Origin of the sequence: Novipirellula rosea, from assembly GCF_039541335.1 — a bacterium.
GTDB classification, from domain to species: Bacteria; Planctomycetota; Planctomycetia; order Pirellulales; family Pirellulaceae; genus Novipirellula; species Novipirellula rosea.
Genome location: NZ_BAABGA010000054.1, coordinates 230,686 through 288,356 on the forward strand (window position 1 = coordinate 230,686; position 57,671 = coordinate 288,356).

42 protein-coding genes (2 of these 42 only partly in view) are annotated in these 57,671 nt (G+C 55.0%); 19 read left to right on the top strand and 23 right to left on the bottom strand.

From position 1 onward, the window contains the following. The 3 genes from ABD971_RS21920 to ABD971_RS21930 form a co-directional block, all read right to left on the bottom strand. Nucleotides 1-418 carry the 5' portion of a hypothetical protein gene (locus tag ABD971_RS21920; protein ID WP_339938106.1) on the bottom strand. Its footprint begins 125 nt before the window's first position, so the window shows 418 of its 543 coding nt (coding positions 1-418); it begins with the start codon at nucleotides 416-418; the stop codon falls past the left edge of the window. 767 nt (nucleotides 419-1,185) lie between these two features. After that, the gene (locus ABD971_RS21925) at nucleotides 1,186-2,490 is read right to left on the bottom strand and encodes a BON domain-containing protein (RefSeq protein ID WP_345325569.1); all 1,305 of its coding nucleotides are present in this window, start codon (nucleotides 2,488-2,490) and stop codon (nucleotides 1,186-1,188) included. 391 nt (nucleotides 2,491-2,881) lie between these two features. After that, a complete protein-coding gene (locus ABD971_RS21930) occupies nucleotides 2,882-3,232 on the bottom strand; it encodes a hypothetical protein (RefSeq protein ID WP_345325571.1) in 351 nt (116 codons plus the stop codon). Between the two features lie 204 nt (nucleotides 3,233-3,436). Here ABD971_RS21930 and ABD971_RS21935 point away from each other — a divergent pair, with 204 nt between their 5' ends. Further along, on the top strand, nucleotides 3,437-4,039 hold the full coding sequence (locus ABD971_RS21935; RefSeq protein WP_339937770.1) for a metallophosphoesterase family protein: 603 nt from the start codon (nucleotides 3,437-3,439) through the stop codon (nucleotides 4,037-4,039). Between the two features lie 111 nt (nucleotides 4,040-4,150). Here ABD971_RS21935 and ABD971_RS21940 read toward each other — a convergent pair whose 3' ends face one another. After that, nucleotides 4,151-4,561 (bottom strand): hypothetical protein, encoded by a 411-nt coding sequence (locus tag ABD971_RS21940; RefSeq protein WP_339937768.1) that lies wholly within the window; start codon nucleotides 4,559-4,561, stop codon nucleotides 4,151-4,153. A 332-nt stretch (nucleotides 4,562-4,893) separates the two neighbouring features. Between ABD971_RS21940 and ABD971_RS21945 the strand changes: the two genes are divergently transcribed. Next, nucleotides 4,894-6,111 carry a carboxypeptidase regulatory-like domain-containing protein gene (locus tag ABD971_RS21945; protein WP_345325574.1) on the top strand — a complete coding sequence of 406 codons (1,218 nt, stop codon included), beginning with the start codon at nucleotides 4,894-4,896 and terminating at the stop codon, nucleotides 6,109-6,111. On the opposite strand, the gene ABD971_RS21950 is transcribed toward ABD971_RS21945, so the two are convergent. After that, nucleotides 6,104-6,226, bottom strand: a complete 123-nt coding sequence (locus ABD971_RS21950) for a hypothetical protein (RefSeq protein ID WP_345325576.1) — start codon at nucleotides 6,224-6,226, stop codon at nucleotides 6,104-6,106. The two genes, ABD971_RS21945 and ABD971_RS21950, sit on opposite strands and share 8 nt — an antisense overlap. Nucleotides 6,227-6,412: 186 nt before the next feature. On the opposite strand from ABD971_RS21950, the gene ABD971_RS21955 reads away from it, so the two are divergent. The 7 genes from ABD971_RS21955 to ABD971_RS21985 all read left to right on the top strand — a co-directional run bounded on the left by ABD971_RS21955 (nucleotide 6,413) and on the right by ABD971_RS21985 (nucleotide 14,804). Continuing rightward, nucleotides 6,413-7,546, top strand: coding sequence for a hypothetical protein (locus tag ABD971_RS21955; protein ID WP_345325578.1), 1,134 nt, complete (start codon nucleotides 6,413-6,415; stop codon nucleotides 7,544-7,546). Between the two features lie 121 nt (nucleotides 7,547-7,667). Beyond that, nucleotides 7,668-9,086 carry an aldehyde dehydrogenase family protein gene (locus ABD971_RS21960; RefSeq protein WP_345325580.1) on the top strand — a complete coding sequence of 473 codons (1,419 nt, stop codon included), beginning with the start codon at nucleotides 7,668-7,670 and terminating at the stop codon, nucleotides 9,084-9,086. 84 nt (nucleotides 9,087-9,170) lie between these two features. After that, entirely contained in the window at nucleotides 9,171-10,793 is a 1,623-nt protein-coding gene (locus ABD971_RS21965; protein WP_345325582.1) for a prenyltransferase/squalene oxidase repeat-containing protein, read from the top strand. A 156-nt stretch (nucleotides 10,794-10,949) separates the two neighbouring features. Then, nucleotides 10,950-11,318 carry an STAS domain-containing protein gene (locus ABD971_RS21970; RefSeq protein WP_339937756.1) on the top strand — a complete coding sequence of 123 codons (369 nt, stop codon included), beginning with the start codon at nucleotides 10,950-10,952 and terminating at the stop codon, nucleotides 11,316-11,318. A 71-nt stretch (nucleotides 11,319-11,389) separates the two neighbouring features. Then, nucleotides 11,390-12,325 (top strand): response regulator, encoded by a 936-nt coding sequence (locus ABD971_RS21975; RefSeq protein ID WP_339937755.1) that lies wholly within the window; start codon nucleotides 11,390-11,392, stop codon nucleotides 12,323-12,325. Further along, nucleotides 12,322-13,479 (top strand): PP2C family protein-serine/threonine phosphatase, encoded by a 1,158-nt coding sequence (locus ABD971_RS21980; protein WP_345325585.1) that lies wholly within the window; start codon nucleotides 12,322-12,324, stop codon nucleotides 13,477-13,479. Before ABD971_RS21975 ends, ABD971_RS21980 begins: the two co-directional genes overlap by 4 nt. 230 nt (nucleotides 13,480-13,709) lie before the next feature. Next, nucleotides 13,710-14,804 (top strand): acyltransferase family protein, encoded by a 1,095-nt coding sequence (locus ABD971_RS21985; protein ID WP_345325587.1) that lies wholly within the window; start codon nucleotides 13,710-13,712, stop codon nucleotides 14,802-14,804. A 58-nt stretch (nucleotides 14,805-14,862) separates the two neighbouring features. On the opposite strand, the gene ABD971_RS21990 is transcribed toward ABD971_RS21985, so the two are convergent. Beyond that, nucleotides 14,863-16,488, bottom strand: a complete 1,626-nt coding sequence (locus tag ABD971_RS21990; RefSeq protein ID WP_345325589.1) for an SHD1 domain-containing protein — start codon at nucleotides 16,486-16,488, stop codon at nucleotides 14,863-14,865. Then, on the bottom strand, nucleotides 16,454-17,164 hold the full coding sequence (locus ABD971_RS21995; RefSeq protein WP_339937747.1) for a HEAT repeat domain-containing protein: 711 nt from the start codon (nucleotides 17,162-17,164) through the stop codon (nucleotides 16,454-16,456). Before ABD971_RS21995 ends, ABD971_RS21990 begins: the two co-directional genes overlap by 35 nt. Nucleotides 17,165-17,458: 294 nt before the next feature. On the opposite strand from ABD971_RS21995, the gene ABD971_RS22000 reads away from it, so the two are divergent. The 3 genes from ABD971_RS22000 (at nucleotide 17,459) to ABD971_RS22010 (ending at nucleotide 21,054) form a co-directional block, all read left to right on the top strand. Continuing rightward, a complete protein-coding gene (locus tag ABD971_RS22000; RefSeq protein WP_345325592.1) occupies nucleotides 17,459-18,709 on the top strand; it encodes a Zn-dependent hydrolase in 1,251 nt (416 codons plus the stop codon). A 49-nt stretch (nucleotides 18,710-18,758) separates the two neighbouring features. Continuing rightward, nucleotides 18,759-19,502 carry a cysteine hydrolase family protein gene (locus ABD971_RS22005; protein ID WP_339937743.1) on the top strand — a complete coding sequence of 248 codons (744 nt, stop codon included), beginning with the start codon at nucleotides 18,759-18,761 and terminating at the stop codon, nucleotides 19,500-19,502. 127 nt (nucleotides 19,503-19,629) lie between these two features. After that, entirely contained in the window at nucleotides 19,630-21,054 is a 1,425-nt protein-coding gene (locus tag ABD971_RS22010) for an oxidoreductase (protein WP_345325595.1), read from the top strand. Nucleotides 21,055-21,308: 254 nt separating this feature from the next. Here the strand turns inward: ABD971_RS22010 and ABD971_RS22015 are convergent, their stop codons facing one another. Next, nucleotides 21,309-22,355 carry a Gfo/Idh/MocA family protein gene (locus tag ABD971_RS22015; protein ID WP_345325597.1) on the bottom strand — a complete coding sequence of 349 codons (1,047 nt, stop codon included), beginning with the start codon at nucleotides 22,353-22,355 and terminating at the stop codon, nucleotides 21,309-21,311. A 111-nt stretch (nucleotides 22,356-22,466) separates the two neighbouring features. Between ABD971_RS22015 and mfd the strand changes: the two genes are divergently transcribed. Beyond that, entirely contained in the window at nucleotides 22,467-25,787 is a 3,321-nt protein-coding gene (gene mfd / locus ABD971_RS22020) for a transcription-repair coupling factor (protein WP_345325599.1), read from the top strand. A 387-nt stretch (nucleotides 25,788-26,174) separates the two neighbouring features. Here the strand turns inward: mfd and ABD971_RS22025 are convergent, their stop codons facing one another. Next, nucleotides 26,175-27,140 carry a fatty acid desaturase family protein gene (locus ABD971_RS22025; RefSeq protein WP_345325601.1) on the bottom strand — a complete coding sequence of 322 codons (966 nt, stop codon included), beginning with the start codon at nucleotides 27,138-27,140 and terminating at the stop codon, nucleotides 26,175-26,177. A 363-nt stretch (nucleotides 27,141-27,503) separates the two neighbouring features. Here ABD971_RS22025 and ABD971_RS22030 point away from each other — a divergent pair, with 363 nt between their 5' ends. Next, on the top strand, nucleotides 27,504-28,586 hold the full coding sequence (locus tag ABD971_RS22030) for a DinB family protein (protein WP_345325603.1): 1,083 nt from the start codon (nucleotides 27,504-27,506) through the stop codon (nucleotides 28,584-28,586). Here the strand turns inward: ABD971_RS22030 and ABD971_RS22035 are convergent. Both ABD971_RS22035 and ABD971_RS22040 read right to left on the bottom strand, forming a co-directional pair. Further along, nucleotides 28,576-30,006 (bottom strand): DUF1501 domain-containing protein, encoded by a 1,431-nt coding sequence (locus ABD971_RS22035; RefSeq protein ID WP_345325605.1) that lies wholly within the window; start codon nucleotides 30,004-30,006, stop codon nucleotides 28,576-28,578. The two genes, ABD971_RS22030 and ABD971_RS22035, sit on opposite strands and share 11 nt — an antisense overlap. Before the next feature lie 4 nt (nucleotides 30,007-30,010). Next, entirely contained in the window at nucleotides 30,011-33,193 is a 3,183-nt protein-coding gene (locus ABD971_RS22040) for a DUF1553 domain-containing protein (RefSeq protein WP_345325607.1), read from the bottom strand. Nucleotides 33,194-33,318: 125 nt separating this feature from the next. Between ABD971_RS22040 and ABD971_RS22045 the strand changes: the two genes are divergently transcribed. Further along, entirely contained in the window at nucleotides 33,319-34,050 is a 732-nt protein-coding gene (locus ABD971_RS22045; protein ID WP_345325609.1) for an AraC family transcriptional regulator, read from the top strand. A gap of 88 nt (nucleotides 34,051-34,138) precedes the next feature. Here the strand turns inward: ABD971_RS22045 and purB are convergent, their stop codons facing one another. Beyond that, entirely contained in the window at nucleotides 34,139-35,566 is a 1,428-nt protein-coding gene (purB, locus tag ABD971_RS22050) for an adenylosuccinate lyase (RefSeq protein ID WP_345325611.1), read from the bottom strand. Between the two features lie 219 nt (nucleotides 35,567-35,785). On the opposite strand from purB, the gene ABD971_RS22055 reads away from it, so the two are divergent. Then, nucleotides 35,786-36,853: a DMT family transporter gene (locus tag ABD971_RS22055; RefSeq protein ID WP_345325613.1), complete on the top strand. Its 1,068-nt coding sequence runs from the start codon at nucleotides 35,786-35,788 to the stop codon at nucleotides 36,851-36,853. Between the two features lie 112 nt (nucleotides 36,854-36,965). After that, nucleotides 36,966-38,321, top strand: coding sequence for a Gfo/Idh/MocA family protein (locus ABD971_RS22060; protein ID WP_345325615.1), 1,356 nt, complete (start codon nucleotides 36,966-36,968; stop codon nucleotides 38,319-38,321). A gap of 277 nt (nucleotides 38,322-38,598) precedes the next feature. Here the strand turns inward: ABD971_RS22060 and ABD971_RS22065 are convergent, their stop codons facing one another. Further along, nucleotides 38,599-40,092 carry an SLC13 family permease gene (locus ABD971_RS22065; protein WP_345325617.1) on the bottom strand — a complete coding sequence of 498 codons (1,494 nt, stop codon included), beginning with the start codon at nucleotides 40,090-40,092 and terminating at the stop codon, nucleotides 38,599-38,601. A gap of 457 nt (nucleotides 40,093-40,549) precedes the next feature. Between ABD971_RS22065 and ABD971_RS22070 the strand changes: the two genes are divergently transcribed. Both ABD971_RS22070 and ABD971_RS22075 read left to right on the top strand, forming a co-directional pair. Beyond that, nucleotides 40,550-41,245, top strand: a complete 696-nt coding sequence (locus tag ABD971_RS22070) for a GntR family transcriptional regulator (protein WP_339937719.1) — start codon at nucleotides 40,550-40,552, stop codon at nucleotides 41,243-41,245. Between the two features lie 180 nt (nucleotides 41,246-41,425). Next, the gene (locus ABD971_RS22075; protein ID WP_345325620.1) at nucleotides 41,426-41,791 is read left to right on the top strand and encodes a four helix bundle protein; all 366 of its coding nucleotides are present in this window, start codon (nucleotides 41,426-41,428) and stop codon (nucleotides 41,789-41,791) included. Between the two features lie 782 nt (nucleotides 41,792-42,573). Here the strand turns inward: ABD971_RS22075 and ABD971_RS22080 are convergent. The 10 genes from ABD971_RS22080 to ABD971_RS22125 form a co-directional block, all read right to left on the bottom strand. Beyond that, nucleotides 42,574-44,193: a ribulokinase gene (locus tag ABD971_RS22080; RefSeq protein ID WP_345325622.1), complete on the bottom strand. Its 1,620-nt coding sequence runs from the start codon at nucleotides 44,191-44,193 to the stop codon at nucleotides 42,574-42,576. 11 nt (nucleotides 44,194-44,204) lie between these two features. Beyond that, a complete protein-coding gene (locus ABD971_RS22085; RefSeq protein WP_345325652.1) occupies nucleotides 44,205-47,171 on the bottom strand; it encodes an exo-alpha-sialidase in 2,967 nt (988 codons plus the stop codon). 29 nt (nucleotides 47,172-47,200) lie between these two features. Continuing rightward, a complete protein-coding gene (locus tag ABD971_RS22090) occupies nucleotides 47,201-48,670 on the bottom strand; it encodes a sulfatase (protein ID WP_345325624.1) in 1,470 nt (489 codons plus the stop codon). A 114-nt stretch (nucleotides 48,671-48,784) separates the two neighbouring features. Next, complete coding sequence (locus ABD971_RS22095) at nucleotides 48,785-49,990, bottom strand: DUF1559 family PulG-like putative transporter (protein ID WP_345325626.1); 1,206 nt, start codon at nucleotides 49,988-49,990, stop codon at nucleotides 48,785-48,787. 428 nt (nucleotides 49,991-50,418) lie between these two features. Next, the gene (locus ABD971_RS22100) at nucleotides 50,419-51,825 is read right to left on the bottom strand and encodes a sialidase family protein (protein WP_345325628.1); all 1,407 of its coding nucleotides are present in this window, start codon (nucleotides 51,823-51,825) and stop codon (nucleotides 50,419-50,421) included. A 145-nt stretch (nucleotides 51,826-51,970) separates the two neighbouring features. Continuing rightward, nucleotides 51,971-53,587, bottom strand: coding sequence for a sodium:solute symporter family protein (locus tag ABD971_RS22105; RefSeq protein ID WP_345325630.1), 1,617 nt, complete (start codon nucleotides 53,585-53,587; stop codon nucleotides 51,971-51,973). After that, on the bottom strand, nucleotides 53,584-54,507 hold the full coding sequence (locus ABD971_RS22110; protein WP_345325631.1) for a dihydrodipicolinate synthase family protein: 924 nt from the start codon (nucleotides 54,505-54,507) through the stop codon (nucleotides 53,584-53,586). The genes ABD971_RS22105 and ABD971_RS22110 overlap by 4 nt, the downstream gene beginning before the upstream one ends. A 398-nt stretch (nucleotides 54,508-54,905) precedes the next feature. Continuing rightward, the gene (locus ABD971_RS22115) at nucleotides 54,906-56,480 is read right to left on the bottom strand and encodes a protein adenylyltransferase SelO (protein ID WP_345325633.1); all 1,575 of its coding nucleotides are present in this window, start codon (nucleotides 56,478-56,480) and stop codon (nucleotides 54,906-54,908) included. Between the two features lie 37 nt (nucleotides 56,481-56,517). After that, the gene (gene msrA / locus ABD971_RS22120) at nucleotides 56,518-57,075 is read right to left on the bottom strand and encodes a peptide-methionine (S)-S-oxide reductase MsrA (protein WP_345325635.1); all 558 of its coding nucleotides are present in this window, start codon (nucleotides 57,073-57,075) and stop codon (nucleotides 56,518-56,520) included. Nucleotides 57,076-57,641: 566 nt separating this feature from the next. Next, nucleotides 57,642-57,671, bottom strand: partial view of a hypothetical protein gene (locus ABD971_RS22125; protein ID WP_345325637.1) — the 3' portion only. 1,101 nt of this gene lie beyond the right edge of the window; only the last 30 of its 1,131 coding nucleotides appear in the window; its start codon lies off the right edge, out of view; its stop codon occupies nucleotides 57,642-57,644.

Consider the following 57,671-nt stretch of genomic DNA (forward strand, 5'->3'; position numbering starts at 1 on the left):
TTTTTTCGTCGAAGTAGATCGAGCACTTGTAGTGGGCGTGGTGCAATTGTGCCGGGCCAATCAACGGATAGAAGCGTGGTGGGTCAACGTAGTCGGCGATCTTTTCTTTGATGATTCGCACGTTGTTGCGTTGCGTTTCCCAGATCAAGGGGATGCCACCTTGGATCGGACGAGCCGATTCGAGTGCGTGCATCACTTCATCGTCGCTTGGTGGGTCAAGTGCAACTGCGTTGCCACCGGACGTTGTTGGGCCCAAGATCGGAACGCGGTCGTAACGCTCTTTCTTCCAGAACTTTTCTTCTTGTTTGTGTTGGAAGTAAGGGCTCACAGGGATGGGGTATGCGAGGAAGCCCAGATTATAGTTGGAACCTCCGATTCCGTAGCATCCAGTCGAGCCGATCACCATGACTGCAATCATGCAAAAGGCGATTCGCGGGGCGTACGATTTTTGGGCAACACATGCCTTGCTTTCCCCATCGTGGTTGGTGGGCCGTACACATGTTGTTTTAGGAGTCTTCATCCGAGCAACCTTCCGTGGTTTCCTTTACGATTGATCGCAACCAGCGATCTGCGTAGTTCTAGTATCGTGTGAACTTGGGAGGATCTTGCGGGTAATTCCGAAAGTTCCGAAAAACGGATGAAAAGAATCGAAGCGATTCCTCGTCATGACGCCTCTTTAGGCCGCAAAAAGCAGCGATTCGCACGCATTCGCGGCGTGCTGCCGTCGGCTTGGTCGCGTGCAAAAAACGTTGGGAATTTGTTGGGCGGCTTGCGGCTAATGCCATCGACTTTGACGCTAAGCAGGTGGCTTTCGTAGCGGAGCGAGCCGCCCGGTCAAAGTCGAACGTTTTACTCGCCGCAACCGATCGGCCTCACGCCGTACAGCTAACTCGATCCCAGCCTGAATCTCATTAACCGAGTCGCCTGCACTGCAACGAGCCCCGCACAGCAACGAGCCCCATAAAACAACGAGCCCCGTAAAACAACGATCTCCTGCAAAGCAACCAGTAACGTGTGCGGCTGGCGCTAACACGCTCGGTTGCGTTTCCACGGCTCGTCGTACATGCCACTCGCTCAATGAAAAAAGCTCGTGAACAGCGAACTGTTACACGAGCTTTTATGCTTAGAGCGATTAGCTGGCGGATCGTTGATCCGTGGCCATCTTAGCTAGCGGCCATTGCCATCTTAGCGGTCTGTGAAGTCCAAGAACCACCAACCGTCGTCCCACTCGAGGCTAACCTTACGCCATCCCAGTGGTACCTGTGGGTACGGGTAGAACGGGCCAATGTAAGGCCATGCCGATGGGCTGTACTGCTGTGGGTAAGTCAAAGCAGCATAGTTGGGGTAAGATGCGTAGCCTGGCCAAGCGTAGTTTGGCAGGTTGGGGGCATCATACCGAGGTGCTCCGCCGCCGGTGTAAGGGGCCATTGGCACAGGTTGTCCCATCACAGGAGCTCCATGCATGGCACCGTAGCCAACAGGTGCAGCTTGAACCGGTTGCTGTTGCGGGCTCATGCGGTAAGGAGCAGCCATGGCGGGGGCTGGTCCTTGGTTGGCCGCCATGCGAGCTTGCATCTGCGGTGCCGGTGCGGCTTGCAACGTAGGCGGTTTAGGCAGACGCGGCAGTGCGGTTTCAGCGACTTCGATCGCGTCATGCACACCCGCAACCCCTGGAGCCGATTCAGCGATACGAACAATCGCATCACGTTGACTTTCCGAAGCGGCACGTCCCTTCAAGTGAACGACCCCGCCACGGCTGGTGACATCGACGCCAAAGCCACGAAGTTTGCCCGATTTTTGGGCTTGTCCGAGAGCTCCGACGACTGCCGAAACGACTTGTTCGTCTTCGTTTGCAATCGGCGATGCGTTCAATTCCACAGCGGCAGTCGGGCGAACTTCGCCCGGCATGACCTCAAGAGCCTCGAAGCGAGGCAAGGCAGCTTGAACGATCGTTGAGTCGGCAGGCGATGCCGAATCTTGCTTCACTTCTTGTTTTTGAATCGCTGCGGCTTTCGCTGCCAAAGCTTGGCTGAACGAAAAGTTCGATTCGCGGGGTTGGTTGCGATTGGATTTCGCAACTGCTTTTGGAGTCGTGACCGTTTGGGCGGGCTCGACTGCTTCAATCGCAGGTGCGGGCGTTACAATCGCAACGCTTTTGACTGGTTTGACGACCATCGCGGTCGTCGGCTCTGCCTCAGGGGCGTGACCGTTGACAGTCACTTCGTCGACAATGTTGTTGATCCCTTCGATGCCTGAAGCGGTCTTCAGGACGAGATCTTTTTGAGCCGACTGGCTGACGTTGCCGCGAAACAGCACGACGCCATTGTCAACTTTCATGTCGAGCGTGAAGTCCTTCAACGCTCCCGAGTCGCGGTTGACTTTCAACCGTTGAATAATTTGCTGAGCGATTTCTCGGTCGCCGCCAAAGACCTGCATAGGTCCTAAAGCAGCGATCGCGGCAATCGCCAATCCGAAATACGTCCGTCGCATGGAAATGCCTCCCTACAGTGCTAAATCGCTCCGATGCGAATAACCAGCCGGAGGCCCAGTCGCCCGGTGCGACAAGGATTTAGGATGTCACCGTCGCTGGTAACTGATCCTCCGACCGATCTGATCAGACCGGTGTTGTTGGTTCTTTCGGCCATTTGCAGGCCAACTAGGTAGGTTTTTTCCAATTTTGTCGCCGATTACGGTTATTCGGTGCCACCAGTCCCGTGAAACTTGTGTTTTACGCAGTTTGACGGCGTGAAACCGACGTTCCACGGTTCGGGGGCCTCTGCAGAGCCAGCGATGGATGTGAACTGCTGCGGTAGATGACGCTGCGGTAGATGACATTGGGCGAGATGAAATCCGCTTTCTATCGCTTCGGTGGCCCGCGATTCTATCGCTTAGGTGGCCCGCGAAATCCACGCACCATCATCGTGATCGAGATCAGCGTGGCTGCCGCTGGCACGACCGCGAAGATTAGCCGTGGTTGAGCCGCCAACACCATTAGCGAGATCACTCCGATCACTGCGACCGCAGGCGGGAACCAACGTGCCGGACGACGCAGCGAAGGCCATGCCAGCCAGAGGGCCGCGAGCACTAGACCGATGCGTCCCATCGCTGCTGCCGCAAACTTGGCCGAACTCTCTCCACCCCACCACCAAGCCATCGCACTGCCCAGCAATAACGCGATCGCAAGGGCCAGCAACAGCGGGCGACGGAAATTCGGAGGAAGCGTTGCGGGCATGCCAAAATCAGCAAACAGAAAGGGAGATAGTCAGCCGTCACTTTAGTTGCTGTGCTCGTTGACGGTAACCTTGCTTTGACGAACCGATTGAGACACGAACCGATTGAGACACGGGGGGCGGAGTCGCTACAATGCCGCCAAAATGCCGCCAACGCGTTTTTGTGTTCGAAAGTTCGAAACGCCGATGCAATTCAAGAGAAAACAATGAAATACCTTTGCTTTAGCGATCTTCACTGTGACAAGTCGGCTGCGGAAAAACTGGTTGCGATGTCCGACGATGTGGACGTGGTGATCGGAGCCGGCGACTTTGCGAACCAGCATCGAGGAATCTCTGACACGTTGAACATCTTGGCAGCGATCCGCAAACCGTCGGTTCTTGTCCCCGGAAACGGTGAAACGGCTCAAGAGTTACAGCAAGCGGCAAAGCCGTGGGAAACCGCAACCGTCTTGCACGGTGATGGATGCGAGGTGGCGGGAGTCCCGTTTTGGGGTGTCGGAGGCGGAATCCCTGTGACGCCGTTCGGCGATTGGAGCTACGATTTTGACGAAGATCAAGCCGCAGAAATGCTGAAGGGGTGTCCCGAAGCAGGCGTTTTGGTTGTTCACTCGCCACCCATCGATAGCGTTGACCACGACACCGCCGGTCGCGTCCGCGGCAGCCAAGCGATTCGGGATATCGTCGAAGCCCGAAAGCCCAAGCTCGTTGTTTGCGGCCATATCCACAGCGATTGGGGAAAACAGGTGCAAATCGGACCTGCCTTGGTGCTGAATGCTGGCCCCGCTGGCGTGGTGATCGAAATCCCCTAGTCTGACGCTTTCCCTTGGCTATCGCCTTTGTTGGTCGATGTTGTCGGTCCACGGACGATCGCTCGTATGATCTTCTCCCTCAAGTAATCTCGTTCTCTGGCAATCTCGTCCTCAGGCAATCTCGTCATACGCAAGTTGCTGATCAAACCAGACACGAAAACGTCGGATTCTCAATCCGCGTGTGAACTGGATTTCAATGCGTCCTTGGATCGGCTGGCTCGGCACCGAATCGTTCTCCGGGGATGCATCGTCGCCTACTTGCTGGTTAGCAAAGGCCTCCGCGGGGATGGTGAACGAGACATCGGGGCTGATGTTTAGCCAGCTCACTTTCCACCAGACCACGACTCCATTGATTTCGATTTTCTGTCGAAACCACCAGCCGCTATACACAAGTCTCCCTGTAAACGGACGTTGATATCGGATCACTCGGTAGAGAAATCGACGGGTGATCAGGGTGGCATGGTCTCCGAACACGCCCTTTTCGGATGGTAGCTCGATCGGAGGCTCGAAGGGGTTCGTCACTAAATGGCTCGGTCGGCGTGATGGGACATTTGCAGCGAAACACATAAATAGGCAGGCCGCGTTTTCTGTGTTGGCGGCCCGATGGGGTGGTGTTCAGGTGTGCTGTGTGGTGTTTTTTTGTGCAGGTTCGTGAAGAAACGGTGAATTGGCGGTTCGCAACGCTGAAATTTCGATACGAGTGATAGCAAAGATGACGATTATAGGCTTGTTTACGGCATGGGGATGACTTACTATTGCAGCTATACAAGTTGCCCAAGCTTCCTCGATTGAAATACTTCTCTCGAGTCGGCTACGTCTCAATCACTACAAAAATACACATCAAGGCAGACCAAATGAGACTTTACGTAACGGCACTCGCACTGCTACTCGCATCGGTGGTTGCCGCGCCGCGCGTGCAGGCCGAAACCGAGGTCAACCATCTGACGATTAGCCAATGGGTAAGCCTCGCATCGTCAGATTCGTTGACAGGACGTGTCGTTGTACCGTCGGTCAACGGCGAAGCGAAAGCGATCGCGGATGCCAAGGTCACCTTGCTCTCGAGCGATGGAAAAGTATGGCGAGCAACCTCGGATCAGTCGGGTAAGTTCTCAGTCGCCAATATCAAGCCTGGCATTTACTCGGTGACTGCGAAGGCCAAAGACGTATTTGCATGTTGTGCGATGCATGTCTTGGATGCTCAGACTGCCACCGGTGCCAACTTCCCAAGCGAAGTAGAAATTGCGGCTGCGAACATCGACTACACCTTGGTCAAGAGTGCGGTGGTTCGCTACTTGCCCGCTCGGATCTCGGAAACTGCGGTTGTCCTGCCGACTGAAAAATTGAACGAAGTTTCGAAGCGAGTTTGTGGCGACCAATATCTTCGCGTCATGCAGAGTGAAGGTGGGATGAAAGGTGTTCTTCGTCTTGCGGGCGGAGAATTGCAAGCCGCAGATCTTACCAATGTGTTCATCGTGAACAACGGCGAGACCGTGGCACGTGCGGTTACCGACCGTGAAGGCAATTTCCAAATCGATGAACTGCCCGCAGGCGAATATTCGCTGCTCGCGGTCGGTTCGGCAGGCGTTGGTTTGGCCGGATTCGAATTGGTTGGCGAAGAACCCAAAAAGGAATCGGCTGCTGACGACAAAGAGAAGCTGATCAAAATCTTTGGTCGTCACAAGCACTGCTGCTCGTCCTTCGAAATGCAAGTCGCGCCGATGCCACAGATCATCCACTGCTGCGATGAAGTCATCGTTGATGGCGGACCGATTGTGGACGGTTGCGGTTGTGGCGTCCCCGGTGAAATCATTGGTGATGGCGGAATTGCTGTCGATGGCTTCGGCACACCTTTGGATAGCGGCTACGTACCCGGTGGCGGATACGGTGGCGGATACGGTGGTGGTTATGGCGGCGGCTACGGTGGTGGTGGCGGCGGCGGCGGATTTGGTGGTGGTGGCGGACTCGGCGGTATCGCCGGTCTCGCAGCTATCGGTGGTTTGATCGCGGTCTCGATTGACGATGATGACAACCCTGTGATCACCCCTCCTGAGCCAATCAGTCCGATCAAGTAACTGGCTCGCTGATCAATTCCGCTGGCATCAAGTCGGCGGGGTAACCTGAATCAATAACAACCACGGTTTCGGCCGTGGTTTTTTTATTGCCATCTCGGGCATCATGGGCTGGCATCAACCTCCCCCTCTCCTTCCTGCCGCGGCACCGCTGCTTTACATCGCCCCCGGTTTACATCGCCACCGGATTACGGACTCGTCGATTGTTGATATGATGTGAAGCCCCACCCTCATGTTGCCAAAGGCAAACCGTGGCGGTATGGATCCTACCTCAATCCTCTTGACTTCTTTAGCGAGATTTTTCATGTCTGCTGTGGATAAACCAATCAGCGAGCAAGTTGCGAAACAAGCAGCAGCGGCTCGTGACCAGCTGAACGAGCACACGCTGAAAACCGTTCATTGGCACTTTAGCGACGACACCGGCAGTCCCTTCTGGCTCGAGAAGAAACGAGAGTTGAAATTCGATCCGCTGAAAGACGTGAAGTCGTTTGACGATCTGAAAAAGTTTCCGCTCTTTGAAGATGAGTGGCTTCGCGGCGGACCGATCCGCCGCTGGGTTCCCAAGGGCCACGCGGGGAAACCGGTCTACGTTTTTGAAACCGGAGGTACGACGGGGGTTCCCAAGAGCCGAATGGTGATCGAGGACCACTGGAAAGATTACGAGTTGTTCAGCAACACGCTGCCTGAAAAGTACTTTCCCAAGGGAGCGAATTGGTTGATGCTGGGCCCTAGCGGGCCTCGTCGTCTGCGTTTGGCGGTCGAGCATCTAGCGCAGCACCGCGATGGGATTTGTTTCTGTATCGACCTGGATCCTCGCTGGGTCGTCAAGTTGATCAAAAAGGGGTGGATGGAACATCTCGAAGAATACAAGAAGCATTGTATTGATCAGGCGATAACGATTTTGACCGCCGGTCACGACGTGAAGTGCATGTTTGGAACACCCAAGTTGATCGAGTCGCTCGGCGAAGCACTCGAAGAGCGAGGCACCAGTTTGCAAGAAGTCGGCATCACGGGGATTTTTTCTGGGGGCACCGAATTCACGCCACAGTGGACTCGTTTCTGTGTCGAAGAGTTACTTGGTGGTCCACCGGAGGAAAGCGGCGTCTACATGACACCCACCTATGGCAACACGTTGATGGGGTTGGCATGTAGCAAACCGATCACGGCGGCCGACGGATACAAAATTTCATATTACGCCCCCCAGCCTCGCGCGGCCACCGAAGTGGTTAGCTTTGATGACTACAACCAAGTGGTGGGGATTGGCGAGACCGGCCGTGTGAAGCTTTATACGTTGACCGATGAATTCTTTGTGCCGGGGTTCATGGAACGTGACGAGGGAGAGCGTGAAGCTCCGTTCGACTTGTATCCATGGGATGGTGTCAGCGGGGTGCGTCCATTCCACGAACTCGCCAGTGCCACCACCGTAGGCGTTTACTAAATCGCAGTCGGCGGATGACGCTACTGTAGCGGCATTTACCCAAGGTCTGCAGGCCTTGGGGTGATGCTTCGCTTAAACACAACGACCCGAGAACCATCGAAACCCAAAGAAGCTCAAGTTCATGATCACGCTTAGTCCACTACGTTGGGGGAAACCCTACGAGTCACTCGATTTCAAAGACGTTGTCCACTTCGATACCGGGGCGCCGATTGCTCGCGTCGGTACGGTCGGGGGTGGGATCGTCGGTCGCGATATGCGAAAGTCTCATCTGGCTCGCGAAGCCCTGCTGCAGTTCTCAACCGACGATTTGATCGAGCGTTGCAAGAAGGCAGCAGAGTTGTTTGAGAAAAGTGACCTGAGTGTCGGCGATTCAACGCAAAGTGTCGATGATTTCGTGCATCAGCAATCGGCCAGTACGGGATTGCCCGAGCACATGTGCCGATCGAACATGGCGAAGAACAGTTTTGTGCTTGCCCACATGGGCGAGATTCTCGATTGTCTGACTCGCGGACTCGATCTTTCCATCCTCTCGCGTGGCTACGGCGAAGAGGGTCGCGGAGTGATTGTCAGCTATCAGGTGCAAACTCCGGTACTCGGTGCCGTGTTGCCCAATAACTCGCCGGGCGTTCATACGTTGTGGTTGCCTGCGGTGCCTCTGCAAATCGGTTTGGCGCTCAAACCAGGTTCGCAAGAACCGTGGACGCCGTACCGAATGATCTCGGCATTTATCGCAGCAGGTATTCCTGCGGAAGCGTTTTCGCTGTACCCCGGCGATCATGATGTCGGCGGCGCCATCATGACCAAGACATCACGCAGTATGATTTTTGGCAGTGCGCAAACGCTGGCTCAACACGCTGGTAACCCTCGAGTGCAAGCTCATGGTCCTGGGTTCTCCAAGATCCTGCTAGGCGACGATGTCGTGGATGACTGGGAAGATTACTTGGACCTGATGGTCGAAAGCGTGCTGAGCAATTCGGGACGCAGCTGTATCAATTGCTCGGGCATTTGGGCGAGCCGGCACACTCGCGAAATTGGCGAAGCGATTGCCAAGCGAATCGGCCCCGTCGATGTGTTGCCACCGGCGGACGATTCCGCACAACTCGCTGCGTTCACCGTGCCGGCGATGGCAACCGGCACCTACGCGATGGTACAGCAAGACTTGGCCGAATCGGGCGTCACCGACTTGACCGCCGAATATGGCGAAAAGTTGATCGAACGAGATCATTGTGCGTACCTCCGCCCGATGGTCGTTCTAGCCGATTCACCCGACCGTCAAGTCGCAGCCAAAGAGTACATGTTCCCCTTCGTCTCGGTGGTCCAGTGCCCACAAGCAGAGATGCTTAATCGGATCGGCCCCACCTTGATCGGCACGGTCATAACGCGTGATGGCGACTTGATCAAAGCCGCGGGCAATAGCACCGATATCGATCGATTGAATATCGGAGCGATTCCCACAAATCGATTGAATTGGCTGCAACCGCACGAAGGGAATCTCATCGATTTTCTCTTTCGCTCGCGAGCCTACCAAATTGCCGAGTAGTTTCGAGCCGGCTCCTGTTGCCGACATAATTACTACGTTTTTGCGTCAGGCTGAGCTATAGTCGAGAGATAAGGATCTCTCATTTTGGCAAGCGAAACTGACATCACCGGCACAACCCCTTCGATCGCCAGTGCACCTCCCGTGCACTGGCCGATGGAGGCTGCGTGCGCGGCGCCGCCGATTGAAACCGAGCCGCCGCAGCAGCCGGATGATTCGTTACAGTCGGTAACATCCGCAGCGGATTCGAAAAAACGTCTAACTCATGATCCGCGAGTCATTCCGGGGCTGATCAGCACGATCTTGCATACGCTGCTGTTGATCCTCTTTGCGCTGTTGACGTTGCCTGTGGCCGTTCGTGAAACGTTCTCGATTCGTGCCCGGCAAGGCGAAGCGGCGCCGGTGGTGCGGCTTGAAGCATTGCCGAAGCAGGACGACAGCAAAACAACCGAAGCGTCGCTCGCCGAGCGTCCTACCTCGGTCGCGATCGCGTTTGCGGAACCGAGTGAGATCGCGTCGCCGCTGAGTCGCGTGACGAATTCGACGCCGCTGCCTCAAGAAACCGTGGTGCAGTTAAGTGTCCCGCATGCTCGTGACGCTGCCGCGTGGTTGAGCCGCGTACCCAGCGGAGGCGGTTTGTCGGGACGCACCCCCGAGGGCCGCAAGCAGTTAGGCCAGCGTTTCGGGGCGACTGCGGAAAGTGAACAAGCGGTCGAAAACGCACTTCAGTGGCTCGCCAATCATCAGCGTCCCAACGGATCTTGGTCGTTCAATCTTGAACTGGATCCCTGTAACGGACGCTGCCGTCATAGCAAGAAAACATCCGATACCGCGACTCCATCGACGGGAGCGACCGGTCTAGCGCTACTCGCTTTTTTAGGAGCCGGCTACACTCACCACAGCGGCAAGTATGAAGATGTGGTCCGTGACGGATTGTATTATTTGCGGTCTGCTGCTGCAGAGGCTGACGCAGGAGTCGATTGGCAGCAAGGCAGCATGTACGGACATGGCATCGCCCTGATGGCGGTCGCCGAGGCGCTCTACATGTCACGGAACCCCGCGAACGAGCAAGGGGATACCGATCTCCGCGAATTGGTTTCGCAGGCAATGACATTCACAACGTATGCCCAGCATCGCAATGGTTCCTGGGGATACTTGCCAGGCACGCCTGGTGACACCACGCTCACCGGATGGCAAGTCTTGTCACTGGTGGCAACGCGGCGAAACAAGATTCCGCTGCACTACCACACGCTTCCCAGTGCTCGCGACTATGTTTTGTCAACGTCGCCCGATGGCCACTACGCCTTTGCCTACAAACCGGGGATGAAACCCGATGCGACGAACACCGCGATAGGTTTGACGTTATTGATGTATTTGGGGAAAACGCCCAGCGAAACGGCGATGCAGCAGGCGTTGACAGCGATGGCCAAGCGAGGGCCAAAATTGACCAACGTTTATCATGACTACTACGGCACGTTGGCGCTGCACCATTCACGTCATCCCGGTTGGGACCGCTGGAACACCCGCGTTCGTGACCATTTGGTACGAACCCAAGCCACCGCAGGACACGAAGCCGGCAGTTGGCACTTCACCGATGAGTTCGGTGATATCGGTGGCCGGCTCTACACGACGGCGATGGCGACGATGATTCTAGAAGTCTACTACCGCTACCTGCCGCTGTACGACGCGATCGAAGCGTTTCCGCTGTGAACAACATTTGGTCTGGTTTTTTTCGGTGAGGGTGTGCTTCGATTCCCCTTGCTCCCGAGCCATCGTTTATACTGGTGTGAAGGAGTTGGGCTGGTTCATTAGGGCCGAGTCCACGCACTCCCATCTCAACTCAATCGGATTGGGACGGACAAAGCGATGGCGATTTATAAAAACATTCGAACGAGTGCCTCTGAAGGGGTTCCTGTTGTTTTTCTAACGTCAAGCAAATTCATTGATCGCGAACTCATACAACAAACTCAACAAGAGTTAATTGCGTTTATCCAATCCACCAAGCCGGCGAGATTGGTGATAAATTTTAAGGACGTCGAAGCAATCTCATCTGAATTTATTACCACCATGCTGCGGTGCAGCGACTATGTACAAAGCGAAAATGGCGAGTTGCGACTTTGTAATATGACGCCGATGGTGCGAATGGCGTTTCAGGTAACCAACTTGGATGGAACACTGCTGCACATCATGGACTCGACGCCCAAAGCAATCTTGTCGTTTAAGAAAAAAAAGTAATCGAAATGGCTCGCAGCGGTCATGCAGAACCTCTGCAAACTCGATGATTACCCTTCCCCGAAGGACCGTTCATGGCTGACCAGCACCGTATTCTTGTTGTCGACGATAGCGCGACTCAGCTGATTCAAATTCGTATGCTCTTGGAAACTTCTGGCTATGAGGTCAGCGTTGCCAATGACGGAGTGCAAGCGTTAGCGAAGGTCAAAGAACGCTTGCCCGATCTCGTGGTTACCGACTTGCAAATGCCTAACATGGACGGGTTGGAACTCGTCCGCGAGATCACGATGCAGCAATTGCCGGTGCCTGTGATTTTGACCACCGCCGCAGGTAGCGAGTTGATTGCGGCACAGGCGCTTCACGCCGGAGCGGCGAGCTACGTTCCGAAAAGTGCGCTGGCAACCATCTTGCTGCCGACCGTGCGGCGGACACTGGAATTGCAGAAAGCGGCTCAAACCAACCAACTGCTCGCGAGTTGCCTTGACCGCACCGAGATGTCCTGGGCTCTAACCAATGATCAGTCGCTGGTTCCCGATTTGATCGGTCGTGTTGAGTCGATTCTGAACGAGTTGGCGGACTACGATCCGGGACAACACATGCAGATTGCGATGGCGTTGGACGAAGCGATCGTCAACGCCATGATCCATGGGAATCTCGAGATCGACTCGGAGTTGCGGCGGATGGAGGACGGTCAACCCTATCTCGATATGATTGACGCACGCATGAACGAATCACCCTATGGCGATCGCCGCGTCTATTTTCGTTTGGTGGCCGATCGCGAAGGGGTGATGTTTACGATTCGTGATGAGGGACCCGGGTTCTGTTTGGATGATGTTCCCGATCCGACCGACCCCAGCAATCTCGACAAAGAAGGAGGGCGTGGGCTGCTGTTAATTAACACCTTCATGGACGAAGTGAAACATAACGAAAAAGGGAACGAGATCACGATGATCAAACGTTGTGTTTCGGATCTGCAGGAATCGCCCGTGGCTGAGGAGTCATCGGTGTGAAGGATACCCCGTCGCGATTTATCTTGATGGTGGAAGACAGTCTCGACGATATCGAAGCGGTCCGCCGCTGGTTAGCAAAGAGCGAATCGTCTTACGAATTGCAAGTTACGGAAACACTCGCCGCAGCGATCGAGGCAGTCGCAGGGCGTTTTCCAGACCTGATTTTGCTCGATTTGAATCTGCCCGATTCGCATGGGCTTGAGAGTTTGAATCAAATTCAAGCCGTGGCAAACGATGTGCCTATCGTCGTCTTTAGTGGTCACGCAGATCGCTCGATGGCAATTCTTGCCGTTCGCAGCGGTGCCGAAGACTATGTGCTGAAGGACGAAGTCGCCAGTCCCGAGCATCTGACACGGCCGATCGATTTAGCGATCGAACGTTGTCGACGACGATTGGCGGAAAAGTCCCTGCTCGGTTTTCACAACCAATTGGCACTCGCGCATCGCATCCAGCAAATGTTGCTGCCCGAACCGTCCGAATGCTTCTCCGGTGTCCAGTGGTGTGGTCGTTGTGAACCGGCGGAACAGGCCGGAGGTGACTTTTATGATTTGATGGAGTTGCCCGATGGACGTCTGGCTTTTGTGATCGCGGACGTTAGCGGTCATGGCTTGGTCCCAGCGATGGTGATGATGGAAACTCGCGCGATCTTACGCGCGATGGCGATAATGTGCGACGATCCGGGGACGATCCTTAGTAACGCAAACAAGATACTCTGTCGCGACGTGCAATTGCGTTATTTCGTTACAATGTTCCTCGGTTTTCTTTGCCCCCAACGAAAAACGATTCGCTATGCGAGTGCGGGACATCCCGCCTACGTGATCAGCCCCAATGAACCGGTTTGTATTCTGTCTTCGAAAGAGCCGCCGCTGGGGATCGTTGACACGCTGAACTACGTCACTCATCAAGTCCCCAGCGGGTTTCCGGAGTCGACATTGCTAATGTTCACCGATGGGATCCTTGATTCGGTTTCGCCCGATGCCAGCTATCAATCTTTTGACCATGTCGTCGACAAAGCGGTGAGCTGCAACCAAGGGACGCTACGCGACGTGATCGATTCGCTGTTTGAAAATATCCACAATATCGGTGTCGATCGAGATGATTGCACCGCATTGCTGCTGAGAGCGGCAGTCGACGACAGATCAGCGGATGCTTGATCCACGCCATTGCAGGTGACTAACGGGAAAGCCTCGGATTTCTCGAGAAGCGTCCGCACGCGAGGTGTCGGAAAAATCGCTACGACCGTCAAACATTGGCACCCCCGAGCGATCATTTCCTGCTCCGCGAATTGGCAACTCGACCTCGTTCGCCGTTGCAACCCAAGATTGAATCGACTGGTTGTTTGACGTCATTCCCAGTCCTTCATCCTGGAAATTGTTACGCACGAATGCCTGAGTCGACCAAACCCATTCTGAAGCCGCATCAACGTATCGTCGAACTCGATGCGCTTCGTGCGTTGGCGGCGATCAATTTGCTGCTGTTTCATCTCTCGTACGTCTACGCGGTCAAATACGGTTTCGTCTCACCGCTGGGGTGGAGTTGGCCGTTTGGCAAATATGGCGTCGAGATGTTTTTTATCCTGAGCGGATTCGTCAACAGCATGTCATTGATGCGGCGGGGAAAGCCGGTCGATTTCGTTGCCGCGCGGATGATCCGCATCGTCCCTTTCTTTTTGATCGTGATCGTCGCGAATCTGTGGATCACGCGTCAGATGCCGTTGGCGGGCGAACCACTCGGTGCCGAACAGTTTCTAGCGAACTTGACGCTGCTTCCGCGTGTGCTCGGCTACGAATGTGTCGATCCGGTGATGTGGACGCTGCAAGTCGAGATGATGTTCTACATCACATTAGTGGTGTTGTTTAAGATCGGCGCGTTGCGTCGCTATTTCATTGGTTGGGGAACGCTGTGTGCCTTGTCACTTGTTGCTTGTCCGCTGTTGGATGCCTACGCAGTCGAGTACGACGGGACACGCTGGTTTTCGCTGCTTTCGAGCCTGCGTCTTTTGATGCTGCTTGATTTCGTACCGCTGTTCGCCATCGGTTTCTTGCTCTATATGATCAAAACCGGAACAGGCAAAAAGTGGCAGAACATGCTAGGAATTTTGCTTGCGTGTGGTGTGTTCCACAGCATTGATCACGGTAAACATAACCCTGTCGCCACTGTGTTGATCGTCGGTTTGGTGACGCTATGTGCCTACGGAAAGATGCCGCTGCTGCGGATTCGACCGTTGATTTATGTCAGCACGATTTCATACGCACTGTATCTTTGTCACAATAACCTCGGCTGTATTTTGATGTATCGATTGAATCATTCGGGGATTCCGTCGAACATCAGTTTCTTGATGGCGGTAGCGTTTTCCTTTTCGCTTGCGATCATTGTCACCCATCGCATCGAGCAGCCAATCACCAATGGGCTTCGCCGACTCTGGACGCGATACCGCACTAAGAGTGAACCGGAGACGGTTCCTGCGACCATCAGCTAGTCGCGAAATAAGAAACGAAATTGCGAACGCTGCATTTTCGTGATGTGACCAACGACTTTTAGCGAGACGCTTGCTCGAACTGCGTAAACTGAAGATCGCGATCGGCCCAACCATATTCGCCCAATACGCTCTTTCCAGGAATGTCCCACACCGAGTCGACGTGGGATGCCAGTCGGTCGTCGACCCACGGCAACGCATTTCGCACTGTTTCGTGAGGCACTTCCACAAACGCAATCTGGCCGTGCGGCCGACGCGTTACCAAACCCACACCTGGGTGTTTGGATGAAAATCCGAACGAGTTAATCGTCGATCCCGAAAGCTCGTAACGCCAAACAGCAACGCCTCGATAGACGCTCAGCAATACCCCGGTCGACGACAAAACCAAATCGGTGTCGATCCAGATCGGAGCTCCCTTGCCAAGGCTTCGTCGTGACTTTGCTTCGCCTCGCAATGAGGCCGATGACAACTCCCAGACGCGGAGCCGCGACGTGGTGGCGATCGCCAAGGAATCGCCTCGCGGTGAGAAACTGACGTAGGCTCGATGACCAGGTTCGATCGGAATCGTTCCCAATGCGGTGCCATTTTGGGTATCGTAAAGTGCAACCGATCCTGGACGCGGTACAGCGATATAGCGTCGACCGGCCGAGATCGCAGGTTCGCATGCCGAGGGGTTGCTGCATACGCGGTGGACACATTCACCCGAGAACAGGTTCCAGACAGCGATTTCTGAATCGATCGCGGCGACCACGTGCTCGTCGTCGACCCATCGCGCCCAATGCACTTGCTTGGCCTGTGTAGCGACGTTTGTTTGGGGCGACGAGATCATTGGCAGCGATCGGAAATACTTGACACTTAGCGAGTCTTCTTCCCAACCCCTGGCAATGGCCAACTGACCTCCATGCCCCATCACGCGATGTCCGTACAGCACCAAGGTGCGGCCGCTCGGTTGGTGATGGTCCAGAATCGTCACAGGCACCTTGGATTGCAGGATCGTCGTTGCCTTGCCCGTCGCAGGCTCGTAGCAAACGATCCGGTTCGATGTTGATGATTGGGTCGAGTTCAATCCAGAGGTAATCGATGTCGCTAGAAACGTTTGCTCGGGGGTGGCGATGATTAGCGGCCGCGACACAGAGTCATAGGACTCGATGTCCCCAATGGTTTGTTTTCCGAATGCGAGATCGTAGGAAAAGGGCTGAGGATCGGGCAAACAAATCGATGGCAGTGTGGACTTCACCGCCGGCAGCGAGCCGCTAACCGCTTGCAGTGCGGCTCCGTCGTCCAACAAGCTCGTCGCAGGCGGTAGATCCAACAGCGGTTGAGGCGAAAGTTTCGGGAGGACTGGGGGCGTCCAACGCAAATGGTTTTCAGAGAAACTCGAACGGTCGCTCCAGCTTGAAACGTAGTCCTGGTCGGCCTGGCTCAATTGCGAGACAGCGATTTTAACCTTCGATCCGTCGGGACGTCTCAAAAACGCCACTTCATCGGCGATCTTCATCAGACTCGCTTCGATCGCATGCAGGCCGGATTGATCGACCCAGATACGAACCGGTTCTCGTGCGTCACTGTGCGTGCTCGTGGCAACCACGAACGAGCTGAGAATGATTGGGATCCAAACAAAAAGTCGCAGCGTCATGGGACGCTGCGGCGAACTAGCGGAGCATCGTTCCGGAGTTGTTTGGCTCATTGGGATCGTTCTTCTCGAGTTCGGCGATCCAGACATCGGGATCGTTTCCAAGATCTTTACCGGTCGCTCCCCGCAGCGATTCGATAGTCAGGTCCCGTGTTGCGGGATTGCGATCGGACAAGGCAAGTCGCAACGAATTCACCGAGATCGCATTTTTGTGTTTCGCAAGCGATTGGATCGCGGCGTTGCGAACGTCCTGGTTGGACTCTTTGCCAACCATCGACGCCAACAATCGCGACGAGGGTTCATTGTCGATCCGGCTCAGTGCACGACATGCTTCCATCCGCACTTTAACGCTATCGTCGTCCAAGCCCTTTTCGATCAAAGCCAAGTTGCGATCCGATTTGATTTTGCCGCTTGCTAGCACGGCCAAACGGCGCATCTCGGCACTATCGTCATTTTCAAGGATTTGTTGAAGATGGCTGGCCCAATACTCTTGCCGGTCGCTGGGGTAAAACTCGATCGAATCGGCGAGTTTGGCAAGTTGTTGGCGACGCTCGTGGTCGGTAACGCCATAAACTTCGTCTTCACGCCATTCTTTCATGACGAAATAGGGATTGACCGCTTTGAGCGCGTACAAAGGCCCGTCTTGGCAACCGCCCAGGCAGCAAAGCATCGACGCTATCAAAAACGATATGCCACTGGAAAACGTGATGCGTTTTCTGCAGATCGTCATGCAAATTCTCGAAGAGTGAAAGGCAAACGGATTCCGGATCCGATGGGATTAAAGCTGCATCTTGACCGTTTAACACAGCAACCCCGTCTAGACCAACCCCAGTTCTTTCGTGTTAAGGTAGATGCAGTAGCGGTGAATCCGACGGGAAAACGCGGTGAAGATCGCGGCGAAAACGGAAAGACCGCGACCAAGCCCGGCGGCGAATCTGCCGCGAATGTGCTTCTTGGCCCGATTTGTTAGCCTGCTTTGCACGTTCTGATCCTTACGAACCAACGCGAATACGACTCCTTATCTATGCTCGACTGCTCAACCCTCAAAGTTAACCTCAAGCGGATCAAATCGGATATTTTGACATTGGCCGAAATTGGCCAAAACCACGAAGATCGTGGGATTTACCGGATGGCCTTTACCGATGCCGATATGGAGGGCAAACGATGGTTGTCCGACCGAATCGAAGACGCAGGGCTCGCTCTGAGCACCGATGGCGCCGTCAATATCTCGGGAACGCTCAATGGATCGACCGATCAGCCCCGCATTTTGGTGGGGTCGCACATCGATACCGTTCCCTGTGCCGGGGCGCTTGATGGAACCCTTGGCGTCGTCGTCGGCTTGGAATGTCTGCGCCGGATGCACGAAGAGAAGGTCGTGCCCCAGCGTACCCTCGAATTGATTGCATTTAGTGACGAAGAGGGGCGTTTCGGAGGCATGTTTGGTTCACAATCGGTCGCCGGAAAGATCAATCCCGAGCGATTGGCGACGATGAGTGATCTTGATGGCGTGCTGTTGGGCGATGAAATGCGACGCCATGGCTACGATCCGCTCGCGGCGCTGGACGCGGCTCGCGACCCCGAAACGATCGCCAACTATCTAGAACTGCATATTGAACAGGGCCCCGTTTTGGATCGTTCGCACAAACCGATTGGCATTGTCGACGAGATCACGGGGCTGTTCACTTGGTCGGTCTGGCTGCGTGGGGAAGCGAACCATGCGGGAACCACGCCGATGGACATGCGAAACGACGCCTTCATGGGGCTTGCTGATTTTGCTCACGAAGTCCCTCGCATCTTAGAAGAAAACGGCAGCGACCGCAGCCGTGCCACCATTGGGAAAGCCCAAATTTTGCCCGGAGCCGCCAACACGGTTCCAGGATTGGTCGAGTTTTCCCTCGATGTTCGAGACACATCCGAAGTGGTTTTGGAAGAGCTTTCCAGCGCATTTCGCAAAGCGCTTTCGGCGATTGCCCGCCGACGAAATCTGATGTTTGAATTTGAACAAAAAAGCTACCTGTCGCCCGTCGCTTGCAGCGCCGAAGTCGTCCAGCAATTGCAAAAACAGTCCGAGCAACTCGGGCTCGACTATCACACCATGCCCAGCGGTGCGGCGCACGACGCCCAAATCATGGGCAGCATCGTGCCCATCGGAATGGTTTTTGTCCCCAGCAAAAATGGACAAAGCCATTCGCCTGCGGAATGGACCGCATGGTCCGACATCGAAGCTGGTGCCAACGTGATGCTGCAAACGCTTGCGAAGTTATCGCAACGTTGATTCCTTTCGCAAAAAAAAACTTACCGAATTCCTCTACTTACAATCATTCATGAACGATTTTAATCCCACCGCATCCGACGCTCACGAACACATCGACCCTCTGAAAGAGGTGTACCACGAATCGTTTATCGATAATCCGGCGCATCGTGAATTTATGGTGGATCATAACACGGCGCTGCTGTGTATCGATCTTCAATACCTCGACGCCGCACCCGGGCACGGGGTTTTTCGCGATGCTGCCAACAGCGGTGTTTCGCCCGAAGCTCAAGAGTACTACTTCAGCCGACTCGATTCGATGGTCTTGCCGAATGTCCGCAAGTTGCAAGATTCATTTCGCAGTCATGATTTGGAGGTGATCCACACGCGAATTCAATCGTTGACTCAAGACGGACGTGACCGCGGCAAAGGACACAAGCGACTGAATTTGTTGGCGGCACCGGGATCGCGTGACGCCGATTTCCTCGAAGTCGTCGCGCCGTTGCCGGAGCGAGATGAAATCGTGATCAACAAGACCGCCAGCGGCGTTTTTTCGTCGACGAACGTGCATTACGTATTGAAAAACTTGGGGGTCGAGTCGCTGTTTATTGTCGGGGTTTACACAAACGAATGTGTCGAAACAACCGTTCGCGATGCTTGTGATTTAGGCTACCTTGTCACCGTGGTCGAAGATTGTTGCGCAACGGTGACTCCTGAGCTGCACGAAGCATCGCTGGCAACTCTTCGTGATCGCTATGCACGCGTGATGACGCTAGCCGAAGCGACGTCGACCATCCGCCGTTTGATTCCGTCGTAGGCACCCGGCTGCTTCGGTGTTCTCGGTCTTCGAGACGGCGCAAACACGTGATCGCGACAATGCTGGTGGAATCGAGTATCTTGGGGGTCTAGCTGTCGACCTGTTTGTTTTCCGAGAAGAATCCCCCATGGCTTACCCACGAATCGCAAGTCTAAAAACGCACGATCAATTCATCTCCCGGCTTGCGGAACTGGGACTTAAGTTGCCGAGTGATGAAAACGTCCAGCAAGGAGAAGAATCACCGCTCGCACAACCGATTCAACTCAAGCACGATGTGATCGGGAATCGATTTTGTATTCTTCCGATGGAAGGTTGGGACGGCACGACCGATGGCAAACCAAGCGAGCTAACACGTCGCCGCTGGAAGAATTTTGGCATCAGCGGTGCCAAATTAATCTGGGGTGGCGAGGCGGTTGCGGTGCGACATGACGGGCGGGCGAATCCGAACCAGTTGATCATGACCGAGTCGAATTTGGCGTCGATCGAATCGCTGCGGCACGATTTGGTTGCCGCTCACGAAGAGCGATTCGGCAACAGCGATGACTTGCTTGTCGGTCTGCAGTTGACCCATTCTGGGCGTTTCGCCCGTCCGAATGAAAAAGCTCGCGCCGAACCTTTGATCGCACAGCGCAACCCTGGACTCGATCCGCGATTCGGGATCACCGACGATTCAAAACTGCTTAGCGATGATGATCTCAAAAGGTTGATCGAAGATTTCATCGCAGCTGCCGTGCGATCCCAACGGGCCGGTTATCGCTTTGTCGATGTCAAACATTGTCATGGCTACCTCGGGCACGAATTGTTAGGGGGACATGATCGAGCGGGCGAATTTGGAGGCTCGTTTGAAAATCGCACCCGGTTTTTGCGAGACATTGTTGCCGGAATTCGCTCGGAAGCTCCGCAGTTAGAAATCGGCGTTCGTGTCAGCATTTTTGACTTCGTGCCCTACAAACCTGGCAATGATCGCGTGGGGATTCCTGAGCCCAATGCCAATCCGAAATTGATGTTCGGTGGCGATGGTTCCGGCGCCGGGATGGATTTGAACGATCCGTCGCGACTGATGTCGTTGTTTGAATCGCTGGGGATTGAATTGGTTTGTTCGACCGCGGGCAGCCCGTACTACAATCCGCACATTCAACGGCCAGCGTACTTCCCGCCGAGTGATGGCTATCAACCGCCCGAAGATCCCTTGGTCGGAGTCGTTCGCCAGATTCAAGCGACCGCAAAAATCAAACAAATGCATCCCAATTTGACAATCGTGGGATCGGGATACACCTATTTGCAAGACTGGTTGCCGAATGTTGGGCAAGCCGTGGTGCGAACCGGAATGGCCGATTCGATCGGACTGGGACGCATGGTGTTGTCGTATCCCGATTTACCCGCCGATGTGATCGATGGCAACGTGATGACGCGAAAGAAGGTGTGCCGTACCTTCAGCGATTGCACGACCGCACCTCGAAATGGCATCGTCAGCGGATGTTATCCGCTGGATCCTTTCTACAAAGCGATGCCCGAACGCAAGCAATTAGCGGCTCTAAAAAGCGACGGCTAATCGCTCCGTGATCTTGGCGTTGATGCCTCGCATTGTCGCACGGCTTTCCAAGCCGTTAGCGTGCGTCACGCTGGATCGCCCGAGCGAGCGTCCCCTCGTTCCATCCGCAAGCGAAGGTTCACTGCAACGCTTCCAGCTTGGAAAGCTGGGCGACAATGGTGGAACGCCGGGCGACAATGGTTCTGGGAGGCCGTTTGAAGAGGATCTTTTGCAAGATCCACTACGATCATGCCCTCATTTCTTCGTTGGATTCTTTACGATCCCAGCTTCACTCGTTTGCCGGTTTTGGCGCTTTCGTAGATCGCCCGGATCACTTCGATACTGCGACGACCTTCGCGACCATCGATCGAGCAAGGGCGATCTTCGTTGATCGACGAGACAAACTCTTCGAACAACATGGTGTGGCCGTGGTGGCCAATCGACGATGGATCCGCGGCGCCGCCACCCGTCTCGGTCTTGCCCGCCATCGTTTTGCGAATCTCGGCATCCTTTTCCGTTTCGTTGGCAAATTGCCAATCGCGAATGTCTTCTTCTTCCAGGACGGCGGTGCCTTCGCTGCCGCTGATTTCAATCCGCTTGAGCGCTCCTGGGTAGGCGGTCGTCGTCGCTTCGATCACGCCGAGTGCCCCATTGGCGAATCGCAAATTGGCGACCACCACGTCTTCGACTTCGATTCGCTCGTGAGTCATCGTGTCCATCATCGCGCTGATTTCGACCACGTCGCCCATCAACCACAGCAGCAGATCGACGCTGTGGATCGCTTGGTTCATCAGCGCTCCGCCGCCATCGAGTTCCCACGTGCCGCGCCATGCACCGCTGTCGTAATAATCTTGCGTGCGATACCACTTCACGTAGGAATCGCCCATGGTGATTTTGCCGAAGCGGCCCTCCTCGACTGCCTTTTTCATGATTTTGCTTGACTCATGAAAGCGGCTCTGGAACGTCACGGCCAGCCGGACGCCGGCATCTTCGCACGCTTGGATGATCTGATCACAACGCTCGACGGTGATTTCGAGTGGTTTTTCGACGATCACGTGCTTCCCAGCCTGGGCGGCCAACACGGCGGGGTCGCGATGAGCACCGCTGGGGGTGCAGATCGAAACCGCTTGAATCTCGGGATCGGCTAACATCGCTTCGATCGACTCGTACGATTTGCAGCCATTCTTTTCGGCAAACGCCGCCGCTTGCTCCGGATTTCGAGTGGCACAGCCCACCAATTTTGCGCCTTTGGCGTCCTTGATTGCCTTGGAGTGAAAGCCTGCGATCATGCCGCAACCGATAATGCCAATCCCAATCGTCATCGTTTTCGCTTCTGTAGTGGGGTGAATGTTTCTTTTGGTGGTGTTTCCAGATTTGCTCTCACACGATACTTTTTCTATAGCTTCTTTACTACCTGCGATCACGGTGCCTGCTTGGCTGACGCCGCTGTCACGACCGCGAAGAGTTTGCATGAATTGCCCCGTTTACTGGACGAGGCTGCGGGGATCGCTGCGCACGTAAAGAAACTTCGCCCCCGAAAATTGGCCTCGGGCAAACCCTCTCGCCGTTCAACGAACCTTTCGCTGGCTTTTGATGGCGTTTGGGGCTCGATTCGCGGTCTGTTGGCCGCCGCGATTGCTCAGCACAAACCTAATGTGTTGGTGTTGCTGCCCAATGCGGCGGACGCCGATATCGTCGCCGGCGACGCGGTTGCATTTGGTTTGACCGATTCGATCTCGCTGCCACTCTCCTCGGGTGGCCAATCCTCGGGCAATCATCACCACCGCGATGCCGAATTTGCCGAGCGGCTGCAGGTGCTGCAGCGACTGCAGGATCGAACCTCCGAGGACCCCAACCCGCTGCTGGTGACCGCATTTATCGGCGGAGCGATGCAGCGAGTCCCATCGCCCGAGCGGCTCGATTCGGCAACACGAGTGCTGAAGGTGGGCGAGGAGGTCAATCCCGAGGCGATTCGCCGTTGGCTTGCCGAAGCCGGCTTCGCGGCAACCACCGCGGTCCAATTTCCCGGCGAATTTGCCACTCGCGGTGGCATCTTGGATATTTTTTCGGCCGATCAACCCAATCCGCTGCGGATCGAGTGGTTTGGGGACGAAATTGAATCGATCCGCCGCTTCGATCTTGGCAGCCAACGCAGTATCGAGTCGATCCGCGAAGTCGAAATCACTGCGATCAGCGGCGAAGACATCGAAGAGAAAACGGACGCCGAAACCAATTCCTTCGGATTGCTCGCCGATTATCTACCCGACGATACCCTCGTCGTGTTGGTCGATCCCCACGACTGCAAAACGTCCGCCGATGCGATCATCGATCGCTCGGGCGGCGACCCGCGTTTCGTCCCGTTTGACGATTTGATCGCTTCGCTACAGCGGTTTCCGATTGCGATTGCGAGTTCGTTGAACGAGGCGGTTGATGGCGCCGTTGTCGACCTGCGATCCGCCAGCGCCGACGGGTTCGCCGTCACGCTGGACGAAGCGTGTAAGCGAATCGATACGATCGCCGATAACCATGATATCATTCTGGTCGGCGACACCGCGGCCGATAGCGAGCGATTGTCGGAATTGCTTCGCGAAACGAATGCACAATCGCAAGGCCGTTTGCATTTGACCGTCGCCGAGCTGAGTGGTGGATTCCGCTTGGCCAGCGCCGAGGTCTTGGTGTTGACCGGTGCCGAGCTGTTTCATCGCAGCCCGGTCCGACGCCGGCAAACGCGAGCTCGCAGCAAACCGATTGCAAATCTGTTGCAGCTCGAAGTGGGCGATCTGGTCGTTCATCTCTCGCACGGCATCGGTCTGTATCGTGGACTGCAGCACATTGAAAAAAATGGGCAACATCTCGAACACTTGACGATCGAGTTCGATGGCGGCAGCAAGATCTATGTTCCCGCTTCGCGAATCGGGTTGGTCCAGCGTTACGTCGGCGGCACCAAGACACAGCCACGGCTTGCCAAAATCGGCAGCCAAGCTTGGCAGCGACAACGCAAAGCGGCCGAGTCAGCTGTCACCGACATGGCAAGCGAACTTTTGGAAATGCAAGCCGAGCGAACGTCACGCCGTGGGATCGCTTTCGATTCGGATTCCGCGTGGCAACGCCAATTCGACGCCAGTTTCCCTTATATCGAAACCGACGACCAAGTCACCGCGATCGATGCGTCCAAAGTGGATATGGAGACGCCCAAACCGATGGATCGGCTGATCTGTGGTGACGTCGGGTTTGGCAAAACCGAGGTCGCGATGCGGGCCGCGTTCAAAGCGGTCACCAGCGGTTATCAGGTCGCGGTGCTGGTGCCGACGACCGTGTTGGCCGAACAACATTACCACAGTTTTTGCGAGCGAATGGCCGAGTTTCCGGTCGAGATTGCTAAGTTGAGCCGGTTTTGTACCGCTGCCGAACAACGGCAAACAGTCAAAGATATTCGCCGCGGCAAAGTCGATATCGTGGTCGGAACGCACCGTTTGGCCAGCAAGGATGTGGACTTTGCTAACCTTGGTTTAGTGGTCGTCGACGAAGAGCAGCGGTTCGGGGTGGCGGTCAAAGAACGGTTGAAAACGCTGCACAGCAATGTCGACGTGATGACACTGTCCGCGACGCCGATCCCGCGAACACTGCACATGGCACTCGTCGGTGTCCGCGACATCAGCAACCTGGAAACGCCGCCCGCCGAACGGATGGCGGTGGAAACCAAGGTCACGCGTTGGGAGGATCAAATGATCCGCACCGCGATTGTCCGAGAATTGAATCGTGGCGGCCAGTTGTTCTTTATTCACAATCGCATCGGTGATATGCACACCGTATCGGAGAAAATCCGCCGCATCGTCCCCGAAGTCCGCATCGGGATCGGCCATGGCCAAATGGGCGAAGGCGAACTGGAACGCGTGATGGTCGACTTTATCGAGCACAAGTTTGACATGCTGCTGGCCACCACGATTGTCGAAAGTGGCATCGATATTCCCAATGCGAATACGATTTTTATCGACGACGCGGATCGTTATGGTTTGAGCGATCTGCATCAATTGCGAGGCCGTGTGGGACGCTATAAACATCAAGCCTACGCATATTTAATGGTCGCGCCGCACAAACATCTGACCCCTGAGGCTTCCAAACGACTCCGCGCGATCGAAGAGTTTAGTCACATGGGCGCCGGGTTCGCGATTTCGATGCGTGACCTCGAAATTCGTGGGGCCGGTAACTTGCTGGGCAGCCAACAGAGCGGCCATATCGCCGCCGTCGGTTACGAGATGTATTGCCAGTTGCTTGAAGATGCCGTTCGCCAAGCTCAGAAGTTGCCACCGAAATTGTCGGCCGAAGTCGATATCGATTTGCCGGTGGAAGCCTATCTGCCCGAAGATTATGTGCCGGACCTGCGACACAAAATCGATCTGTACCGCCGCATCGCGAAGATCGAAAATGCGTCGCAGATCAAGGAGGTGCGTACCGAGTTGCGAGACCGATTCGGCGTGCTTCCCGAGCCTGCCAAGCGGATGCTCGAACTCGCCGAATTACGGCTCGACGCCGCCGCGTGGCAGATCGCATCGATCACCTCGGATGCTCGTTTCATTGTGCTGCATTACACCGACCGAAAAAGGATCGAGCAGTTGGTACGGCAAAGTTCGATCGCGATTCGAATCGTCGATCACCGCCGCGCCTACATTCCGACCAAAGACTATGACATGGAAGTCGATGTGGCAGGAACAAGTTGGTTGCAGCTAGCGCGGGCCGCGCTGCATCTCGGCTAAGGTTAGAGCAGCCAATTCCGTAGCGAAACTCGCCAAGAGTTTCAGTCACGCTTCGTTGCTCACGGGAATAGTCAGGGATGCCAAATCAGTCGCTGACGCATCCACTCCCTCCGTTTTTTCGTGCCGAACGCACCTTATGCGATAGCCTTGGACTTTAGTCCAAGGATTTCTTGCCCGACAAATCACAACCCAACGCATCAGTTTTGATGTTGCGCATTTTTATTTAGGGGCAAAGCCCCGGACGTTTACCTAGCCCAGCCCAACGGGCTGGGACCAAGAAAACCAATGAATTGTAGGGCCAACGGTCCGGCCATTTATTCGGATCTACTGACGTCGGCTGGCAAATGGCCGGGCCTTTGGCCCGTTGGTTTCTTGGCATCGCAAAACTTACGCGTCACGTCCCACTAACTCGGCGGCCGGCTCGGGACGTTCCATCTGCGGCGTCTCTGGCTTGTGCCCTTCGCCTGGAACCGGGCCGATTTGATGAGTGCCCAGCGAGGGGAACACCGGTGCTAGCACGTATTGCCGGAACACGAACCAAAACAAATTGCGTTCGTTGAGTTGTGGATCAATGGTTGCTGCGATCGCCGCATGGGCCCGCGGTAATTCACTCCAGTGCATTCCGGGGTGGTCGTGGTGGGCGGTGTGGTAGCCGTTATTGAAAAACAGAAAGTTAAACCACCATCCGGTAAAGTTGCGGGAATGGTCATGCTCGGACCATGCGTCGGTGTGGATATGCTGGATGAAGTTAAAGAACATGATCACCGTGCTCGACAAAATCGCCGGCAAAATGACCGAGAAAAACCACAAGTACAATCCAAGTCCTGTTTGTTGATTGTGGTAAAGCACGGCGGCTAATACACCCAGCCCGATGTAGCCGCCCATCCAAACGACGTATTGGAAACGGATCCGGGCATACAGCTTCGGCTTGCGGGTTTTGACCTTTTCGATGTACTCGCGAATCGGAAAGCTTTGAAAATAGCCCGAGACGAACGGATAGCTCAGTACGACCCAAATGCTATGTTTGTTGGTGTAACGCCATGTTGCCGTCGCATCGCCGGGACGGTTCACGAATTGATGATGATTCAAGTTATGTGTCGGTACCCACATCAGCGTTGGGTAGCCGTAGAAGAGAGTCAGAACGTGACCAAATAAATGGTTCCAACGCGGTGACTTGAACGTGGCTCGATGGTTGTGATTATGAGAAATCGTGCCGCACGCGATCGCTAAATAGCAGCTGATCGGACTTAAATAAATCACCCAACTCGGGTCCGAATATTGAATCGCCACCAACGTTATGGCGATCAGGACCCACAAAACCGATCGAAAATCGGCGTGGTTGTGTAGTGACATCGTAGCGATCCCTCCGTTGAACGTGGGCTGCAGAGAATGGACACGCTATGAGAATGGAGTTTGCCCCGGAAAATCACGAACACCGTACTATCAAATGGCGTCGCGTATGGCGAGGTTTTTCAACTCAAAGTGTGAACCTGCGAACAGACTACGGCAACCTAAGCGGTTGTCAATCGAGGATTCTCAATTGGTGTCCCGCAGAGTTGCTCGCCGTCGATGTTTAATTTGCTGTTCGTGTTCAGTATGATGTCAGCTGCGTGTGACAAATCGTTCCTTCACGGGCGGGCACGACGTCCGCGTCGCGGAATGATCTTGTTTCCATTTGCAACCACCTTTGACGGTTAACTCACAGGGACACTCGTTATGCTGGGATTAATGGACGACCTTTACGCCTACAACGACTGGGCAAACGACAAGGTCATTGCACTTTGCAGCGGACTTTCGGACGCGCAGCTCGATATGCCACGTGAAATGGGATTTGGAACCCTGCGGGCGACGTTGTTTCATATCCTGACCGCCGAAGTCATTTGGATGGAACGATGGCAGGGAGTGCCGTGGCGTCCGTTCCCCAAAGACCCCGAAGGAATGTCAGTCGCTGCGATCGCGGACGGACTGAAACATGTCGCTCACAGTCGACGTGAGCTGATGATGGCAGAACAAGCGAACCGATGGAGTCGACGCGTTGAATACCAAGACAGTACACAAACGCCCTTCGATCATCGGTTGAGCGACTTGTTGTTGCATGTCGTCAACCATGGCGTTCATCATCGTGCTCAAGCTCTGAACTACTTGAAACAGTTTGACCGCACCGTCGTCGCTGGCATCGACTATTGCTTCTATCGACTTGCCAAACACGCCGTGACGCAAAGCCCCGAAGCGAAGGCAAGTTTAAAAGCGTATGGTTTAGAAGTCTCTGAGCCTAGCAACGAACGATGTCCGTGGGACGCAGAATGGGTCACTCGGCAATTTCAGTACAACGACTGGGCAACCCGCAAGGTGTTGGCGTTTTCAGCATCACTAACCGACGAACAACTCGATCGCGATTTCGCGATGGGGCCAGGTTCGATTCGCAAGACGCTTTTGCATCTGATGGATGCCGAGGCATGGTGGATCACGAATTGGAATGACGGTCCTCGGCCGTTTCCCCAAACTCCCGAAAGCACAAGTGTTGCCGAGTTAAGTGAAACCTGGCCCGGCTACATCGCGCAGCGAAACGCGTTTATCGCCAATGTCGATGACAACGAGGCAGAGCGGATTGTCGAGATTGCTGCCGGCGGACCCCACACGCGATTTCGGGTGGGAGAATCGATCCCACATCTCGCCTTGCATGGCACTCATCACCGTGCCCAGTTGATCAATATGTTCCGTCACGTCGGTGCGGAATGGACGAATATTGATTTGCTGTATGCGATCGACGACCTTCCCGAACCAACCGTCAAGCAATGATGTCATCGAGTACATGGCCGTGGACGTCGGTCAATCGGAAACGTCGTCCTTGGTATTTGTAAGTCAAACGTTCATGGTCGATACCCATCAGATGCAAAAGGGTGGCGTTGAAGTCATGGACGTGAACGCCGTTTTCCACGACGTTGTAGCCGAATTCATCGGTCGCCCCGTAGGTCATACCCGGTTTGATTCCGCCGCCGGCCATCCACGTGGTAAAGCATCGCGGGTGATGGTCGCGGCCGTAGTTGTCGTTTGTTAGCACGCCTTGGGTGTAGGAGGTGCGGCCAAATTCGCCTCCCCAAATCACCAGCGTATCGTCGAGCAGTCCGAGGCGTTTTAAGTCCTTCACCAGAGCTGCCGACGCTTGGTCGGTTTCCTGGGCTTGTCCCTTGATTTGTTTGGGCAGGTTCGAGTGCTGGTCCCAACCTTGGTGGTACAACTGAATGAATCGCACATCCCGCTCTGCCAAGCGTCGTGCGAGTAAGCAGTTCGCGGCAAACGTACCCGGTTGCTTGGCATCATCGCCATACAATTCGAATGTCGACTCGGGCTCGTCCGAAAAATCGGCGGCATCCGGAACGCTGGTTTGCATCCGGAACGCCATCTCGTATTGCGAAATTCGAGATTCGATTTCGGGGTCCAATTCCTTTTCAAACTGGTGCTGGTTCAGCGTTTTGATCGCATCCAATTGAGCTCGGCGGCGGGATGCCGGGATGCCCTCGGGATTAGACAAGTACAACACGGGATCGCTACCGCCGCGAAACTGGACGCCTTGGTACTTCGAATCCAAGAATCCATTGCCCCACAATCGGGCGTAAAGCGGTTGTCCACCTTGATTTGCCGAAACCAACACAATGAACGCCGGCAAGTCTTGGTTCTCGCTGCCTAATCCGTAGGACAGCCATGATCCGAGCGACGGTCGACCTGCGATCTGTGAACCGGTTTGAAACATCGTGATCGCCGGATCGTGATTGATCGCTTCGGTATGCATCGACTTGATAAAACAGACGTCATCCACAATGTCACGGTGATAGGGCAGCAAATCGCTCAGCCAAGCACCACTTTCGCCATGCCGAGAAAACTTGAAATGCGATCCCGCAATCGGCAGTGACGACTGATTTACGGACATGCCCGTTAACCGCTGTTGGCCACGAACTTCCGGCGGCAATTCCTGGCCGTTCATTTCATTGAGCAGCGGTTTGTAGTCAAACAAATCCTGCTGCGCCGGGCCACCGGACTGAAACAGATAGATAATCCGCTTCGCTTTGGGGGCAAAGTGAGTGCCGGTCGCTCCGCCGTGCGACGCGGCAGATGCTTGTGTGTCGCTGCCTAACAAACTCGCGAGTGCCGCGACACCCACACCGGTGCAACTGTTCTTGAAAAAGTGCCGTCGGTTTACGGCAAAAGGATCCAGTGACATGGCTTTATCGTTTCCAAATAGTGGCATCGAGGTTTAGGATCGCTTGACAAACGTTCGTCAACGCGGCCAGTTGGCTGGGATCTGTGTCATTCGCAAGCTTGGCCTCGCCTACGGACAACAACTCCGTCGCAGCCTCTGGGTTTTCGCTGTAGTAGGCCTGTTCGTCATTGAGTAATTGCTGCAATGTGGATAGCTCGAGTTCATCCGGTTCCCGTCCAGCCAATTTCAGGAAAGCCGTTTCCAGTGGAGCGTCGGCGTGCTGTTTCAGCAGCTGCTGAGCCATCACTCGCGCGGTCTCGATAAACTGCACATCGTTCAGCAGCACCAAAGCTTGCAGAGGTGTATTGGTTCGCGAGCGTTTTACGGTGCAGACTTCGCGTGTCGTCGAGTCAAACGCCATCATGTTCGGCAGCGGTGCGGTCCGTTTCCAAACCGAGTACAGCGAGCGGCGGTACAACGCCTTGCCGACCGATTGTTGGTAGGGCGGCGACATGCCGTTGGATTCTTTCCAAAGGTCTTCACCCGGTTGGTACGGTGATACCGGAGGACCGCCGATCTGAGCATTCAGTAGCCCCGACGCGGTCAACGCCAAATCGCGAATCTGCTCGGCTGCCAAACGATGGGCCGGTCCGCGAGCGAGGAAGCGATTGGTCGGATCGACTTCGATCTGCTCAGGCGTCGCCGCAGAATCTTGACGATAGGTGGCCGACAGTACGATAGTTTTGCAGATGCGTTTGACATCCCATCCGTGTTCGATGAAATCGCGAGCGAGCCAGTCGAGTAGCTCGGGGTGCGTTGGCAAATCGCCTTGCGACCCAAAATTCTCGGGGGTTCGCACTAGTGGGGCGGTGAAGAAATTGCCCCACAAACGGTTGACGGCCACTCGCGCGGTAAGCGGATGTTTCGGATCGGTCACCCACTGTGCCAAGCCCAGTCGGTTGTTCGGAGCGTTTTCAGGAAAAGCGAGCGGAAGCCCAGAGAGCGTTTCTCGCGTGACCCGCGTTTCTTCATTTTTAGGGGCGTCGTACTCGCCGCGGGCCAACACATGGGCCGGGCGTGGCAAGTCGGTTTCATCCATGATCGGAATCTCATTCATGGCCTCTTCCGCCATCACAAAATCTTTGCGTGCGGCTGTCAGCGATTGCATCGCCGCACGCGTCGTTTCATCTATCGCCGAGGCGAAATATTCAAAGCTCGGTTTGCCGTCATGCGTTTCGGTCTCGCCGCGAGCCAGTCGCTGTAATTCGATTTTCGTTAGCGCTCGCTCGTAGACACGAACATCGTCAATCAACCCACCGTCCAAACCACGGGCGCGAAAGCGTTGTCCCACTACAAATTCGCCGCCATGGTCAACAAGCACGTTGCAGCTCTTCTTTAACTGATCGCGCACGGTCGTTGTCGCCAGCGGTCGACCGTTCAGGTACAGCTTCAGTCCGGCGGCCTTTGATGATCCGTCATAGGTAGCCGTGATTTGATGCCACTCGTCCATCGGAATTGGATCGACCGTGCGAACGCTGATCGCATTGCCGGGCCAAACGCGAGCCATACGTGATTCGAGATAACCGTTTTCGATCGTCAAATCCCAGCCGTTGTAGCCGCAATCGGTACCGCGAGTGTGATGAGCGATGAGGCTGCGCAGCGGACTTCGCTTGGTCTCACGCATCGTCACGACCACCGACATCGGCAACCAACGGTCAAACGGCGTGATTCCGTGCGTCGTCACCCCACGCTCGCCATCGAGTTTCAGTGCTCCTCGCGGAGGCACCGCTTTGAGTTCCTTGGTGTCCGCTGCCAAGTGCGGATCAAGCCGGGCGACCGACGCGTCGCTGACCTCGACACGCTGCGGCATCGACGTCCAAGCTCGGTCCGACTCGGAGGGGTGATAGATCGATTTGAGCGAATTGTCAAAGTCGCGATCAAACGACAAGGCGAGTCGAAGATCGGGAATGCTTAGATCATCCGCCGACGCGGGCGTCCATGCTTCCCAGCGTTTTCGTGCCTCGACAAGTGACTGCTGATACACCTGTTCGGCTGCGGTCAGGTTTCGCTCTGCTTCCTCCAAGACGGCTTGTTGTTCATCGGTTGGTAATAACATCGACGGGCACGGCACTTTTTCAGTGCGGTCATAAACACCACTTTCATCGATCGAATTAAAGAACGCGGACAAGGAATAGTAATCACGCATCGGAATCGGATCGTACTTGTGGTCGTGGCATCGACAACACTCCATCGTCAACCCGAGCACCGCCGTACCAAAGGTATGAACCCGATCGGAAACGTTTTCGAGTCGCCATTCCTCGAACACTGCGCCCCCTTCGTTGTTCAAGCGGTGAATGCGATTGAACGCAGTCGCAACCCGCTGTTGCCGAGTGGGATTTTCAAGCAGATCGCCGGCAATTTGCCATGTCAAAAATTGGTCATATGGAAGATTCTCGTTGAATGCCTCGACCACCCAATCGCGATAAGGCCACTGTGTATTAAGTTTGTCCGATTGATAGCCGTAGGAATCGGCATAGCGAGCGGCATCGAGCCAAGCGACCGCCATGTGTTCGCCAAAAGCCGCCGCATCGAGTAACGAATCGGTGGCCGCTTCGTACGCTCGTTCACCCGATGTTTGCAGCGCCGCTTCAAAGTCGGCGATCGCTTGGGTGGTTGGCGGCAGTCCGGTCAAATCCAACGTCACCCGCCGTAACCAACGTAGCGGTGCTGCCTCGGGATTAGGCGTCAGATTCTCAGATTCCATTCGTGCCAACACAAAGCGGTCGAGCGTTTGACGACACCACTGTTCCTGCATCACCGCAGGAACGTCCACCGCGTCGGGCAGCAGTTCAAATGCCCAGTGACCTTCATACGCGGCACCCTGCTCGACCCAGGCTTGAATCGTTTGTTTTTCCTCTTCGCTTAGCTCGATTTTGGATCCCGGCGGCGGCATCAACATGTCGGGATCGTCGCTGGTGATCCGCTCGACCAGATCGCCCGATTCGATCACGTCAATCGCTTCCTCGCGTGAATCGAGCCGCAATCCCGCTTCCTGCGTATTGGTGTCCGGGCCGTGACAAAAGTAACACTTGTCTGACAAGATTGGGCGAATATCGCGATTGAAATCAAGCTCTTTGGCCGACAGAACCGGTGCAGTCAAAACAGCAAACCAGCTCGTCAGCAACGTGATCAGTGCGGGGCGTGGCATCGGAATGGGGGGCTCTGTAAAGAAGAAGATAGGAATGCGAAATCTGTGGCTCATTCGCACCCATTATCGCCGCGGGTAACCGAATTGTCTTGCACGACGGACTTAAAACGGTGTAAAATCCAGCTATGAAAAATACCGGTTTGCGTGAGACCTTTTTTGAGCAACTTGGTCCGAGTGACCAAGCGTTTGCGCTGTTCGACTATTTGCCGGGGCTGTCGTTCTTCGTAAAAGATCGCCAAGGCCGTTTTATGTCGCTGAATCGGCGAGGCTGCGAGTACTGCGGGGTGGCGTCCGAGGCGGAGGCGATTAGAAAGACGGATCACGACTTTTTTCCCAAGTCACGCGCCGACGAGTACCGCGCCGACGATAGGTTGGTGATGGAATCGGGCGAAGCGATCGCCAATCGTGTCGAAAGTGCTCCCGAGGATGCCGGATCGCCGCGGTTGGTGATGACCAGCAAGGTACCGCTGCGAGATCGGCGTGGACGCGTGATTGGAGTGGCGGGTTTTTCGCGTCAGATTGAACGCATTCAAACTCCATCGGGCACCGTGGATGCCTTTGCCAACGTGATCGCGCACCTACACACGCATTTCGCCGACAATCTTTCCACCCAGCTGCTGGCCGACATGGCGGGGCTTTCGGTCAGCCACTTCGAGCGGCGATTTCGTCACGCCTTTGGCGCCTCGCCACGCCAGTATCTCGTCCGCGTGCGGATTGAGCATGCCGCAAAGTTGTTATTGGAAACCGAGCAAACCGTATCTGAAATTGCGCACGCGTGTGGCTTCTATGACCATGCCCACTTTAGCCGCAGCTTTCGCCGGATCATGAATTGCTCGCCATCGCAGTATCGAAGCTAATGTCGCGCGACGTCGGTGGTCAAGAAAGCCGCCCGACGTCGGAAATCTACACAGGGATGTCCGACACATCCGGCGACCATCGGCACGCCTACAAAATCGAACCCGGTCGATAGCTTGCCGCTTCAGGATTTTTGCTGGTGATCGCTTCGATTCGCGAGATCACGTTTTGCACCTGAGTCGTGGCGTTGCCGATGAATTGCTTGGGATCGCCGATCGCCGCGTTCAGAGCTTCGGCATCCATTGGGATGCGATCATCGCCAGCCAATCGCTCGATCAAATCGTTGTCATCGCGTCCGCTTTCACGCATCGCGAGCGCCGCAGATACCGCATGTTCCTTGATCGCTTCGTGTGCTGTTTCTCGGCCCACGCCCGCTTTGACCGCAGCAACGAGAATCTTGGTCGTCGCCAGGAACGGCAAGTAGCGACGCAATTCGCGGTCGATCACAGCAGGGTAGGCACCGTAATCCACCAGCACGGTCAGGAACGTTTCGAGTTGTCCGTCGATCGCCAAGAACGCGTCCGGAATCGCCACACGGCGGACAACACTGCAGCTGACGTCGCCTTCGTTCCATTGATCGCCAAGCAATCCGCCGACCATCGTTAAATAGCCACGCAAGATCACGTTGAATCCGTCGATCCGTTCGGCCGAGCGAGCGTTCATCTTGTGAGGCATCGCCGACGAACCGACTTGACCTGGTTTGAACCCTTCGGTTGCCAATTCTGCACCGGCCATCAATCGCAATGTGCGAGCAAAGTTGGCGGGCGCTGACGAAAGCTGGGTCAGCGCCGAGATCACGTCAAAGTCTAGTGATCGTGGATATACTTGGCCCACCGAATCGAAACATGATTCAAAGCCAAGTGATTTCGCGATCCGGCTATCGAGTTGATCCAGTTTGCCAGCGTCACCTTGGAACAAATCGAGCATGTCTTGCTGAGTGCCGACGGGGCCTTTGATGCCTCGCAGCGGATAGCGAACCAATAAATTGTCAATTCGATCGTAGGCGACCAACAACTCTTCGGCGATATTGGCGAACCGTTTACCCACGGTGGTGACTTGCGCGGGGACGTTGTGGCTGCGACCGGCAATGGCTAGCTCGCTGTATTCTGCCGCTCGTTCCGCCACCAACGACAGTGCGGTGACGATGCGGTCACGAACCAGATTCAGTGCCGAACGAATCTGCAGCTGCTCGACGTTCTCGGTCAAGTCGCGTGATGTCATCCCTTTGTGGATGTGCTCGTGGCCCGCCAATTCGTTGAATTCTTCGATGCGGGCTTTCACATCGTGCTTGGTGACTCGTTCGCGGGCGTCGATGGCAAACAAGTCGACGTTGTGGATCACCGAGCGGTACGCCTGGATCACCCCGTCAGGAACGTGAACCCCGAGGTCCTTTTGAGCCTCCAGTACGGCAATCCACAATTCCCGTTCAAGAACGACCTTGTTTGCGGGCGACCAGATTTTCACCATCGCTTCACTCGCGTAACGCGATGCAAGAATATTGGGGAGATCGGTCGACACGTTGGGACTCCTGACAGAGATGGGGGAAAGCTCATTCACAAACGAAGTGCCGGAATATACGCTTTGGACTGCGTCGCGTGAAGCATCGGCCTATTTCGGAGCGAAATCTACCGTGATTTCCTTCGTTTTTCCCCGATTCCCATCTCGCGTTCGCGGTCTTCCTGTCCCCCCATCCTGCTCTGCAAACCTTGGTCAACCCTCCTGCGAATTTGATTCATCATGAACCAAGGCACCACCCCAAACGAACGACGTCAAGCGATCATTGCGTTGGTCTTAGTCAATGCGATGTGGGGGGCCTCGTTTCCGATCATGAAGTGCTTGAACCTTCAAGTGGATGATCATTTCGCCGTCACCGAGTTGACTGCGTCGGGTTGGCTGCGGACAAGTTCAGCATCGTGGTTGATTGGGTTGAGGTTCGCGATCGCGTTTGGACTGTTTGCGATCTTACTGCGAGGCACGCTGCGTCGTGTGCAGCTGCCTCATCTGTTGGCCGGTGCAGCGATTGGCGTCATGTTTTTCTTGGGGCTGCTGCTGCAAGTCATTGGATTAGCCACGATCCCTGCGTCGCGGAGTGGCTTTTTGACGAGTTTGGTGGTGATCATCACGCCGCTAATCAACACACTGCTTCGGAAACAATTGCCACGCCGCTGTGTCATGCTTGGTGCCTTGGTGGCGTTGGCCGGAGTCGCGACGTTGACTGGACTGATCGTGATCCAGGATGGTCAGATTTCACTCGCCAGCGATGCGTTGTCGCGGTGGACGGTGGGGGATTCCTTGACCACGTTGGCCACGTTGTTCTTTAGTGCTCAAATCTTGCTGGTGGACGTGTTTGGAAAACGCTACGAGTCGGTGTTGTTCACGCCAAGTATGTTCGGCACGACAGCGATCTTGGCAATGATCGTCTTCGCGGGGCTGAGTCTGCCAGTGCCGGAAACGGCAACCGGTGGCTGGACCGCACTGGCATTGCAGCCGCGGTTCTATCTGCTGCTAGGCGTGCTGTGTTTCTTTCCCTCGCTGGTGGCATTTGTTTGGATGAACAAGTACCAACCACGTTTGACCGCGGGGCAAGCCGCGGTGATCTACACGTGTGAACCCTTGTTCGCGTCCACCTGGGCCATGTTTATCCCCGCGATGCTCAGTGCGTGGTGCGCGGTTCACTACGCCAACGAAGAATTCAGCACGCCGCTGCTGATCGGCGGATCGCTCGTGCTGGTCGCCAATATCCTTGCCTTGTGGCCTGAAAAGAGGCCCGAAAAAAGGCCCGAGAAAATAGCCACCGCGTCCTAATCACACGATCCAGCGGATGAATCGGCAGCAACGGCTCGATCGAGTCTGTTAAGATGATGGCGGCGTTTGAGTCTTCTACGAAACGTATCTCCTCCTCAAGAAACGAAGCATTATGGATCGCCGAAACTTTCTCACTCGCACCGCCGCACTTGCCTCGATTGCAACGACTGCCCACACCGCGCGTGCTGCCGCACCTGCTGCTGCGAAGCCTCGCCGCGTCGGTTTGATCGGTTGTGGCTGGTACGGCAAGTGCGATCTACTGCAACTGATCAACATTGAACCGGTCGAGGTGGTGTCGCTGTGTGATGTCGATGCCAACATGCTTGATGAAGCAGCGGGGCTTATCGAGTCGCGACAAGTTTCCAAAAAACGCCCCCGCGTGTATGCCGATTACAAAGAGATGCTCGCCGAGAAAGATCTTGATATCGTCTTGATCGCAACGCCGGACCATTGGCACGCACTTGCGATGATCGCCGCAGTGGAGGCCGGAGCTGATGTCTATGTTCAAAAGCCCACGGGGGTCGATGTGCTCGAGAGTCGAGCGATGTTGGATGCCGCGCGTCGCACAGGGCGAGTGGTGCAAGTCGGAACGCAACGACGCAGTACGCCTCACTTGATCGAAGCGAAACAAAAAGTCGTCGACGCTGGATTGCTCGGCGATGTGGCGTTCGCCGAAGTGTGTTGTTACTACCACATGCGAGCCAAGAAAAATCCGCCAACCATCGCGCCGCCGCCCTCTTTGGACTTTGATCGTTGGACCGGTCCCGCACCCCTGCGTCCGTACAACGAACTGATTCATCCACGTTCTTGGCGGGCGTTTATGGAGTATGGAAATGGCATCGTTGGCGATATGTGTGTGCATATGCTCGATATGGTTCGCTGGCAACTTGGCCTCGGATGGCCTCGTCGCATCAGTAGTGCGGGTGGGATCTTGGTCGATACCGATTCGATCGCCAATATCACCGATACGCAAACCGCCACCTTCGATTTTGAAGATCTCAATGTGGTTTGGACACACCGCAGTTGGGGATCGGCACCGGATCCCGAATTTCCCTGGGCCGGCATCATTTATGGATCCAAAGGAACGTTGAAGTTAAGCGTTCAGAAGTATGAATTCATCCCGCGTTCAGGCGGACAAAAACTAACCGGCAACGCCGTCATCGAACTCGATCAATATCCGAGCGATCAATCGGATGCCGACAAATGGAATATGGAATTGCACGTCGCATCGGCAATCCGCGGGCACATGCGAGACTTTCTCAATGCAATCGATGATCGATCCAAACCCGTTGCCGATATTGAACAAGGCCACATCAGTAGTGCCTCGTGCATCCTGGCCAACAATGCACTCGCGTTGGGCCGGACGCTGGAATTTGATCCGCTGACGAATACGGTCGTTGGGGATGAGGAAGCGACGAAGATGCTCCGGCGTCCCTATCGCGAGCCGTATCAACATCCAGCGGGTTAAAAAATACGGGCCAACGTCAATCTTTATTTGATCCGGCGGCGTTAGCCACGGGGATGTTTCCTGCGATATTGGCGCTCACCACGGCAAACGCCGTCGGCTCAGATCATTGTCTGGGATGACTGATGCTGAGCCGCTTAGCGCAACGCTGTGAAGCATTTTGCTTCTAGAGTTGTGCTAATTTAGCGTAGCGGAAGTCGCCAAGACTTTCGTTTTAACGACGTATGCCCCCGAAACTCTTGACGAGTTCCGCTACAGGAATTGCTTCGCAGCGTTCCGCTTAGCGAGTCGGTGTCGGTTCGATTTCGATCGCGGGAGCGGCAACAGCGTGGCCGATGCCGTGTTGGGAATCGACAACGAAATAGCATACCACTGAAATCACAATGACCCCGATCAAGTTCAAAGCGAATCCCGCTTTGGCCATGTCGCGGACGGTCAATTGTTCGGATCCAAACACGATCGCGTTGGGCGGCGTCGCCACGGGTAACATGAACGCGCAACTTGCGGACAACGCCGCCGGAACCATCAAGAACGCAGCATTGTAGCCCGCACCCTCGGCCGCCGCGCCCAGGATCGGCATCAACAACGTCGTTGTCGCTGTGTTGGAGGTGACCTCGGTCAAAAACGTCACCGTCAAACAGATCACCGCAATTAGCAAGAGCGGATGGAGTCCCGATAGGTGCGAGAACTGGCTGCCGATGATGACGGAAAGCCCCGTCACTTCGGCCGCCTTGGCGATCGCCAATCCGCCTCCGAACAGAATCAAAATACCCCAGGGAATGTCTCGCGCGGTTTGCCAATCGAGCAATCGGTCGGCCTCCACACGCTCGGCTGTTTTACCATTTTTTGATTGATGACCGGTCGTGGTGCCGCTGGGGATCAAAAACAACACGATCACGGCGGCCAGTCCAACGGTGGCGTCATGAGCCATCGGGACATTAAACAGTGCCGACCATCCGCCATAGGGGGCGCTGCGAGTGATCCACAGAAACGCGGTCAACGACAACACGCCCAGCACACGTCGCTGAGCACTTGTCCAGCGGCCGAGATCTTGAAGCTGCATCGAACAGCTTCGCGACAAGCCACGTGTTAACAACACGCCGGTCACCACAATCATGATCGCTGCGACGGGCACGCCCACTTTCAGCCACGAGAAAAAATCGACGGTTCGCTCGTTCTGTTGCTCGTAAATCGAGACAAACACGCCATTGGGAGGCGTTCCGATAATCGTCGCAATCCCGCCGATGCTCGATCCATATGCGACTGCCAACAACAGCGGCACGTGCAGCCGCGAGTCCTTCTGTTCGTGTAGTACCGCAATCGCGACGGGCAACATGATCAGCGCCGTTGCGGTATTCGAGATCCACATGCTCGAAAATGCCGTGGCGGCCAAAAAACCGAGCACAATACGTCGCTGGGAACTTGTCCCTAACAACTTCATCAAGCCATGCGAGACTCGCAAATGGGTTTGCGAGTGTTCGGCGGCTCGTGAGATCATAAATCCGGCCATGAACAACAGCACGAACTTGTCGCCATAGGCTTCGGCGAGCAGGCGATGGTCTAACACCCCGGCAAAGGGAAATACGACAAACGGAACCAGCGACGTGACCGGGATCGGAACCGCCTCGGTGCACCACCAAACGCCACACAGCGAGGTCACTGCGGCAGTGACCGCGGCGGGATGCGAAAGCCCAAACGTCGTCACGCACAGTCCATAGACGAGAAACCCTACAGCGATTCCGGCAGCGGTACAGAGAGCGCGAAAGTGCAGCATTCCAGCGAGTTCCAGGCTAAAGCAATTCGAGGTAGGAAAGGGTATAGAGCGAGATCAAGCTGACGACGCTGGGGGATTTGAACACCGTCATTGAAGCTCAACAGTGTAGCGGATCCGAGGGGGGAAGGGCCTTTTGTCGCAGACACTCTCGCAGAACATCGCTGCATTGAAGATAGGAACAGGGGGAATTGAGAGCGTTCCACCTGCTTGCACTGCGTTGGAATCGTAGTAAATCGGCTGCTGAAACGCTGGAAAGACGTCTGATTTCTGCCAAATCGTCCGAGCGGGTATGTCGTCGCGACTGTGGCCGGACCAGACAAACGTTTCCTGCGAATCCATGCGGCGAAATGCTCGGCAATTTTCAACGTTACTCGTCTCTGCTAAACGATTAGTAAACGCTAGAATAAAGGTCGTCGAAGCGACAATTTCTTTTCTGTTAGAAAATTGGGTTCCCAATATGAGCACCGAAACCAACGCCAGCCGTGCGTATCAGCATCTACGAAACAAGTTGATCTCAGGCGATTTTGAACCGGGCGCTCGTCTGCTGTATGGTCCGATCGGCAAAGAAATCGGAGTCAGTGCAACGCCAGTGCGAGAAGCCGCCGGTCAGCTCGCCAACGAAGGCTTGGTCGATCTGGTTCCTAACATGGGAGCCATCGTACGCTCGCTTGATCGTGCCGCCTTAATCGATATCTACGAAGTTCGCGAAGTCATCGAGCCCTACACGGCGGCTCGGGCTGCGGAACGGGCCACGCCGGACCAGATTGCCAAGATTCAAGCCGAACTGACTCGGATGGAAGAGTTAACCGCGAAACAAGAGAAATCCTCAGCTCAGTTCGCGGGCAAGCGGATTAAAGGTCAATTTGACAAAGCCGATTATCAATTTCACATGTTGATCATCGAAGCCACTGGAAATCAGGCGCTCGTCCACACCGCGTCTCAATCGCAGGTCTTAACGCGAGTGTTTGGAATCCGCCGACATCGTCATGACGTCGTTGCGATGAAACGAACCTGCAAAGATCACCAAAAGATCTTTCGGGCAATCAAAAAACACGATGCCGACGCCGCTCGCGAGGCCGCAGCGGCTCATATCCGCAACGGTTTGAAAGTCTCGCTGATCGAAATCGACGGCAATGAAAACGGCGACGCGTAACGCTGCTGTCCCAGTCCAGCCCCGAGCCGCAGCGGATACAGGTCAAGAGTTCTGTTCCCGCAGCAGAGGGAAACGAGCAGTCTCTTAATCATACTCTTAATCTTAATCCCGGTCCGCGCAACCGGGCGGCTCGGGTGCAATGCAGAGTGTTTAAAGGTTGGGGGGGGAGGAGAGAAAGCGATGCGACAGTTCGATCACGAAAAACTGAACGTCTATCAATCCTCGATTTCATTTGTCGCTTGGGGAACCGACATTCTTGAGTCCATTCCCAAATCGCGGGCCGTGCACAGTCAGTTCGATCGTGCGTCGACGTCGATTCCGTTGAACATCGCCGAAGGCAATGGCAAATTCACTGATTCGGATCGTTGTCGATATTTCGACATCGCACGCGGATCAGCATTGGAATGTGCTGCGAGTTTGGACGTCATGGTTGCAAAACGCCTCATCGAAAAATCGTCAGCAGACGAAGGTAAAAGTTTGCTGAACGAGATTATTTCAATGCTGGTAGGCTTGATTCGAGCGAATTCGACGGAACGAAAACATTAGTCTCGGTTGGACTCTTGGTCATAATCCAGTCCGCGCAATCGCCCCGCTCGCGTGTGATCCGGTGGAGATTAGGATTAAGAGTAAGATTATGATTAAGAAAGGAAAAAGGCAACGAAGGCGCGCGGTCGTAGTTTCTCGAGACGCAGCGGGGACAACGGCAAGAATTCCATTCCCATAGCAGAGGGAAACGAGCAGTCTCTTAATCTTAATCTTAATCTTAATCTTAATCATACTCTTAATCTTAATCCCGGTCCGCGCAACCGGCCGGCTCGGGTGCGACCCGGTGGAGATTAGGATTAAGAGTAAGATTATGATTAAGAAAGGAAAAAGGCAACAAAGGTGTGCGATCGTAGTTTCTCGAGACGCAGCGGGGACAACGGCAAGAGTTCCATTCCCATAGCAGAGGGAAACGAGCAGTCTCTTAATCTTAATCATACTCTTAATCTTAATCCCGGTCCGCTCAACCGGCCGGCTCGGGTGCGACCCGGTGGAGATTAGGATTAAGAGTAAGATTATGATTAAGAAAGGAAAAAGGCAACAAAGGTGTGCGATCGTAGTTTCTCGAGACGCAGCGGGGAGAACGGCAAGAGTTCCGTTCTCATAGCAGATGCAAGCGAGCAGTCTCTAAATCTTACTCCCGACCGCGCATCCGGCCGGCTCGGGTGCAATCCGGTGGATATTGTGATTAAGAGTAAGATGATGATTAAGAAAGGAGGGCGCGACCGCGTGCGAGCGTGATTCTCACGCCGCACCGCTACCCAAAAAAGTCGATGGTGATGGCACTAACGCTGGGCTAGTGTCGTGGCTAGCTTGCGGTACTCGTTGTACAGCGGGTCGTAGGCCGCGGTTCGCTCGCTTCGCGGGCGGACGACATCTTGTTTCCCCTCGGGAACCCCCGCCATCGCGGTCGCCGCTTCGCTGACACTTGAAAAACCGCTCGCTTCGGATCCGGCCGCGATCATTCCCAACACCGCCGCACCGACCGCCGGACCTTGTGTGGATGGATGAATTTCAATTTCCATCCCCAGCACATCGGCATACACTTCGACGAACGCACGGTTGTGATGCGGCAATCCTCCGGTGGCAATCAGTCGATGGATCGGGGCGCCGCCATCGCGTAGCATTTCGACGATCCAGCGGAGCCCAAACGCCGAGCCTTCCATTAACGCTAGATACAAATGTTCTGGACCGTGCTCGAGGCCTAGTCCGGTAAACGCACCCCGCAGACTGCCGTCCATCAACGGGGTACGGCAACCATTCATCCAGTCGATACACATCACTCCCTCGGCACCCGGTGGCAATCGCAGTGCCGCCTCGGCGAGTGAGTCAAAGGAATCGAGTCCAAGCAATCGCCGCAGCCATGCGAACGCGTCACCGACCGCCGCTTGGCCTGTTTCGTAGCCAAACATGCCTGGCAAAATACCGCCGTCGACCACGCCTGCGATCCCAGGGATATCGGCCGCGGTGTTGGCGTTGAGCATGTGACAACTGCTAGTCCCCATCACCATCACCAACACTCCGGCGTCCGCGGCGCCGACCCCGGGGACCGCGGAATGCGCGTCAATAATTGCGGTCGAAACCGGAATGTTTTCGCGAAGTCCGAATCGCTGAGCCATCGCCGCGGTCAAGCCTCCGGCCGGTTCGCCAGGCGATCGCATTACCCCAGGCATGCAATGCTTCGCAGCCTCGGCCAGCTTGGGATGGACTGCCGCAAAGTACTCGCTCGACGGATAGCCCTCCTTCGCCGACCACATCGCCTTGTAACCCGCTTGGCACGTCGATCGGGTCAGCGACGCAGCCTCCCCGCCCACCAATTGCCACACGAACCAGTCTCCGGCTTCCAGCCAAACGTCGGCAGCCGAGGCGACTTCGGGAGCGTTTTCGATCGTTTCGAGCATTTTTGGGAAAAACCATTCTAACCCGATCGTGCCGCCATACCGCTGTAAGAACGATTCGTCACGCTCTCGGGCGATCGCATTCATCCGCTCGGTTTGCTCGAGTGCACCGTGATGCTTCCATAGCTTCGGCCATGCCAACGGAGTCGATCGGAACGCCTCGAGTTCACAGAGCGGCGTGCCCTGGAGTGTGGTTGGCAACATCGTGCAACTGGTAAAGTCGACTCCGATTCCAACGACACTCGCGGCATCGATTCCCGCTTCGCTAATCGCGGCGCGTGTTGCTTCGGCGGCCGAATCGATCCAGTCGCCTGGGGCTTGCAGTGCGTACCGCGGCGGCAATGGGGCGTCACAACCCGGCAGCGTCTGAGTGATTTGGCCATTGGCATAATCACGCGAAGCGAGCCCGAGTTGGTTGCCCGCAGCGTCGATCAAGATCGCACGCACCGATTCGGTTCCAAAGTCTAATCCGAGGGCGACCGGCTCTCTCGAGGCAGTTGAGTTCATCACCGTTCCTTTTATTTCGACTGCGTCGGTGTCAATTGGGACGGATCGACCACCACGTGCTTGATCAATTCCCGTTTCCAGGTATAGGTCATGTGAACCATGCCGTCATCGGTTTGGATGATTGCCGGATAGCTGAACTCACCTGATTTTTCCTTCTCAAGCACTCCTACCTCGGTCCAGTTCATTCCGTCCTCGGAAATCGCTAGGTTCAACAGACTTCGTTTGCCCCAGCCATTGTCGGATGATCCGAGATGGTTGTAGATCATCAATTGACGACCGTCGGTGAGCGTGACGACATCAATTCCCGAATTCGGATTCGGCATGTTGGTCGCGACCAATTTCGACCATGTCTCGCCGCCATCGGTAGACTCGGTCGACGCAATCACGCTTTCTTGGGTGCGGCAAAGTGCTTGTAAACGGCCATCAGGATACGTCAAGATCGTCGGTTGAATCGCCTTGAATTCCGTACCGTCGTTGATCGGCCCGATGCGTTTGATAGTACCACTCGGTTCACCGTCGACCAACGTGATCTTTTCAAAATGGACTCGCCATCCTTCGTTTTCTGTCGACGATCCACAGAGCAGCGTTTTGCCATCGCTGAGCAAAATCGGTTTGCAGCGGACCGGACCATCGATGCCTTCGGGCAATCGCTTGCGGTCGGTAAAAGTCCGACCGCGATCGTAGCTGATCATCACCTCGCCCCACCAACTGTGCGGCCGTGGTCCGACTTTGAAGAACAGCAACAGTGGAGCATCGCCAGGCGGTTGGTACAGTACCGGGTTCCAGCACGGGTGACGCATTCCGTCGTGCTGAACTCCGTCGGCAACGTTCAGAGGTCGTGACCAATTCAATCCGTCATGAAAACTGGTCCAGATCACGACATCCTTATTCCCTTCACGAGAGCCGCCAAACCAAGAGGCGACCAACCCGCGAGACGTTTGGCAAATCGTTGACGCATGACACTCTTTGAAGGGAGCGTCCTTGAAAATGAATTCGCTCGACAGCAATCCAGGGAACGCCGGTTCGGTTGCGGGCTTCGGTTCGCTAGGCATTGTTTCCGCCGATGTGAAGGTCACGCAATCATCATGAGCGATATGGTAAATCCGGCCGTTCTCGCTGCCGACTAATAAATCCGGTTTGCCGTCCTTGTTAAAGTCACACACCGTGGGGCTCGACGTGTGTCCGGCGACGTTGCGTTTTGCCAAGTTGCCGACTTTCTTCAACATCACTTTGCCATCGACATCCGCACAATTGCGGTACCACGTGGCATTTTCCGAATTGACCAATACGTCCAGTCGCGAATCGCCATCCCAATCCACCACCTGTAACTTGACTCGTCCGGATCGACCGCATGTTCCCGAATTGAGCTGCAGCGGTTGACCGTTTTCGTCAACAAAAATACGCTCTGCCGCTCCGCCACCCGAACGAAGTGTCAAGAAGCCTTCTTGGTCCAGCATGACCAAGTCGAGTTTCTTGTCGCCGTCGAAATCGATCGCCATCGGCGTGGTTCGCCACTGAGTCAAAGCCGAACTGGACAATGTTTGCCACCAATACCATTTCGGTGGCGCTTCGCGTTGTCCCGTATCGAAATTCTTTTCAACGAGCATTCCCGATTCGTTGGTCAACATGCCTAATCGCGATAGGATCGAGTTATAGACGATGTCCCCATCGCCATCGCCGTCCCAATCAGCAACCGACAACGTGGTGTAACCCCACTTCGCTTCGGCGGGGCCTTGGATGGAACCACTCGGGCCTGCCATCACGCGAAACGGTTTTTGCGACCCATCGTTTTGTTTGACCTCTAGCAGTTTCGGAGCCGCCCATTTGGGCAGGCCATTTTCCGCATTGCCAAGATTTTCGAAATAACCAATCGAACCCGCGGTGTTGCCACACACGATGTCCTCGTCTCCGTCGTTGTCCCAGTCATAGGCAAAGGGAGTTGCCAGTGCACCAAACTTGAGTGTATCGGCTTGTTGCTGAAAGTATTGTGGTGCTTTGAATACCGGTTGGTGGTCGCGAAGTTCGCCGGTGTTTTCCACTAGCGCAACGCGTCCATCTTCGTCACCGACGATCAAATCGAGATCGCCGTCGGCGTCCCAGTCGATCGCCGTTGGCGTGATCATTTGTAAATGCATGACCAGCGGATCGCCGGAGGCGTTGTTGAGTTTTTGGCCCGCCGCGTATTGGGGTTCAGTGCGAGTGCCGATGTTTTGGAAATAGGTGAAGCCGTCCAAGAACTCACCGCACAACAAGTCCAAGTCGCCATCGTTATCAAAGTCGGCAAAGTTCGGGCTCGGAAACCCGTAGACATCGATTTCGCCGCCGCCAGCCTGCAAGCGTTCCGGCTCGGATGAATAGGCTGGCTCGTCGTCGCTGCCTTTGTTTTCAATCAAGTAAACATAGCCATGCAGTGGCCCGTTTCGCCAATTGCCGTGGTTGTCGTAGGCGTGATCCCAGCTGTAATCGGTCCAATCGCCGCTGCCGACGACAATGTCTTGATCCCCGTCGCCGTCATAATCGACGTACCGCCACATGTTCGCGCGGGTGTTGCCTTTGGTGTGATGATTCGGGTTGGCGTGGGCGTTGATCTTGGTCGGTTTCGAAAAATTGAACTTGCCCGTTTTTGCGTCACGCCGAAACTCTTTTGCCGGCAACATCAAGATTGGTTCACCATCAACCATACTCATCTGCATGAAATGACTGCCATGGCCGATGCGAACGCCTGCTTTGAAAACCGGCATCTTCTCGTTTGGATCCTGAGACGGATTTTCGAAAAAGTAGGTGCCGTTGGATGGTTTGTCAGGACAACTGACCAACAAGTCCAAGTCACCATCGTTGTCGTAATCCATCGGCAATGGAAACGCCCACAACCCGACGCCAAGATCAACCTTTAAACCTGGGTTGTTGTACGGCAAGGGTTGCAGTTTCCACTGCGGTTCATCCGCCGCGGCGAATGAACTGAGCGTCAGGACGCACATCCAACAATAGATTGTCAGTTTCGGTAACTTCATTTCTTCTCTTTCGGTAGGGCTCGGCGGGCGTTCATTGTGGTTAAATGAGTGTCAAGTCTAGCACGCATCTGTGCGGCAATCTCGGGAAGCGATGCACTCAAATCGTGCTGTTCCGCAAGGTCGGTTTCCAAATCGTACAACTCAATACGATCGTCTTCAGCGAAGTGGATAATCTTGTAGCGTCCATGACGAAGTGCGGATTGCGGACGTGTTTGACTGACCGCAAAATCATTCACCCCGATCGTCTCGATTGCATCCTTGAATCCGGTTTCGGGGTGGTAGTAAGGAAAATGCCAAATCAGGCTGCGGTCAAATTGTAATCGGTCCGATTGTACTTCGGGATCGCTCAGCAGGGGCTTGATGCTGAGTCCATCGACATTGTTTTGTGGTGGGGTGTTTTCGCTTCCGCCTGCAATGTCCGCAAACGTGGGTAGCAGGTCATAGCCTATCACGGCAGTGTCGCAGGTTGCACCCGCCATGATGTTGTTGGGCCAGCGAGCGATCATCGGCACGCGAATGCCGCCTTCGTAAAGGTTCCACTTGGATCCTCGCAGCGGAGCGTTACCGCAATACTCGGGGTGACCGCCGTTGTCAGACACGAATACCACCAACGTATTGTCTTGTTGTCCCGATTCGTCGAGCGCAGTAAGGATCTCGCCGACGTGATGGTCCAGCGTTTCCACAAACGCGGCGTACTCAAGTCGCAATGGACGCTGCGGAATTTCTTGTGGAATCTTGGCGTCGTATTTTTCAACCAGCCAACGACAGCGGTTCTTTACCGGTGTATGAACATAAAACGACGACGCCATCAAAAAGTATGGGCGGTCGTGGGGGCGACGAATAAAGTCGGATACCTTCTGCACCATCGAATCATGAGGGATAACTCCGGCGGCCGATTCTAATCCGCGATTCTTTTTCGTCCACGCGTAGGGATGGTCGCCAAAGTCTTCCACCGCGACTTCGAAACCTTGCTGCGGTGGACCAAATTCAGGATCCCAACCCAAGTAACGTCGATGGTGCTGGCTGACATGCCACTTGCCGAAAAAAGCAGTTTGATAATCCAGTGTTGCCATTCGCTCGGCAATTGTCGTTTCCGCCAACGGCAGATTTAGCGTCAACGGCGGCCCCGTCAGCGGAACGTCCGCGTCGATCCGTTGACGACCAGGTTCTCCCTTGGTGACAAACTCAAAACCGAGTCGCGGCACCGCTTTGCCTGTCAAAATGCTGGCTCTCGCAGCGGAGCAAATTGGCGCCGGCGAATAGGCACTCGTGAACCGCATGCCCTCGCTCGCCAAACGATCGATGTTCGGCGTTTCATGCCACGCATGACCATAACATCCCAAGTCCGACCACCCCAAATCGTCCACCAATATGAATAACATATTGGGGCGATTGGGTTTATCACTGTCTTCTGCAGACGCCGACTGCACCTCATCGGTAAAGACGAGCGCCAGCAGGAGAACCACGCACAGGAGGATTCGGTAAGGGAGTTGATTTACCACGTTTGTTTTCAGTCTCTTATGTAGTGGGTGGGGCGACTGCCGGATTCGCCCGTCATTACACGAGCCTTCGAAGTCGTGCTAGAAATCCTCATCGATCACCTCTTTGGCAGCCCGTGTGCCGAGTGAACCCCATAACCCATAGGGGCTCGGCCTACCTGCAGCGGCCGGTGCCGCTGTCTGCGTTCCACCCTCGATGCTGTCGGTAACGAATTTCACTGCTCCATCGCCCATCATGACATGAGCTCCGCCTTGATGTCGACTTCCAACAGTTGAATAACCTAAATTGTTATCCGAGCCGCCCCAGATACAACTAGCCTTATTGGGTGTACGAATTGTCACAAATCCAGAATGCATCAGTCGTCCATCGCTCCAGCGGTAACCACGAGCAGTCGTAGCGTTTCCTGCCGAGATGGTATCGGTTCCGCTTACTAGGAACTGAGGTCGTTGGGAATCGATGAAGTCATCGCAATAGGCCGGATTGGTCAACAGCGTATCGGTGGCACCGTAGATCATATCGGCATTCACTTCCGAGGCACCGATGCTGGTGGCTATTTCACCCATCGCGATGGTATTGGAAAGACCATCGAGCACATCTCGAAATCTGGTTGAATGCCGGAACCAAAACATCCCCCGGTTGTTTGCACGTGCAGTGACCGCCGCTGACGAATTATCGGTTTCGTTGTTGCCGCCGGACCGGGCTTGGGCACTTGTATCACTTTCATAGACCAGTTTTCGATTACGTCCGCCCGAATGAACCAAAAAGATTGCATCCCCTAAGCAGAATGCATAGTTCGATCGTCCCAAGGAAGGCAATCCTTTGCCAGGATCACTAGGGCATCGCAGGGCTGGTAGTTCGGTCACCCAAGGGCCGTAGTTGGTAGCCCATGGTGGATGTCCCATCGGTGGAAATGGAGGTGATTTGACCGCGCCACTTGCTTGAAACTTCAACTCGTTGCTGATTTGCTCCCACACCGCCTGTTGCTCGAAAAACGGCAGCAGTCCGACATGTCCACTGAGTAAGCCCAGATTCGATTCGTTATTGGTCATTCCAAAAGGCCGTGCTGACCCAGCACCTTCTTGAGGCAACTGCTGGTAAGCAGAGTGATAATTGTGAATCGCAAGTCCGAGTTGTTTGAAATTATTACTACAACTCATGCGTCGCGCCGCTTCGCGTGCCGCTTGCACCGCGGGAAGCAACAGCCCGACCAACACCCCAATAATGGCGATGACAACGAGCAGTTCGACGAGTGTGAAAGCTTTTCGATAAGCAGAATTTGTTGACATGATCGTCACCTTAACATGAAGGAAGAATTCGCATCGTGCATAAAAAAATAGATAGTGAAAAAAGGGAACAATGTTTTATCAGGGCTGTTTTTAGTCGATTGCCATAAGTCTATAGGCTATGTGCCCGGTTCACGCATCACACCGTCCTCGTCAAGCTGTTCCGCCTGAACTTCAGGGTGTTCAATGACTTGCGTATCGTTCGAACCACATCCAGTAACAAGGGGGGTGAGGCAAATTGCCAAGAGTAGGCCTGTCGAAATGATCCATTTGTCCATAGGGCACCGTTATTTGGGACTAAGGGGAGGTGATGAGTCCTTGTAGTCTATAGACTATGCTAAGGGGGGGCAAGCTTAACTTTGCACAGGTGGGGGATTTTGCTGATTTATTGCTGAGCACAGACGCGCGGACATCGGATCAGCGCGTGCGGGCTAATAAACCAAATTGCGAAAATCGCGAACACGATGAAAGGTGATGAGGTTTCCGTCGTGGGCGTTTCGGGCGTCTTCGTCACCCGAGCGTGACAGGATGGCCAGGTCGTCTCCGTCGATGGTCATGGCTGCGTAATGCCGTGCACGGCTTGCGGTTGCGCCTTTGGCAACAAGCCCTGCAAAGCACCAATCAACGAGGTTCTTCGAGAAGTGGAGGACGAGTCGGTGTCGCTCGTTGTTTGGCAGGCTGTAGCGATCCGGAGGTAATTTTTCAGCCCGCGTCATTGAGTCGGTCGCCTGAGAGCCAAGCATCCAATACAGTTCGGTTTTAGCGTCATAGAGGATATGAAACCGCATTTGCCCGCCAGGCAGCGACAGGAATAGCATTTGCTTTCCCGAAGGTGCGGTTTCCAGCGATGTCGTCATTGTTCCGTCATCGTTTTCAGTCACTTTGGCGAGGTTGGCAAAGCCCGTTCCCCCGGTGTGGCTCCGCATCAATAAATGAAACGTTCGTCCCGTTGGGTCGTGCCAGTAGTGCGACGGATCTTTGATCTGAGCGACATTTGTTTCCAGCCAGCCCATCGGCGCCGAGTTTCGGTTGAAGGGCTTGCGAACCAGGATGTTACTCTTGGGAAATTTCTGTGCATAAAACGGGACTCCGAAATAATCGAGGTCCAGGTTGTTCTCGCGGTATCCAGGGATGATATCCTTAAACGCAAGTTCGGATGAGAATGTCCAGCTTTCGGGTTTGGTGAGGTCGTCTTGGGTCTTGGCTCGCATCAGTACGGGAGCGAGGTCGCCAGGGTCCCAGGCGTCTATTTCGCTGTTGATTCGCTTCTCCAACGCAAGATAAACATTGCCTTTGGAGTGAATGAAGTTGGTGGCCGATTGATGCCATCGGCCCGATGCAATCGCGGACCGGTCGGACCAGTTGGCGCCGTGATCGAGAGAGCGTTGAATGTACAGCGGGCTGGACGACCCGATCATATAGACTGCGTCAGCCGCGGTGAACAATCGTGTCTGGCCAATGGATGTCTCGTGTCGACTTTGCCAGGTCGCTCCGTGGTCATCGGATGTCAATACATGCGTTGTTGATTTGACATTCCGATCATATTTGCCGCTGACCATATAGGATGCGACCAGCCGGCCTGTATCAAGACGCACGATGCTTGGGTTATAGAGCGGGATGGTTGCTGGGTTGGGCGATTTGCCGACAACCACGTGCTCTTGGGCAAGAGGGCGAATGGGGTGCGCGGCCCATGACGAAGGTGCGTTTAGGATCAGCAGAGACAACAGGGCAATGCGGCAGTGCCGAAATTTGCCAAACCATCTGCACGAAGCTCGGGGCGCGGTATCAGCGATTTGCGTGGCGGATTGCGTAGCGGCGCTGTCGCTTGACTTTGGCATATTGGGGCTGGCAAGGAGGTGAGAGCGTTAGTCTTAAGCCGGTGTCGACTGCCAGGTTCGGGCAGCGCGGTGCGGTTCTTGACTCTGCAATTTATGAATTGCCGCGACTTCGCGAGCGAGCACTCTGGCAACACGGTTGGGGCGGTTATTCCGGGGTGGGGACGCTTTTCTTGTCACTGCGTAATTTTGAAAGGATCCACCCCAGCAAGATCATCGCGGTGGGGCCGATCACAATCACAAGCAGCGGATGAAACGGACTCGCAACATCGCTCCACTGTGAAGGCCAGTAATCTGTTTTTGACGCGGCCATCCATGCGATCAGTAGCATGCCATCAAACAGTACCAGAACCGCTGCTGCGCCTCGGATCTTGGGAACCATGATGCCCAGCAAAAATAGACCGATGATCGCGGCCCCGAGAACACCCGATAGCATCCACCAAATATCAAGCACGCTTTCGGTTAAACGGACCAACGCCAGTGCCATCACGGTTCCCATCGCTCCCCATGCGACCGTCGAAGCGCGGAGCACGTAGACGTGTTCGGAGTCAGAGGACTCGGGGCGAAAAAGTCGCTTGTAGAAATCGCTCATCACCAACGTCGCCGATGAGTTCAGTGACGTCGAAACGGTGCTCATTGCCGCTGCAAAAACCGCGGCGATCAGTAATCCGCGAGCTCCGGTGGGCAAATTGGCGGCAATGAAATGAGGGAACACGCGGTCGCCAAGATCTTTCTCCGTCAAGCCGTCAATCGTCTCGTTTAACTGTGCCGTGTACTCGGGGGCATCCGGAGCGATCCCGGCCTGCATCATCTTCTGTTCCGCCACAATCACACGGACTTCTTGCGTTTGTTCAGGATGGCTTTCGTAGTAAGCGAAAAGCGATGAACCGATAAACAAGAACAAGGCGCTGACAGGCACATACAACAGCGCTCCGAACCAAACACTTTTGGCCGCTTCTCGGTCGCTGCTGGCAGCGATGTACCGCTGGACGTAACTCTGATCGACGCCAAAATTCCTCAGATTATCGAACAGCCCGTAAGCCAGCACGACCCACAGCGTGGGTTGCGACACATCGAACAGCGAGGTGCTGCCGAGTGAAAATTTGTCGTGGCTGTTAGCGACCTCGATCACTTCGCTAGGGCCGCCAGGCATGTCGAATAGTAGGATGCCTAGTGCCAGTAACGCTCCGGCAAGCAAGACCACCGCTTGAATCGCATCGGCCCAGATCACCGCGACGATCCCGCCGACAAACGAATAGATCGTGACGATGATTCCTGTGACGATGATCACGATGCGGATGTCCCAGCCGAATAGCACTGCCATCGGAAGTGCCATCAAGTACATCACCACCCCGATACGGGCGATCTGAAACAGTAGGTAAAAGCAGCTGGCGTACAGCCGTGCCCATAACCCGAACCGGTTTTCCAGCAGCGAGTAGGCCGATACCTCGCCCGACCGGCGGTACAAGGGCAAGAAAAAACGAACTGCGATCGCCGCTGCGAACGGTAATGCCAACGAGAAGGCAAACGCATTCCAGTTGTCGACAAACGCTTTGCCCGGTAACGCCAGATAGCTGATGCTGCTTAGGTAGGTGGCAAAGATCGATAGACCGCACAGCCATCCGGGCAGCGTGCGTCCCCCTGCCGTGAATTGGTCGGCGGTGTTATTGCGTCGCCAGAAAAACAACCCCAACGCCATGATGGCAACGAAGTAGCCTAGCAGTACGAACCAGTCGACACCGGTGAAGAAAACAGCAGCAATCACAGAGCCCCAACCCCTCGCAATACCTCGGCAACACGCTCACGCTGAGGGGCAAGGAATGGGTGGAAAGGATCCGCAGGCAGGTCGCTGCAGATTCCAATCAGTGACAATGCCGATTTCGTGGCCTTGATGTGACGGGATGCGTATTTGCCGATGTCATAGATCTTTTGGAATTCTAGGATCAATTCACGCCGCTCGGTCACGGTCGCTTCATCGCCATCACGCAGTGCGTTGTAACACTGCACAAACAGTTCGGGCATCACATTCGCCCCGCCGTTGACGCCGCCATCACCACCCAGCCGATGTGCTTCTTGTAAAAGAGCTTCGGGGCCAAGTAACACCGTCCAATCAGGGCGGTCGAGTTTCAATTGACAGACTTGGCCAAAGTAGTCCAAGTCGCCACTGCTGTCCTTGACGCCGATGATCGACGGGATGCTCGAAAGCGTTCTTAGCGTTTCGATCTCATACCACACCTTCGTCAACCCAGGCATGTTGTACAGCATGATCGGCAACGGGATCAGCGGTGCAATATTTTGCACATACGAAGTCAACTCGGTTTGTCCGGCGGGGAAGTAATAGGGGGTGGTTAATACCGCCGCGTCGGCACCGCAATTTGCCGCGTACTCCGCTAGGTTTACCGTTTCCACAAACGCGGTGTCAGCAATCCCTACCAAAACCGGAATACGCCCCTCGACGATTCGAGTCGTTTCCGCGATCATCTCGCGACGCAAGCGGTAACTCAAACTTGGCGCTTCGCCCGTGGTCCCCAGGATGAATACCGCCGAAACGCCCCCTTCGATCACGTGGCTTAATAACCGCTCTAAACCAGCATGGTCCAACGTGTCGCGAGCTGTCAGGGGGGTGACCAAGGGAGGCACAATCCCCCGCAATGAAAGTTTCGATGGTTTGGCGATGGTCGACATCTGCTGAAATCCTGAGAAGTTATATAGAGCGAAAGAGAAGACGCCAACGACAAGTATTTTAGCCTTTTCCAGCGTGTAACGGGATGGCTAAAATCAGTGGCGTCACGCATCGCATCGCGATAGAGCCACACTCGAAGGTGTTGGGGTGCTTGCTTTAAGTCTATAGAGTTTACCTGGCTCTCGCTTCCGTGCAAGCTCTGCAGAGGTCTAAGTCGGCCTAAATTATCAAGTTCGAGCGTTTTTCTTCGGAAACCAGCAGCCGGTGTGCCGAGACAATGGCTAAAACGGAACCAGGCCCACATCGTGGCCCAGTTTTCCAAGCTGGAAGCGTTTCGGTGAGCGTTGCCGCGAAAGGCTTGGGCGGCCGTGCGACAATCTTGGATCGCTTTGATTACAGCTTACGAGCTGCACGACAACATCGAGCAGCCGACCTTGTGACGCGCCCATTCAGGCCGTTTGGCGAACCACTTTTCGTGTTCGGGCTGCTCGCTGTAGGGATCACGCAGTAGCTCGTACAGTTCTTGGATCAGCGCCGCGTCGCCCTGATCGGCCGCATCGATGGCCAACTGGGCCATGTAATTGCGCAATACGTACTTTGGATTCACACGGTTCATCTGTTCACGACGCGTTTGATCTGTTTCCGAGTCCTTGTTCAATCGACTCAAGTACTTGGCAAACCAATCCCGCCATGGCTCCAGCACTTCGCCGGTTAGTTGATCGGCAGCGTAAAAGGCATCGCGTACTGGGCTGAGGAAATCGCTGCCGCTGGCAACATCAGCCGACTTCTTCACGTTTCCCAGCAAACGAAAAAATATCGTCATGTCGGTTTCGGTTAGCTGCAAGACTGCATCAAGTTGGTCCAGCAAATCTTCATCGCCCTCGATCACCTCGGAAAGCCCGATCTTGTTGGCTTGCATACGCGTGAATTCACGATTGAAGTCGTGTTGATACTGCTGTAGTGCCGATTCAAACGGTGGCGCCTCACCCACGATCGGATACAGCGCATTGGCTAATTGGACCAGGTTCCAAAGCGCAATTTGCGGCTGATTGCCAAATTGGTAACGGCGATGCGTGCGATCGGTCGTGTTCGGCGTCCAATCGGGATCGTAGCCCTCGAGCCAACCGTACGGGCCATAGTCAATCGTGTCGCCGTGGACCGACATATTGTCGGTGTTCATCACACCATGAACAAAACCAACTCGTTGCCAATGCACCATCATCGTCAGTGTGCGTTGACAGACGGCGTAAAAGAAATCGCCGTAGCCCGATTGGGTTCCGGTTTCAATTGCAGGGTAAAAATGGCGGATGGTATAGTCCGCCAATTCACGCAGCATTTTAAGGTCGTTTCGCGAGGCAAAGATTTCGAAATTGCCAAAGCGGATAAAGCTCGGGGCGACTCGGCAAACCACCGCACCGGTCTCCATCTCGGGGTTGCCATCGTACATGACGTCTCGCAGTACCTGGTCGCCCGTGGTCAATAAGCAGAGCGATCGAGTGGTAGGGACGCCCAAGTGATGCATCGCTTCGCTACAGAGATGCTCGCGGACGGACGAGCGAAGCACGGCCAAGCCATCAGCGGTGCGTGAATAGGGGGTTTCGCCCGCCCCTTTTAATTGCAGCGTCCAGTGTTTTCCGGCGTGCTGGACTTCGGCCAAATTGATCGCACGGCCGTCGCCGAGTTGTCCTGCCCACGATCCGAATTGGTGTCCGCCGTAGCACATCGCATAAGGCCGCGTGCCTTCGATCACTTTGCCGCCGCTAAACACATTCCGGAATTCGTCGCTCGCGAGATCCGCGGACGATAATCCAAGCATCTCAGCAACGTCCGCCGCGATATGCAGCACCTGCGGATTGCTGGGCACGCGGGGCGTTACAAATGAAAACGCGGCGCCGGTGACTTGGCGGCGTGAAGGCGTTTGCACCGTGTCGGCCGGAAGTTGCTGGTTGAAGCGATCGTCGATGTTCAAACGCATGGAATTTGCGGTGCTTTTTGGCAAATGGGCAAGTAGGTTAGTTTTGTTTCAGTTTGTCGCGGAACACCTCGGTGAACTTATCCACCTTCGGGCGAATCACGGCTTGGCAGTAACCTTGGTTGCCATGTTGGTTGAAATAATTGTGGTGGTCGGATTCGGCAGGATAGAATTTTGTGAATTCCGTGATCTCGGTTACGATTGGAGCCGAAAAGACCCCCGCTTCGTCGAGTTTCTGCTTGAAGTGTTCTGCTTGCTGCTTTTGCGTTTCATCGTGATAGAACACCACCGACCGATATTGCGTGCCGACATCGGCGCCTTGGCGATTCAGCGTCGTGGGGTCATGCGTTTTCCAAAACACTTCCAATAGCTCGTCAAAGCTAATGACGCTGGGGTCAAACTTGATTTGAATGACTTCGGCGTGTCCGGTCGTGCCGGTACAGACTTGTTTGTAAGTGGGGTTGTCGACATCACCACCGGAGTAGCCCGACATCACCTGCTCGACGCCCGCGAGTCGTTGGAAGACGGCTTCGGTGCACCAGAAGCACCCATTGCCAAAGGTCGCAAGTCGAAGCGAGTTGTTTTCGGAGGTTGTCATCGGGCGATCCTGATGAAAAAGGCGTGTAGGGAAGCGACACTCGCCATTGCCACAGGGGTTCGGAATGCAGAGTGGGCTAGCAGCGTGTTCAGATCATTCTAGAGTGCTGCCAAGTCCGCAAAATGTCAACGAGTCGAGCGCCGAAGAAGCGCGTCAGCCAAAAGCCATTCCGCCGATCTCCCCCTCGCGGTCCGCAAGCGGAAACTCGCCAAGCGGCCTGTTGGTTTTATCGAACTGTAAATGACCTTGGTGATCCGAGCGCCATGGGCCAATGCCATCTACTTCGGCACTAGACGGGTGTTTTTTATAGCGGAGCGGCGCAAGCCGCCCGGTCGGAATCGAACGTTTTTTCACGCCGCAACCGGACGGCTTGCGCCGTTCCGCTATCCAATGTAGATGGCTTTGGGCGTAGGCACCGGGGCATGCGTGGGGTAAGCCGCTCACACGTCCCGTTCGGGTGCAAGCCGGTGACGATGATGGTTGTGACTAAGAGGGCAGCAGGCAAGCGACGCGCTTCCAGCTTGGAAAGCGGGGTGACAATGGGGCGACAATCGCGGATTGCCGACTCAATCGACAAACGACTCGATACGCGAGCG

Coding starts and splice junctions, on each gene's coding strand:
- ABD971_RS21925 (WP_345325569.1), bottom strand. CDS start 2,490: ATGCGACGGACGTATTTCGGATTGGCGATTGCCGCGATCGCTGCTTTA.
- ABD971_RS21930 (WP_345325571.1), bottom strand. CDS start 3,232: ATGCCCGCAACGCTTCCTCCGAATTTCCGTCGCCCGCTGTTGCTGGCC.
- ABD971_RS21935 (WP_339937770.1), top strand. CDS start 3,437: ATGAAATACCTTTGCTTTAGCGATCTTCACTGTGACAAGTCGGCTGCG.
- ABD971_RS21945 (WP_345325574.1), top strand. CDS start 4,894: ATGAGACTTTACGTAACGGCACTCGCACTGCTACTCGCATCGGTGGTT.
- ABD971_RS21950 (WP_345325576.1), bottom strand. CDS start 6,226: ATGCCAGCCCATGATGCCCGAGATGGCAATAAAAAAACCACGGCCGAA.
- ABD971_RS21955 (WP_345325578.1), top strand. CDS start 6,413: ATGTCTGCTGTGGATAAACCAATCAGCGAGCAAGTTGCGAAACAAGCA.
- ABD971_RS21960 (WP_345325580.1), top strand. CDS start 7,668: ATGATCACGCTTAGTCCACTACGTTGGGGGAAACCCTACGAGTCACTC.
- ABD971_RS21970 (WP_339937756.1), top strand. CDS start 10,950: ATGGCGATTTATAAAAACATTCGAACGAGTGCCTCTGAAGGGGTTCCT.
- ABD971_RS21975 (WP_339937755.1), top strand. CDS start 11,390: ATGGCTGACCAGCACCGTATTCTTGTTGTCGACGATAGCGCGACTCAG.
- ABD971_RS21985 (WP_345325587.1), top strand. CDS start 13,710: ATGCCTGAGTCGACCAAACCCATTCTGAAGCCGCATCAACGTATCGTC.
- ABD971_RS21990 (WP_345325589.1), bottom strand. CDS start 16,488: ATGAGCCAAACAACTCCGGAACGATGCTCCGCTAGTTCGCCGCAGCGT.
- ABD971_RS21995 (WP_339937747.1), bottom strand. CDS start 17,164: ATGACGATCTGCAGAAAACGCATCACGTTTTCCAGTGGCATATCGTTT.
- ABD971_RS22000 (WP_345325592.1), top strand. CDS start 17,459: ATGCTCGACTGCTCAACCCTCAAAGTTAACCTCAAGCGGATCAAATCG.
- ABD971_RS22005 (WP_339937743.1), top strand. CDS start 18,759: ATGAACGATTTTAATCCCACCGCATCCGACGCTCACGAACACATCGAC.
- ABD971_RS22010 (WP_345325595.1), top strand. CDS start 19,630: ATGGCTTACCCACGAATCGCAAGTCTAAAAACGCACGATCAATTCATC.
- ABD971_RS22015 (WP_345325597.1), bottom strand. CDS start 22,355: ATGACGATTGGGATTGGCATTATCGGTTGCGGCATGATCGCAGGCTTT.
- ABD971_RS22025 (WP_345325601.1), bottom strand. CDS start 27,140: ATGTCACTACACAACCACGCCGATTTTCGATCGGTTTTGTGGGTCCTG.
- ABD971_RS22030 (WP_345325603.1), top strand. CDS start 27,504: ATGCTGGGATTAATGGACGACCTTTACGCCTACAACGACTGGGCAAAC.
- ABD971_RS22035 (WP_345325605.1), bottom strand. CDS start 30,006: ATGTCACTGGATCCTTTTGCCGTAAACCGACGGCACTTTTTCAAGAAC.
- ABD971_RS22040 (WP_345325607.1), bottom strand. CDS start 33,193: ATGCCACGCCCCGCACTGATCACGTTGCTGACGAGCTGGTTTGCTGTT.
- ABD971_RS22045 (WP_345325609.1), top strand. CDS start 33,319: ATGAAAAATACCGGTTTGCGTGAGACCTTTTTTGAGCAACTTGGTCCG.
- ABD971_RS22055 (WP_345325613.1), top strand. CDS start 35,786: ATGAACCAAGGCACCACCCCAAACGAACGACGTCAAGCGATCATTGCG.
- ABD971_RS22060 (WP_345325615.1), top strand. CDS start 36,966: ATGGATCGCCGAAACTTTCTCACTCGCACCGCCGCACTTGCCTCGATT.
- ABD971_RS22065 (WP_345325617.1), bottom strand. CDS start 40,092: ATGCTGCACTTTCGCGCTCTCTGTACCGCTGCCGGAATCGCTGTAGGG.
- ABD971_RS22070 (WP_339937719.1), top strand. CDS start 40,550: ATGAGCACCGAAACCAACGCCAGCCGTGCGTATCAGCATCTACGAAAC.
- ABD971_RS22075 (WP_345325620.1), top strand. CDS start 41,426: ATGCGACAGTTCGATCACGAAAAACTGAACGTCTATCAATCCTCGATT.
- ABD971_RS22080 (WP_345325622.1), bottom strand. CDS start 44,193: ATGAACTCAACTGCCTCGAGAGAGCCGGTCGCCCTCGGATTAGACTTT.
- ABD971_RS22085 (WP_345325652.1), bottom strand. CDS start 47,171: ATGTGCGTCCTGACGCTCAGTTCATTCGCCGCGGCGGATGAACCGCAG.
- ABD971_RS22095 (WP_345325626.1), bottom strand. CDS start 49,990: ATGTCAACAAATTCTGCTTATCGAAAAGCTTTCACACTCGTCGAACTG.
- ABD971_RS22100 (WP_345325628.1), bottom strand. CDS start 51,825: ATGCCAAAGTCAAGCGACAGCGCCGCTACGCAATCCGCCACGCAAATC.
- ABD971_RS22110 (WP_345325631.1), bottom strand. CDS start 54,507: ATGTCGACCATCGCCAAACCATCGAAACTTTCATTGCGGGGGATTGTG.
- ABD971_RS22115 (WP_345325633.1), bottom strand. CDS start 56,480: ATGCGTTTGAACATCGACGATCGCTTCAACCAGCAACTTCCGGCCGAC.
- msrA (WP_345325635.1), bottom strand. CDS start 57,075: ATGACAACCTCCGAAAACAACTCGCTTCGACTTGCGACCTTTGGCAAT.